General features: G+C 68.9%; 44 protein-coding genes (1 of these 44 only partly in view). 29 read left to right on the forward strand and 15 right to left on the reverse strand.

Translation table 11 applies throughout. The features are described from left to right. Window positions 1-2: 2 nt before the first annotated feature. The 3 genes from RUR_RS20275 to RUR_RS20285 all read left to right on the forward strand — a co-directional run bounded on the left by RUR_RS20275 (window position 3) and on the right by RUR_RS20285 (window position 2146). The gene (locus RUR_RS20275; protein WP_283136668.1) at window positions 3-185 is read left to right on the forward strand and encodes a hypothetical protein; all 183 of its coding nucleotides are present in this window, start codon (window positions 3-5) and stop codon (window positions 183-185) included. 310 nt (window positions 186-495) lie between these two features. Further along, entirely contained in the window at window positions 496-1248 is a 753-nt protein-coding gene (locus RUR_RS20280) for a sulfite exporter TauE/SafE family protein (RefSeq protein ID WP_283136669.1), read from the forward strand. 508 nt (window positions 1249-1756) lie between these two features. Beyond that, a complete protein-coding gene (locus RUR_RS20285; RefSeq protein WP_283136670.1) occupies window positions 1757-2146 on the forward strand; it encodes a hypothetical protein in 390 nt (129 codons plus the stop codon). A 100-nt stretch (window positions 2147-2246) separates the two neighbouring features. Here RUR_RS20285 and RUR_RS20290 read toward each other — a convergent pair whose 3' ends face one another. Continuing rightward, window positions 2247-2615: a VOC family protein gene (locus RUR_RS20290; protein WP_283136671.1), complete on the reverse strand. Its 369-nt coding sequence runs from the start codon at window positions 2613-2615 to the stop codon at window positions 2247-2249. A gap of 96 nt (window positions 2616-2711) precedes the next feature. Here RUR_RS20290 and RUR_RS20295 point away from each other — a divergent pair, with 96 nt between their 5' ends. From RUR_RS20295 to RUR_RS20315, 5 genes are all read left to right on the forward strand, one after another. Next, on the forward strand, window positions 2712-2906 hold the full coding sequence (locus tag RUR_RS20295) for a hypothetical protein (RefSeq protein WP_283136672.1): 195 nt from the start codon (window positions 2712-2714) through the stop codon (window positions 2904-2906). A 169-nt stretch (window positions 2907-3075) separates the two neighbouring features. Beyond that, window positions 3076-4083 carry a 1-aminocyclopropane-1-carboxylate deaminase gene (locus RUR_RS20300; protein ID WP_283136673.1) on the forward strand — a complete coding sequence of 336 codons (1008 nt, stop codon included), beginning with the start codon at window positions 3076-3078 and terminating at the stop codon, window positions 4081-4083. Between the two features lie 248 nt (window positions 4084-4331). Continuing rightward, window positions 4332-5717 carry a dihydrolipoyl dehydrogenase gene (gene lpdA / locus RUR_RS20305; RefSeq protein WP_283136674.1) on the forward strand — a complete coding sequence of 462 codons (1386 nt, stop codon included), beginning with the start codon at window positions 4332-4334 and terminating at the stop codon, window positions 5715-5717. 168 nt (window positions 5718-5885) lie between these two features. Next, window positions 5886-6371 carry a cation:proton antiporter regulatory subunit gene (locus RUR_RS20310; protein ID WP_283136675.1) on the forward strand — a complete coding sequence of 162 codons (486 nt, stop codon included), beginning with the start codon at window positions 5886-5888 and terminating at the stop codon, window positions 6369-6371. Between the two features lie 6 nt (window positions 6372-6377). After that, window positions 6378-7652, forward strand: a complete 1275-nt coding sequence (locus RUR_RS20315) for a cation:proton antiporter (RefSeq protein ID WP_283136676.1) — start codon at window positions 6378-6380, stop codon at window positions 7650-7652. 407 nt (window positions 7653-8059) lie between these two features. Here the strand turns inward: RUR_RS20315 and RUR_RS20320 are convergent, their stop codons facing one another. From RUR_RS20320 to RUR_RS20330, 3 genes are all read right to left on the reverse strand, one after another. Then, window positions 8060-9130, reverse strand: a complete 1071-nt coding sequence (locus RUR_RS20320; RefSeq protein WP_283136677.1) for a hypothetical protein — start codon at window positions 9128-9130, stop codon at window positions 8060-8062. Then, window positions 9127-9672, reverse strand: coding sequence for an RNA polymerase sigma factor (locus tag RUR_RS20325; protein WP_283136678.1), 546 nt, complete (start codon window positions 9670-9672; stop codon window positions 9127-9129). Before RUR_RS20325 ends, RUR_RS20320 begins: the two co-directional genes overlap by 4 nt. 143 nt (window positions 9673-9815) lie before the next feature. Continuing rightward, complete coding sequence (locus RUR_RS20330; RefSeq protein WP_283136679.1) at window positions 9816-11063, reverse strand: YncE family protein; 1248 nt, start codon at window positions 11061-11063, stop codon at window positions 9816-9818. 421 nt (window positions 11064-11484) lie between these two features. On the opposite strand from RUR_RS20330, the gene RUR_RS20335 reads away from it, so the two are divergent. The 3 genes from RUR_RS20335 (at window position 11485) to RUR_RS20345 (ending at window position 14845) form a co-directional block, all read left to right on the forward strand. Then, entirely contained in the window at window positions 11485-12243 is a 759-nt protein-coding gene (locus RUR_RS20335) for a DeoR/GlpR family DNA-binding transcription regulator (RefSeq protein ID WP_283136680.1), read from the forward strand. Beyond that, window positions 12240-13454: an MFS transporter gene (locus RUR_RS20340; RefSeq protein ID WP_283136681.1), complete on the forward strand. Its 1215-nt coding sequence runs from the start codon at window positions 12240-12242 to the stop codon at window positions 13452-13454. Before RUR_RS20335 ends, RUR_RS20340 begins: the two co-directional genes overlap by 4 nt. A gap of 755 nt (window positions 13455-14209) precedes the next feature. Next, window positions 14210-14845: a permease-like cell division protein FtsX gene (locus RUR_RS20345; protein WP_283136682.1), complete on the forward strand. Its 636-nt coding sequence runs from the start codon at window positions 14210-14212 to the stop codon at window positions 14843-14845. A gap of 54 nt (window positions 14846-14899) precedes the next feature. Here RUR_RS20345 and RUR_RS20350 read toward each other — a convergent pair whose 3' ends face one another. Beyond that, window positions 14900-15238, reverse strand: coding sequence for a hypothetical protein (locus tag RUR_RS20350; protein WP_283136683.1), 339 nt, complete (start codon window positions 15236-15238; stop codon window positions 14900-14902). Window positions 15239-16193: 955 nt separating this feature from the next. Here RUR_RS20350 and RUR_RS20355 point away from each other — a divergent pair. Continuing rightward, window positions 16194-17885, forward strand: a complete 1692-nt coding sequence (locus tag RUR_RS20355; protein WP_283136684.1) for a helix-turn-helix domain-containing protein — start codon at window positions 16194-16196, stop codon at window positions 17883-17885. Window positions 17886-18193: 308 nt separating this feature from the next. After that, window positions 18194-19396, forward strand: coding sequence for a helix-turn-helix transcriptional regulator (locus RUR_RS20360; RefSeq protein ID WP_283136685.1), 1203 nt, complete (start codon window positions 18194-18196; stop codon window positions 19394-19396). Window positions 19397-19666: 270 nt separating this feature from the next. On the opposite strand, the gene RUR_RS20365 is transcribed toward RUR_RS20360, so the two are convergent. The 7 genes from RUR_RS20365 to RUR_RS20395 all read right to left on the reverse strand — a co-directional run bounded on the left by RUR_RS20365 (window position 19667) and on the right by RUR_RS20395 (window position 24683). Beyond that, window positions 19667-20509 (reverse strand): aldo/keto reductase, encoded by an 843-nt coding sequence (locus RUR_RS20365; RefSeq protein WP_283136686.1) that lies wholly within the window; start codon window positions 20507-20509, stop codon window positions 19667-19669. Continuing rightward, window positions 20493-21161: a dTMP kinase gene (gene tmk, locus RUR_RS20370; RefSeq protein ID WP_283136687.1), complete on the reverse strand. Its 669-nt coding sequence runs from the start codon at window positions 21159-21161 to the stop codon at window positions 20493-20495. The genes RUR_RS20365 and tmk overlap by 17 nt, the downstream gene beginning before the upstream one ends. After that, a complete protein-coding gene (locus RUR_RS20375; protein WP_283136688.1) occupies window positions 21136-21732 on the reverse strand; it encodes a 3'-5' exonuclease in 597 nt (198 codons plus the stop codon). The genes tmk and RUR_RS20375 overlap by 26 nt, the downstream gene beginning before the upstream one ends. Then, on the reverse strand, window positions 21729-22889 hold the full coding sequence (locus RUR_RS20380) for a radical SAM protein (RefSeq protein WP_283136689.1): 1161 nt from the start codon (window positions 22887-22889) through the stop codon (window positions 21729-21731). The genes RUR_RS20375 and RUR_RS20380 overlap by 4 nt, the downstream gene beginning before the upstream one ends. Before the next feature lie 153 nt (window positions 22890-23042). Then, complete coding sequence (locus RUR_RS20385; RefSeq protein WP_283137058.1) at window positions 23043-23906, reverse strand: helix-turn-helix domain-containing protein; 864 nt, start codon at window positions 23904-23906, stop codon at window positions 23043-23045. Then, window positions 23899-24435 carry a DUF6879 family protein gene (locus tag RUR_RS20390; protein WP_283136690.1) on the reverse strand — a complete coding sequence of 179 codons (537 nt, stop codon included), beginning with the start codon at window positions 24433-24435 and terminating at the stop codon, window positions 23899-23901. Before RUR_RS20390 ends, RUR_RS20385 begins: the two co-directional genes overlap by 8 nt. After that, entirely contained in the window at window positions 24432-24683 is a 252-nt protein-coding gene (locus RUR_RS20395; protein WP_283136691.1) for a hypothetical protein, read from the reverse strand. The genes RUR_RS20390 and RUR_RS20395 overlap by 4 nt, the downstream gene beginning before the upstream one ends. Window positions 24684-24928: 245 nt before the next feature. Between RUR_RS20395 and RUR_RS20400 the strand changes: the two genes are divergently transcribed. Next, window positions 24929-25504 (forward strand): hypothetical protein, encoded by a 576-nt coding sequence (locus RUR_RS20400; protein WP_283136692.1) that lies wholly within the window; start codon window positions 24929-24931, stop codon window positions 25502-25504. 527 nt (window positions 25505-26031) lie between these two features. Here RUR_RS20400 and RUR_RS20405 read toward each other — a convergent pair. Further along, window positions 26032-26634, reverse strand: coding sequence for a response regulator transcription factor (locus RUR_RS20405; RefSeq protein ID WP_283136693.1), 603 nt, complete (start codon window positions 26632-26634; stop codon window positions 26032-26034). Continuing rightward, the gene (locus RUR_RS20410) at window positions 26631-27824 is read right to left on the reverse strand and encodes a sensor histidine kinase (protein ID WP_283136694.1); all 1194 of its coding nucleotides are present in this window, start codon (window positions 27822-27824) and stop codon (window positions 26631-26633) included. Before RUR_RS20410 ends, RUR_RS20405 begins: the two co-directional genes overlap by 4 nt. Before the next feature lie 185 nt (window positions 27825-28009). Between RUR_RS20410 and RUR_RS20415 the strand changes: the two genes are divergently transcribed. From RUR_RS20415 to RUR_RS20440, 6 genes are all read left to right on the forward strand, one after another. Continuing rightward, window positions 28010-28567 (forward strand): hypothetical protein, encoded by a 558-nt coding sequence (locus tag RUR_RS20415; protein ID WP_283136695.1) that lies wholly within the window; start codon window positions 28010-28012, stop codon window positions 28565-28567. A 218-nt stretch (window positions 28568-28785) separates the two neighbouring features. Further along, complete coding sequence (locus RUR_RS20420) at window positions 28786-28971, forward strand: hypothetical protein (RefSeq protein WP_283136696.1); 186 nt, start codon at window positions 28786-28788, stop codon at window positions 28969-28971. 371 nt (window positions 28972-29342) lie between these two features. After that, window positions 29343-31616, forward strand: a complete 2274-nt coding sequence (locus RUR_RS20425; RefSeq protein ID WP_283136697.1) for a tetratricopeptide repeat protein — start codon at window positions 29343-29345, stop codon at window positions 31614-31616. 451 nt (window positions 31617-32067) lie between these two features. Continuing rightward, a complete protein-coding gene (locus tag RUR_RS20430; RefSeq protein ID WP_283136698.1) occupies window positions 32068-32418 on the forward strand; it encodes an ArsR/SmtB family transcription factor in 351 nt (116 codons plus the stop codon). After that, on the forward strand, window positions 32415-32921 hold the full coding sequence (locus RUR_RS20435) for an SRPBCC family protein (protein ID WP_283136699.1): 507 nt from the start codon (window positions 32415-32417) through the stop codon (window positions 32919-32921). The genes RUR_RS20430 and RUR_RS20435 overlap by 4 nt, the downstream gene beginning before the upstream one ends. After that, window positions 32921-33541, forward strand: coding sequence for a dihydrofolate reductase family protein (locus RUR_RS20440; protein ID WP_283136700.1), 621 nt, complete (start codon window positions 32921-32923; stop codon window positions 33539-33541). The genes RUR_RS20435 and RUR_RS20440 overlap by 1 nt, the downstream gene beginning before the upstream one ends. An 18-nt stretch (window positions 33542-33559) precedes the next feature. Here RUR_RS20440 and RUR_RS20445 read toward each other — a convergent pair whose 3' ends face one another. Then, a complete protein-coding gene (locus RUR_RS20445) occupies window positions 33560-34183 on the reverse strand; it encodes a TetR family transcriptional regulator (RefSeq protein WP_283136701.1) in 624 nt (207 codons plus the stop codon). A gap of 61 nt (window positions 34184-34244) precedes the next feature. Here RUR_RS20445 and RUR_RS20450 point away from each other — a divergent pair, with 61 nt between their 5' ends. From RUR_RS20450 to RUR_RS20490, 9 genes are all read left to right on the forward strand, one after another. Next, window positions 34245-35129 carry an SDR family NAD(P)-dependent oxidoreductase gene (locus tag RUR_RS20450; protein ID WP_283136702.1) on the forward strand — a complete coding sequence of 295 codons (885 nt, stop codon included), beginning with the start codon at window positions 34245-34247 and terminating at the stop codon, window positions 35127-35129. A gap of 560 nt (window positions 35130-35689) precedes the next feature. Continuing rightward, on the forward strand, window positions 35690-37954 hold the full coding sequence (locus tag RUR_RS20455) for a tetratricopeptide repeat protein (RefSeq protein WP_283136703.1): 2265 nt from the start codon (window positions 35690-35692) through the stop codon (window positions 37952-37954). Window positions 37955-38348: 394 nt separating this feature from the next. After that, window positions 38349-42953 (forward strand): BREX system serine/threonine kinase PglW, encoded by a 4605-nt coding sequence (gene pglW, locus RUR_RS20460; protein WP_283136704.1) that lies wholly within the window; start codon window positions 38349-38351, stop codon window positions 42951-42953. Further along, window positions 42950-46603 carry a BREX-2 system adenine-specific DNA-methyltransferase PglX gene (gene pglX / locus RUR_RS20465; RefSeq protein ID WP_283136705.1) on the forward strand — a complete coding sequence of 1218 codons (3654 nt, stop codon included), beginning with the start codon at window positions 42950-42952 and terminating at the stop codon, window positions 46601-46603. The genes pglW and pglX overlap by 4 nt, the downstream gene beginning before the upstream one ends. 151 nt (window positions 46604-46754) lie before the next feature. Beyond that, window positions 46755-50636 (forward strand): BREX-2 system ATPase PglY, encoded by a 3882-nt coding sequence (gene pglY / locus RUR_RS20470; RefSeq protein ID WP_283136706.1) that lies wholly within the window; start codon window positions 46755-46757, stop codon window positions 50634-50636. Then, window positions 50633-53467: a BREX-2 system phosphatase PglZ gene (gene pglZ, locus RUR_RS20475; RefSeq protein WP_283136707.1), complete on the forward strand. Its 2835-nt coding sequence runs from the start codon at window positions 50633-50635 to the stop codon at window positions 53465-53467. Before pglY ends, pglZ begins: the two co-directional genes overlap by 4 nt. Window positions 53468-53475: 8 nt before the next feature. Continuing rightward, the gene (brxD, locus tag RUR_RS20480) at window positions 53476-54795 is read left to right on the forward strand and encodes a BREX system ATP-binding protein BrxD (protein WP_428847009.1); all 1320 of its coding nucleotides are present in this window, start codon (window positions 53476-53478) and stop codon (window positions 54793-54795) included. Next, window positions 54795-56912 (forward strand): DEAD/DEAH box helicase, encoded by a 2118-nt coding sequence (locus RUR_RS20485; protein WP_283136709.1) that lies wholly within the window; start codon window positions 54795-54797, stop codon window positions 56910-56912. Before brxD ends, RUR_RS20485 begins: the two co-directional genes overlap by 1 nt. Window positions 56913-57424: 512 nt before the next feature. Further along, window positions 57425-57671: the 5' end (the start) of a dihydrofolate reductase family protein gene (locus RUR_RS20490; protein ID WP_283136710.1), read on the forward strand. The gene runs 326 nt beyond the window's last position; the window shows 247 of its 573 coding nt (coding positions 1-247); the start codon lies at window positions 57425-57427; the stop codon falls past the right edge of the window.

A 57671-nucleotide genomic window follows, 5' to 3' on the forward strand; every position in this document is an offset into this window, starting at 1 on the left:
TCATGTTCCACCGCAAGCCTCTGGAGCAGCGGATCGCCGAGCGCCAGGCGCTCCGCGGGCCGCTCAAGGAGGGCGCGCACTTCGAGCACGGCCCGGCCAAGTTCATCTTCATCTTCATCATGGCCTTCGTGATCGTCGGCCATCTCGCCGGTCTGCTCCTGCTGATGGCCTTGGGACTCCACTAGCGTCACGTCCTTCCCGCGACCCACCGCCCAAGGTCGCGGCGCACCGGGGGATCCGGACGGGGTGGCACCGATCACAGTGATCGGGGGACCTGAACCCGCCCCGGCTCCCCCGTTTGTTTTTCCCCATAACCCGCAGGCATTGGGGGCTTTTTGTATCCAATGTCGGCTAAATCACATGATTTTCCATTTTCGCGGTATACCCCCGGGGGTAGCCTCGACTCCGAGGGCCGGTCTGACCACGGGCCCGATCCGTCCCCGATATACCCCCACCGGTATAGGGAATCGCCGGAGACGAGGAGCCGACTCCCCCTTGATCGTCCTAACCCTGCTCGCCGCCGTCGCCGTCGGCCTGACGCTCGGGCTGCTGGGCGGCGGCGGCTCCATCCTCACCGTGCCGATCCTGATCTACCTCGCCGAGATCGAACCCCGCCAGGCGATCGCCATGTCCCTGGTCGTCGTCGGAGCCACCGCGGTCGTCGCCCTCATCCCGCACGCCCGCGGAGGGCGGGTGCACTGGCGGACCGGAGCGCTGTTCGGCACGGCGGGGATGGCCGGGGCGTACGCCGGGGGCAGGCTCGCCGCCTACCTCTCCCCGGCGCTGCTGCTGGTGCTGTTCGGGGTGATGATGGCGGCCACCGCGATCGCCATGCTGCGCCCGGCCCGCCCGCGCGACGCCGTACCGCCCGCCTCCCGTCCGATCACGAAGATCCTTTTTGAGGGTACGGCCGTCGGCCTGGTCACCGGACTGGTGGGCGCCGGCGGCGGTTTCCTGGTGGTCCCCGCCCTCGTCCTCCTCGGCGGGCTGCCCATGCCCGCCGCCGTCGGCACCTCGCTCCTGGTGATCGCGATGAAGTCCGGGGCCGGGCTGGCCGGATACCTGCACAGCACCTCCCTGGACTGGGGACTGACCCTGGCGGTGACCGCGGCGGCGATCGCCGGCAGCCTCGCCGGGGCCCGCCTCATCGGGAAATGTCCCCCCAAGGCCCTGCGTACGGCCTTCGGCTGGTTCACCGTGACCATGGCCGTGTTCGTCCTCGGCACCCAGGCCGCCGCCCTGTTCTGACCCGCGCACCCGGATGAGCCGGGCCGGAACCGGGGTGCTCGCCGGTATGGAGCACGATGGGCCGCCGGAGGCCCGGATGAGCGCCACGTCCAGGTCGCGGCCGCCCGTCGGGGGATCCGGGTCGGTTCCACGACCATCACGGCGTAGGACTCCAGGCCCTTGGACCCGATCACGGTGAGTACCGTCCCAGGAGGGTCCAGGTCACCCGCCGCCCCGATCAGCGTGACCGTCTCCGTGGCGGGCGTCGGGCAACCGGAACCCCCATTTTTTCCCGCCAGGCCCGCCCGTACCGAATCGGGAGCTCCCCTGCGGCGATCCACCGCGCCCACGGCATCGTCTGCCCGACCGCCGGTTTGGGGTTTCTCACCTCCCGGGGCATTGCGTCAACGGCCGACGGACGGCATGCTCCCCCTCATCCGGGTAGCCCATGCGCGCACCAGAGCCAGTCAGTCGGCATATCGGGCGATACGGCACCCGAATCCGGGACGATCAGCATGGAGATATGACCATGGATAGGTCAGATCGCAGGCAATCTCCTGGTTCCCGTACCGTTGACCGCCAGGCCGCCGACCTTATGCTGAACATCGGCGCGTTCATCCTGGTCATTATGTGGTTCCTGCTGCAGGCGGCGGCCTACGGCCTGCTGCTGTGGTTGGCGGGAAACTGGATCTTCGGAATGCTCCAGTCGATCTGGGAGCTCATTCCGCCGCAGTTCCACCAGGCGACTTTGATCGCTCTGGGAACCGTCGCCGGGCTGCTGGTCCTCATCGTCGCCGTCTCGGCCGTTGTGAATCTCTCCTCCGCTTCCTCCCCGTCAGCCCTCACCCGGACGCCGGACGATCACCCCGGGTCGGACGGCCATACGGCCGGCGACTGGAACGCCGCCGACCTGGGCTGAGCGGTGAGAGGTGCCGGGGAGCGTCACCCGAGGCCACCGGGCCGGCCGCACCGAACAGGGCTCGCTCAGAAAGCTCCTCCTGAACCGTGCCGAAGGGGGCTCACTCGGACTTGAGGCAGATGCAGAACGGGTGGCCGGCCGGGTCGAGGAGCACCCGCCAGCGGTCGGCGCCCGGCTGAAACTCCGGCTTCTTCGCCCCCAGCGCCAGCAGCGCCGCCTCGGCCTTGTCGTAGTCGTCGACGTAGAAATCCAGGTGATAGCGCTTGGGCTCCGTCTCATTGGGCCAGTTCGGCGGGGTGTACCCCTTGACCCGGCCGAAGCCCAGCATCACCGACCCGTTGCTGAGCATCGCGTAGTCGTCCGACTCGTGGGCGACCTCCCAGCCGAGCACCTGCCGGTAAAAGGCCGCCAGGATGTGGGGGTCGTCGCAGTCCAGGTTGACCATGCCCATGCTCGCGATCGCCGTCATGACGTGTTCCTCTCTGTTGCTCTTCCTTTGTTCCGTTCGGATGTCCTCATCCTGTCGGACATACCTGACATCTTCTGGCAGGAATGTCCGAGCACAATGTGTGAACCTCCGGAGACGGTGACCGTCCGGATGGACCAGGGGCTCCGGACCAAGCCCGACCGGACTCTCGGCGTCCTCGCCTATGCCGTCTGGGCCGAGACGCGGCGCCGCGAGAGATTCGCCCACGCCGAGCAGGACCGAACACCTGCCCGGTACGGCCTGGGCGGCCCAAGCCTCGAACCGAACGCATAACCCGGAAGGCCACCTTCCGCGCACAGGCCCGGGCCCGTCTCCGGAAGGCGACGGTGAGCGACCCGGCACAGCCCGTACCCACCTGGCTTGTCCCGGTTTATCGTGATCTTTCCGGCATATAGGTAAGACGGCTGGAACACGTAGGAATGCGATGGCAAGGAGCACGCCGATGACCCTGGACTCGTTCGCCCGGTACCCCCTGCTGTTCGGGCCCTCCCCCGTGCACCCGCTGGAACGGCTCACCGCCCACCTCGACGGTGCCCGGATCTGGGCCAAGCGGGAGGACGTCAACTCGGGCCTCGCCTTCGGCGGCAACAAGACGCGCAAGCTGGAGTACCTGGTCGCCGACGCCCTCACCGAGGGCGCGGACACCCTGGTGTCCATCGGCGGGGTCCAGTCCAACCACACCCGCCAGGTCGCCGCGGCCGCCGCCAGGGCCGGGATGAAGGCCGTCCTGGTCCAGGAGAGCTGGGTGGACTGGCCCGACTCGATCTACGACCGGGTGGGCAACATCCAGCTCTCCCGGATACTCGGCGCCGACGTCCGCCTGGTCCGCGCCGGGTTCGGCATCGAGTTCAAGGAGAGCTGGGAGCAGGCGATCGCCGACGTCCAGGCCGCGGGGAACGTCCCGTACGCGATTCCGGCGGGCGCCTCCGACCACCGGCTCGGCGGGCTCGGGTTCGCCGGCTGGATCGTGGAGCTGGAGCGCCAGGAGCGTGAGCTCGGCGTCTTCTTCGACACGGTGATCGTCGCCTCGGGCACCGGGAGCACCCAGGCCGGGATGATCGCCGGAAACGCGCTGAGCGAGCGGCCCCGGCGCATCCTCGGCGTCGACATCACCGCCACCCCCGAGCAGACCCTCGCCCAGGTGGCCAGGATCGCCCGGGCCACCGCCGAGCTGATCGGCGTCGAGCGGGAGATCGCCGACGAGGAGATCGAGCTCGACCTCCGGTACCACGGCGGGATCTACGGGATCCCCGACGAGGCCACCCTGGACGCCATCCGCACCGTGGCCCGGCTGGAAGGGATGATCACCGACCCGGTCTACGAGGGGAAGTCCATGGCCGCGGTGATCGACCTGGTCTCCCGGGGCGAGATCGCGCCGGACTCCACCGTCCTCTACGCCCACCTCGGCGGGCAACCGGCGATCAACGGCTACAGCGCCGTCCTCGGCTGACCGCGCGAGCACCCGGCGAGCGGCTCCCGGGAACCCGTCTCACCTTCCCGTCGACCTGATCACAATCGCTCCCGCGCCCGGTCCGGTCCCCAGGCCGGAGTCGGGTACGGGCCGCACCGGGCCGCTCGGAAGGCGCGTCCGGCGCTCGTGCCGCCGCAGGCCGTACCGGCCCCATAGGACCCAGGCATACCGCCGCAAGCGGACGGTGCCGTCCGGCCAACCCGAGGGCGCCTAATATCGTGTGGCGCATGAGCACTCATTTTGATGTCGTGGTCCTGGGCGCCGGTCCGGGCGGGTACGTGGCCGCGATCCGGTCGGCCCAGCTCGGGCTGAAGACCGCGATCGTCGAGGAGAAATACTGGGGAGGCGTCTGCCTCAACGTCGGCTGCATCCCCTCCAAGGCCCTGCTGCGCGGGGCCGAGCTGGCGCACCTGTTCACCCATGAGGCCGCCGCGTTCGGGATCAACGTCGAGGGACAGATCACCCTCGACTACGGGCCCGCTTTCAAGCGGAGCCGCAAGGTCGCCGACGGACGCGTCAAGGGCGTGCACTACCTGATGAAGAAGAACGGGATCACCGAGTACCAGGGGCGCGGCCACTTCGTCGACGCGAACACCCTGCGGGTCGGGGACGAGACCGTCACCTTCGGCAACTGCATCATCGCCACGGGCGCGCACACCAAACTGCTCCCCGGGACCACGCTGAGCGACCGCGTGGTCACCTACGAGGAGCAGATCCTCAGCGACTCGCTGCCGGAGAGCATCGTGATCGCCGGGGCGGGGGCGATCGGGGTGGAGTTCGCCTACATCCTCAAGAACTACGGCGTGGACGTCACGATCGTGGAATTCCTCGACCGGATGGTGCCCACCGAGGACGAGGAGGTCTCCGCCGAGCTGCTGAAGCGGTACAAGAAGCTGGGCGTGAAGGTGCTGACCGGCACCCGGGTGGACTCGGTGGAGGACGACGGCAAGCGCGTGCGGGTCACCGTCACCGGACCGGGCGGCGCGCAGACCCTGGAGGCGGACAAGGTCCTGCAGGCGATCGGCTTCCAGCCCAACGTCGAGGGGTACGGGCTGGAGAACACCGGGGTCCGCCTGACCGACCGCGGCGCCGTCGACATCGACGGACGGGGCCGGACCAGCGTCCCGCACATCTACGCCATCGGCGACGTCACCGCCAAGATCATGCTGGCCCACGCCGCCGAGGCGATGGGCGTGGTCGCCGCGGAGACCATCGCGGGCGCCGAGACCATGGAGATCGACTACACCATGGTCCCCCGGGCGACCTACTGCCAGCCGCAGATCGCCAGCTTCGGCTACACCGAGGCGCAGGCCCGGGATCTGGGCTACGACGTCAAGGTGGCCAAGTTCCCGTTCAGCGCCAACGGCAAGGCGCACGGTCTCGGCGACACCGTCGGCTTCGTCAAGATCCTCAGTGACGCACAGTACGGAGAGCTGCTCGGCGCCCATCTGATCGGCCCAGAGGTGACCGAGCTCCTGCCCGAGCTCACCCTGGCCCAGCAGTGGGATCTGACGGCATCCGAGGTCGCGCGGAACATCCACGCCCACCCGACCCTGGGTGAGGCGGTGAAGGAGGCGATCCACGGCCTCGCCGGACACATGATCAACATGTGAAGTGAGACACCCGTTTATTCTTGAAGGATGAGCGAAGTCCTGTTCACCGTGCGCCGGTACGCCACCGCGCCGGACATCTGACCCGTACTTCGCCCCGCACCACCGGCGGCCATCCCACCACGGCTTGGGACGGCCGCCTTTCGACCCCATCACCACACGGAGACTCCCATGGAGCCCACAGCCCACCCCCGCATGACAGCCCTTCCCGGAGTGGGCGTCCGCTACGACCTGATCACCGGCGGCGGGCACCATGTCTCCGTCGTCGCCCATCAGGACGGGCGCCGTTTCCTCGCCTTCCACGACCCAGAAGACGACGACAACTGTAAGGACACCGTGCCACTCGCCCCCCATGAATCCGCCGCCCTTGCCCGCCTCCTCATCCCGGATCCGGTGGTGAACCTCCATCACGACATCGAGATCGACCTCGTCACAGAACAGATCCCGATATGCGCAGGCTCCCCCTACTCCGGCCGCACCCTGGGCGACACCCAGGCGCGCAGCCGTACCGGTGCCTCCATCGTGGCCGTGCTCCGCAGGACCGGAGCCGTGCCATCCCCCACCCCGGACTTCCGATTCGCCACCGGCGACACCCTCGTCGTCGTGGGCACCCGCGAGGGCGTGGACGCCGTCGCGGAATTGATCACTGGAGGATAGCTCCCTGTGCATGGGACCACCGCTCTGCTCATCGAACTCGGCGCCATCCTTCTCGCGCTCGGCCTGCTCGGCCGGATCGCCGCCCGGCTCGGGCTCTCCCCCATCCCCCTCTACCTCCTCGCCGGCCTGGCCTTCGGCCACGGGGGCATCCTCCCCCTCAACGCCAGCGAGGAGTTCGTCGCCACCGGCGCCGAGATCGGCGTCATCCTCCTGCTTCTCCTCCTCGGCCTCGAATACACCGCCGCCGAACTCGTCACCACCCTTAAGACCCAGTACCCGTCGGGCCTGGTCGACCTCGTCCTCAACGCCATCCCCGGCGCCGCCGTCGCCCTGATCCTCGGCTGGGGCCCGGTCGCCGCCGTCGTCCTCGCCGGCGTCACCTGGATCTCCTCCTCCGGAGTGATCGCCAAAGTCCTCGGCGACCTCGGGCGCCTGGGCAACCGGGAGACGCCCGTCATCCTCGGCATCCTCGTCATCGAGGACCTCGCCATGGCCGTCTACCTGCCGATTCTCACCGCCCTCCTCTCGGGCGTGAGCCTGGCGCGCGGCAGCCTCACGCTGGCGATCTCCCTCGCCGTCGTCGCCGTGGTGCTCTACTTCGCCCTCCGCCACGGGCGGCTGATCAGCCGCGCCGTCTCCTCCGACAACGCCGAGATGCTGCTGCTGGTCGTCCTCGGCCTCACCCTCCTGGTGGCCGGAGTCGCCCAGGACCTGCAGGTCTCCGCCGCCGTCGGCGCCTTCCTCGTCGGCATCGCCCTCTCCGGAGAGGTCGCCGAAGGCGCCCGCAACCTGCTCAGCCCCCTACGCGACCTGTTCGCCGCGGTCTTCTTCGTCTTCTTCGGGCTCAGCACCGATCCCGCCGACATCCCGCCGGTGATCGTCCCGGCGCTGCTGCTCGCGATCGTCTCCATCTTCACCAAGATCGCCACCGGCTGGTACGCCGCGCGCCGCGCAGGGATCAAGGCCGGCGGACGCTGGCGCACCGGCGGCACCCTCGTCGCCCGCGGCGAGTTCTCCATCGTGATCGCCGGCCTCGCCGTCGCCGTCGAACCGCGCATCGGGCCCCTGGCCACCGCATACGTGCTGATCCTGGTCGTCCTCGGCCCGCTCACCGCCCGCTGGACCGACCCCATAGCCAAACGGCTCACCCGGCGCGGCGCCACCGCGGCCCCCGTCGAACCGATACCGGCCCCGGCGCAGCCCTTCGAGGACGCCCTCCCGGCCGAGCCGATACAGCCCGCCGTGGTCAAGGCCGACGCGCCGACCCCGAACCATCCGTAGTCCGGCCTCCGCCGCCGACACCCGGTTCGATCCCACGGGCTGATCGCTTCATTCGTCGCCTCGCGCGATGTGGTCGTCGTGCGCACGTCACGTGCCCGCGCCTGTGCGCTCCGCACACCGACGTCGATCAACCCTGCGAGGGTGGCCTGGCATCACCAGGCCACCCTCTTGTCGTCGGGTGTTCTTGTTCAGTGACAGCCGGACGCGCCTTCGCCGACAAGCCCGGCAAGGAGCTGAGAAGCATCAGATTCCGCCTTACCAGTCTGTTCGATACCTCGTGAACGGTCTTCAGCGCCGCGACTCCAAGCCCCCCTGTCGGCCCCTGCGGTTGGCGTATGTCCCACAATCCGCATACATCCGAATCGTCACCTGCAAGAACGGGCGCTACGGCCTCCGCTCTCGCCCGATCAGGAACGCCCCTTCTCCTGCATCTCGACCCACCTGGCGTTTGGACGCCAAGGGCCGACAGCGACACCTACCGTGCCCGGCGTATCGCCGCCGAACACCACGTGCACATACCAGGAGTCGGGAACATCCTCTGGCTTACGAGGGTGGTCGACGTAGGCCCAATCACCGTTCCCGGGGTTCGGACCCGGTCGATCGATGGGATTGGTGTCGTAGAAGTCGACCGTGGCGCCCCGCCGCTGGATTATCTCCTTCAACTCACCGACTCTCAGATAGGCGTAGGTCCTCGGGTCGTGGGGGTTCGGGGGTTCGACCGGCTCACCCTCCAAGATCTCCCCTGAAGCGCTGACGTCGCCGATGAACGTGTACCGCTCATCGGGTTTGGGGGCGCGGCCGAAGTGCAGTTCCAGGGGGACCTTCAGGTCAAGGGGGACGCGGATCGTACTGACGCACCAGTGGTTGCCGCACTCAGGATTGTCATCGTTCAACCGCCCGACCCTACCGTTGCTGCGTTTGCCCTCTCTGCGCTCCTTCATCTCCTCCGGGGTGAGCTCGACGATCCGGTAGACGCCTTCCTCCACCTTTTCGTAGGTGAACCCCGCCATCTTGGCGGCCTCCTTAGCGCGTCCCTGAGGAAGAACACTGACCAGCTTTCCGACCAGACTCGGTGAGGCGGGACTCATCCGGATGGCCACGTCGAGCCCGTGCACCGCGAACTCCGTGCGGTAGCGCTGAGGGTCGACGGCCGGGTCCTTGATCGTGACGTCGATGTAGTCGCCTTCCCCGAAGACGGCCGGTGCCAGGCTCGCACCAACCTGGACGGGGCCATCCTGACCGGGGGCCAAAACCATGGGCACGGCGAAGGCCCCCCCGACCACCAGGGCGGTCAACGGCGCGGCCATCACCCATCGGCGCTTCGACCGTCGCCGCCGCTCGCTCGCCGACGACACGGGTCGGGAACCGCCGACGATCTCCTGGAGGGTCGCGGACAGCCCCGGTGTGTCCGCACGCACATGCCTGGCCGGGTCATGTGCTTCGAGAAGGTTCCTCAGCTCTGTGATGTCGTCGTTCATACGGCGGTCTCCTTGTACGAGGGTCGGCGGGTCGCGACCGTGGCCTCGGGTTGGTCCCCGAGCAGCCGCCGTAATCGCCGTCGTGCCCGATGCAGCCGCATCGCCGCCGTCGGCCTGGAGCACCCGGCGACTGCGGCGGCCTCACGCAGGTCGAGTCCCTCCCAGCTGACGAGCAGCACCAGCTCCCGATCGCGTTCGCCCAAGTCGTTGAGCGCCGCCACCGCCGCGATCCGCGCGGCCACCGCGCCGGCGTGATCGGCTTCGACACCGTTCCCCAGGTCGGGGCCGAGCCAGGTGGCGATTCCGTTCCGTCGTTCGTCCTTTCTGACGAGGTTCAGCACGAGGTTCTTCGCGGTGATGTACAGCCAGGGCAGGGGCCGGTCGGCGGGGACGCGGTCGAACTTCTCCCAGGCGATCCGGAACGTCTCCGCGGCGATGTCCGGGGCGTCCGCCGGGCCGACCCGCCGCCAGGCGTACCGCAGCACCGACTCGTAGTGCTCTTCGAACAGGCTGGTGAAACCGGCCTCATCGCGCACAACCACTCAAGCTCCGTCTCCTATCCGACAGTCGGCGCATCCGAGCGCCGTCTACCTTGTAGGTGTCGCGAGATCGCCGGATATCACCGGCGGCCGTACGAATGGAATCCTTGACCGCCCGAACGGGGTCGTGCCACGCCCTCTGGGGGTCAACGGGACAGGACGAGGAAGGAGACCGGCGTCGACGGCAGCTCGACCCGTTCGCGCACCGACCCGTCGGCCACGTCGACGAAGATCATGGTCGGACTCGGCTTGAGCAGGACGATCAACCCGCCGGGGTGGAGTTCACCCCGTTCTCCGCAGACGGTGTCGTTCCCGCGATGCTCCGTTCCCCCTCTCCTGGTCGCCGCGAGCACGGTGTGCGTTCCGGAGCCGAGGTCCACCGCCAGCAGCCCCGTGGCGTACAGGCAGCTTCCGAGGACGTAGAGCCGACCGCTCCCCCGATCCACCGCCATCTCCATCACGTGATTGCGGGCCAGGGGTGCGATGTCCAGGCGCCTGTGCACCCGCCCGTCCGGCGTCAGTTCCACGATCTCGGTCCCACCCGTGGTGGCGTAACGCAGCCCGTCAAAACGCAGCACCCCGCCGTGCAGCCCGACGCAGCCGTGATCCGGCGACTCCTCAGCGCACTGTGACAGCCGGTCGCTCTCCGGCAGCCGCTTGATCCCGTCGCCGCCGATCCGGTAGACCTCCAGCCCCGTGGTGTCATGGCCGTGGTAACTCACCCAGAGCCGTCGCTCGTCGTCGTCAAGGTCGGCGGAGAACGGCAGCCAGGTCCTCCCCTTGGCCACGCGCAGCCTCTCCCGGCGAAGCACCTCGCCGGTGACCGGGTCGGCCACGCTCATGATCGGAGCCCAGCCCTTCCCATCCCGCGCGACACCGAGCAGATGGAGACGGCCGGTCCGCTTCCCGCGGACCATCACCTGGTAGGTGTCGGACGCCGTCAACGGTATGCGTTTGCGGATCTCCAGCGAGCCGGGGTCGACCACCACCACGCTCTGCGGCCTCGCCGGTTGCGACGTGGGAAACGGCAGCTTCTTCTCGGTGAGCACCTGCACCGAACTCCCGTCCGGTACCGCTGTGATCGCATACGACGGAGACTGCTCACCGGCGACCTCGGCCAGCCGCCGACCGGCGACGACGCCTCGCCCCAGCTCCACCGCGACCAGCCGGTTGTCGTCCAGCAGCGTGTAGACGACCACCCCCGGACGGCGGGCCTCCGTCGCCGGCGACGACGCCGTGGCCGAAGGGCTCTCCGGCGTCCCGGCGGAGCAGGCCGCCGAGACGAGCAGCGACAAGGCGAGCGCCACCCGGCTCCCGGCACCGAACGTCTTCCCGCGCAACGAAGCACCTCTCTCCTCGGCCCCGCCTTCCCCGGCGTGACGACGTCGCGGCACCTGCGGTTCTCCTCGGAAACCACAGAGGCGGGAAGCAGCCTGAGCGCCTTCCCGGCGATGTCGGTCGGTTTGTTGGATACCGACAACGGTGGATCTGTTCAGTACGAACGCACGGCGCTCTCCGGGTGATCGGATGGTTTCCCTCCGGATTGCGACCGCCTGGCGACTGACCCGCGCCGCCGTCGTGTCACAGCCCGGGCGGCCTGCCTTACCGGCGGAAGGTGTCGCCTCGCCGGTTGGGGTACGGGCTGCGCCGGGCCGATCACCGGCATTCCTCGAAGCGGGTTGTGGCTGATTGCCCGGGGTCGGGCGATCGGTGCCGACCGTGATGTGCGGGAGAAATGACGAGAGGGCACCTTTACCGTACAGATCACAATATTTCGGCTTGCCTACCGCACATGATCTGTGTTCATATACACACATGGAAAGTGCGGAACGGCTTCAAGCGATCGTTCGGGTGTTGCAGACGACGGACAGTGTCGGGGTGACCGAACTCGCCGCGGAGCACGGCTGCTCGGAGATGACGATCCGGCGCGACCTCGACCAGCTCGCTCAGCAAGGAATCCTGCGCCGCGTCCGGGGCGGCGCCGTCAGCCTGCTGCTCCGCGGCGAGAACCCCCCTTTCGGCGTCCGGGAACTGGAGGCCCACGAAAGCAAGAAACGCATCGCCGCCTCGGTCGCGGACCTCGTCAGCGACGGGGAGGCCGTCCTGCTGGACAGCGGCACGACCACCCTGGAGATCGCCAAACGCCTCGTGGACCGGCGGCTCACCGTGGTCCCGACGTCCCTGCAGAGCGCACAGGAGCTCAGCACCGCCCCCCGGATCAAACTGGTCATCCCCGGCGGGGAACTCCGGCAGGGCGAGCTCAACCTGGCCGGGCCGCTCACCGAAGCCGCCATCCGGGCGCTCCGCTTCGACACCGCGATCATCGGCTGCTGCGCCCTGTCCGCGGAGCACGGCATGACGTCCTTCGACCTCGACGACGCGGCGGTCAAGCAGGCGGCCATCGCCTCGGCCCGCCGGGTGATCGCGGTCACCGACTCCTCGAAATTCTCCCGTACGGCGTTCGCCTTCGTCTGCGGGCTCGACCGCTTCGACTTGCTGGTGACCGACGAGGGAATCCCCGCCGAGCAACGCACAGCCTTCGAGGCCGCCGGTGTCGCGGTACGGATCGCATGACCACCTCGTCAACGGTCGTCACCCCCGACGTGCGTGCGGTACGGCGTGCGCGGATCGCGGTGTACGGGTACTTCATCCTCGCCGGGGCCCTGATCGGGGTCTGGACCGCGCGCATCCCCACGATCAAACAGGATCTCGGCCTCAGCGAAGGCCAGCTCGGCATCGCGCTCCTCGGCATGGCGGCCGGCGCCCTCACCGCCACCTTCGCCGTGGGCCGGCTCATCGACCGGTTCGGCAGCGCCCGGATCGTGGTCCCGGCCGGAGTCATCGGCTCGCTCCTGCTCGCGGCGCCCGGCTACGCGGGGAACGTCGGCGGCCTGTTCGCCGCGCTCTTCATCCTCTGCGTCATGCACAGCTCACTCGACGTGTCCATGAACGCCCACGCCGTCGAGGTGGAGCGCGCCCACGGACGTCCCCTCATGTCCTCCTTCCACGCGGGCTTCAGCCTCGGCGGGTTCCTCGGCGCGGTCGCCGGAGCCCTCTTCGCCTCCCTGGGCGCCTCCGTCCCGGTGACGTTCTGGACGGCGGGCATCCTCTCCGCCGTGATATGCCTGCTCATCGGCCGGTTGCTGCTCCCCCGCACCGCCTCCCCGCACCAGGAGCCCAAAGCCAGGCCGGGAGGACGGCGCCTCAACGTCGGGGTGGTCCTGCTCGGCGGGCTCGCGCTCGCCGCGATGGTCAGCGAGGGCTCGGCCGCCGACTGGAGCGGGATCTACCTCTACGAGGACCTGAACGCCTCCGCAGGCCTGGCCGCCATGGGGTTCGCGGTGTTCTCCATCGCCATGACCGCCGGGCGGCTCGCCGGGGACCGGCTCGCCGAACTGCTCGGACCGGTACGGCTGGTGCGCGGCAGCGGCCTGCTCGCCGCCGCCGGACTCACCTTCGCCCTCCTGGTCGGGGAACCCATCCCGGCGTTGATCGGCTTCGTCCTGTTCGGCTTCGGACTCGCCTGCATCGTGCCCCAGGTCTTCTCCGCGGCCGGGAACCGCGACCCGGCCCGCGCCGGGCAGGCCATCGCCCAGGTCGCCGGGATCGGCTACGCGGGCTTCCTCGGCGGACCCATCCTGATCGGCCTGGTCGCCGAGGTCACCGGCCTCCCCCTCGCCCTCGGCATCCCCGTCCTGCTCTCCCTCTTCGTCGTCGCGGCGGCCCCCGCCGTCCGGGGCGACCGGGCGGGCGGCCAAGCCCGGTCTGGGGGTGAGCCGGCCTGACCCCATAGTTCGCAGACCGTCCGCGAGTTCTCCGCGGATCCGCCGCCCGCGATCGGCGGGGAAGGCCTCCCCGCTCACCGCGGTGGCCCGGCCTCAAGCCCAGCCCGATCCGTGCCCGGGATCGGATCGACCGGCCGCAGGCCGTACCACCACCGTGGCATCCGCCGAGGATCGGCGGGCAACGGATCGAAACGGGCGCGCGAGAACGGCAACCCCACGGCCGGGCGAAAGGGTGTCCTCGGCGCGCCCGATCCATCGGCCCGGCACGCGGCACCGAGCCGACCGGCTTCCGGCTGACAGCACCCGCTGAAGCCGGTCCGCGGACCGGCGATTCGATCCGGCATGCCTTCACCTGGCCGGACAGCACCTGACATCCGGTGTCACAGCGTTCGGCCACGTCCGGACACCCGTTCAACGGCTCCGCTCGACGCCGCTTCGCCGAGAAGGTCCGCGGATCCACACCCGACGGCCGCCGGAACGCCCCGGCGTGAGTTCCTGCCGCCATGCCGCCGACGGCAAGCACCCCGGCCGGGGCGGACCACACCGACGTACGAGCGACCGATTCGGGCTGTCCAGACCCCACCGCAACCCGGAAGAGATGACCGACATTGAAGACCGACTCCACGAAAAGACGGAGCCCCGCGCGAAGCACGGCCACCTCGCCCAGGCGACACCGAGATCGCCTGAACGTGAACACCGCTGAATCCCCGGCCGTGACGGCCATGTCCGTACTCCACCATGAACGGGAGACACCAATGTCCAGCGTCAAGGATCGACTCCGTGAGGCGACGGGCGCGAAGGACGGCGACGAGAAGCCGCCGCAGAGACACCGTGAGCTCCGGATCATCCTGACCGGAACGGTCGGCGTCGCCCTGGCCGCCGTCGGGACGGCGTGCGGGGTCGTACAGCCGGCGTCCTCCGCCGCGGAACCACGGCAGCAGGTCATCATGTCGCTCCTCGGTGCCGCGCCACCGCTGGACAGAGGGGTCCGGATCTTCCTCTGCACCGCGGCCGACGGCCGTCACGCCTGCGCGGCGACGGCGGCCACCGAGTCGGAGAAGGAGTCCGTCCGGCAGCTGCTCACCGCCCGCCCCGACGTGAAGACCGTCACCTTCGAGTCCCGGGGGCAGGCCTACGAGCGCCTCCGCCAGGCGTCCGCCGACAATCCCGGCCAACCGCCCGCGGAGGAGAACCTACCCGAGTCGTTTCACGTCCGGCTTGCGGATGGTGCCGACACTTCGGCTTTGGCCAGGGCGGTAAGCGGGCTGCCCGGGGTCTTGCTCAGCGTCGACCAGTCCTGCCTGATCGAGGCGGCGGGCTCCTCCACGTCGGGAAGAAGGGCACTCACCGAGGCGAGCGCACTCTGCTCCTTCCCCGGCAAGGGCCGCTGACCGGCCGGGCTCGGTGGTGACGGGGCAGTCCCGTCACCACCGGGGTCGACGACCCTAGCAGGGGTACGCGTCTCTGGGGTTCACCGAAAGGGCACCGCCGACATAGAAATCGGCTCTGCTGTAGGAGCCAATCCACTTGCAGTCGGGGTCCGGCGCAGCCGGTACATCCACGCTGGCCCGGCCGGCGAAGTTGCATGCGTTGTATACCTGCGCATACTTGAGGGGGTGGCCGGCGGGGCCTTCCGTCCATATGCGCGTAATGGTGAAACATCCGCGAGCCGACGCGGGACTCGCCGGGATCAGCAGCAGTGCCGCGACGGTGACCGCCGCTCCTGCCGCAGCCACCATCTTCCTGGCGGTGTTCATCCCTCGTGAAATGCGCTGGTCATGCATGTGTTCTCCTCAGGTCCCGATGTACAGCGCGGTTCCCGCACTGTCATGCGATCGCTCTTGCCTGTTTTGTCGTGATGGCTCATGACCACTGCGGTGGGTGGTGGTCCGGGCCGTCGGCCGGTCAGGAGGGGACAGCGCCCCTTCCGCGGTTCCAGCCGGTCACCCACAAGCTGCCTTTGGCCGAGCCGGTCGATACATTCCCCGTCCCGCTACCCCGGCGGGTCCTCATGCCGACTGGAGCGGTTCAGCAGGGCGAGGTGCTGTTCTGAGCAAGGATGTGCGCCTCTGCCCCGTCCCCGACCTTGACCCAAAGTGCCGATTTTCCCCTTCGGTCGTAGGTACGCCACAAACCGGCCCCGGGGAGGAACCTCACCCTGTAACACCACCCGGCGTCCACTCGGAAAGCGTCCCAATCCTGGCCACCCGGAGTGCGCCCCCCTGAGCCGATGTAGTAGGTGTTCTGTGGCTGGCCTTTGTCGTTGTTGCACGTCGGTTCGCGGTCAGTCGAGGCGCCCGTAATGTCGCGTGCCCTACACCAGTTGAAGTAGGCCAGTGCCCCCAGCGGGCTGTCGTTGAACGTCGCCGAGCAGCCCGCCCACGAACAGCTGCCTGCGAACGCAGCGTCCGTCGGAAGCACCACCAGCGCTGTGGAACCGAGCAGCATCGCAGCGAACGTGCGACCGCGACGCAAAGCGTTGTGGTTTCGCATACTCCGTTCTCCCTTGATTTCTGGTCCACATAGGGACGTCTCCACATAGAGACGTCGCACCGACCGAATACATCCCCTTTCTGGATGAGAGTCGCATTCGGCGCATTTCCCGTTTTCGCCGTTGATTTCGGCGCTTTGAGAGTGCTGAACCACATGGCGCCGGCACAAGTGATTTGCGTCCCGGCTGGCGCCTGGGATGAGAAACTTGGCCGGACCTGTACTGATTCCCCGGCCTGGGACGCGAGGATGCACAACAGGGATGAGAAGGTGTCGGAGCTGGCCGCGCTCTTGCACTCACTGAAGGAACGGAGCAGCCGCAGCTACGCGGAACTCGCCGGCCGCTGTGGCGCCAGCACCTCCACATTGCATCGGTACTGCCGGGGTCAGGTCCTGCCGGACAGCTACGGAATGGTGGAGCGGATAGCGCTGGCCTGCGGGGCCAGCAAGGCGGAGCTGGCGGAGTTGTACCGGCTGTGGGCCCAAGCCGATGCGGGCCGCCTCGATGCGGGCCGCGCCCCCGTCACCGACGATCCCCAGCTCCCGGCGGTGGCTCCCGCACCCGCCGCTTCGCACCCCCGGGACCCGGTGTCCGCATCCGCCGTGCACGGCCGGCGGCCCGCCCGCTCCGGCCGCAGGACGATACGCTTCATCGCCCTCGCCTGCGTCCTGGCCGCCGCGATGGTCATCGGTGCGAGTGCTTCCTCTCCGGACCGGCGGACCTCCGGGCGTCCGACGCCGCAATTGATCCCCGGCCCGGCCTGGTCGCAGCCGCCCGCCCCGGTACCCGCGGAGTTCTACGGCGTCACGATCAACAGCGACAGCGGCGCCATGCCGACCTTCCGGGTCGGCGGGATCCGGTTGTGGGACAGCGAAACCCTCTGGTCCCTGCTCCAACCCGCGCGCAACCGGTTCGACTGGACCACCCTGGACCGCCTCGTCGGCTCCGCCCGCCGCGCGAACCTCCCCGTGCTCTACACCTTCGGCGGCACGCCGCAATGGGCTGCGCCGGGCGCGCCACTCGGCCCCTACCCCGGCGGGTCACGCACGGCGCCACCCGATGATCTGAAGGACTGGATCCGCTTCGTCAAGGCCGTCGCGACCCGATACGCGGGCCGGATCGACGCATACGAACTGTGGGCGTTCGCGCCCTCACCGCACTTCTACACGGGCGACGCCGCGACGCTGGCCCGCATGACCCAGCAAGCCGCCGCGGTCATCCGCCGCGCCGATCCGGCCGCGACCCTGGTGTGCCCCTCGATCGGGAACCTGTGGGAGCAGGCCTCCCAGCGGTTCCTGCGCGACTTCGCCGCCGCCGGCGGGTACCAGGCGTGCGACGTCGCAGGTGTGAAACTCGCCCCGCAGCACGACGGCGACACCCCCGAGAGCCTCGTCCGTCTCGCGGCCGTCATCGACCGCACGTTCCATGAGGCCGGGGTGCATCCGCGGCTGTGGAGCACCGGGACCGTCTACCGAATCGCCCAAGACCGCAAACTGGACCAGGCGCGCGCCATCGCGTACGCGGTGCGCTTCTACCTGATCGGGATGTACGTGCGATACGACCGCATGTACTTCTACAACTGGGGCGGCACCAAGATCCCGCTGGTGCTTCAGGCCGTGGGCGGACCGCCGACCGCCGCGGCCCACGCGGTGGACACGCTCCAGCGCTGGCTGGCAGGCGCCCGCATCACCTCCTGTGGCAACGGCCGGCCCGACGGGCTGCCGTCACAGGTCTGGCAATGCCAATTCGTCCTGGCCGGTGCGGACGGCCGGGAACCTGTCCGGGCCATCGTCCGGTGGACCGAATCGGGCACGGTCTCGATGCCGGCCGATCGGGGCGCCGACACCGTCCGATTCCTGGACGGACGCTCGATGCCCGCCCCGCATACGGTGCAGATCACCGAACAGCCGATACTGATCACCATCCACCCGGGCCGCTGACACCCCGGCGCCTACTCCGTCCGCGATGAGGTGCTCGGACAGGTGCGCGAGGATCGTCGACCTGCCCGCGCCGGACGGCCCGTCGATTGAGCTGAACAGCCCTCGTCGACGGTCGGAAAAGGGCCGGAGCCGGGTCATCGGGCTCTTCCTTTCCCAGCAGGCCGAGCAGCGTCAGCCCTGGGTCGTTGCGGAAGATCGAAGACGTTCCGTACGGCTCATCCGCATACTGGGCATCAACGGGACACGCGCCCTCTGGACAGGGCGAGAGCCGACTACGCCGGGCATCCGGCGGGAGAGAGGGCCGACCAATGACCCGGTGGAGCGACTATACGACCGGCGAGCGGATCAAAATTCTGCGCGCGGAGATGACCCAGGAACAGCTCGCCGAGGCGGCCGAACTGTCGATCGCGACAATCCGCAAGGTCGAGCGAGACCTGGGGGTTGGACTTCCGTCCCTCTTGAGGATCTCGGCCGTGCTGCACACGGACGTGTCGGTGGTGCTCGGCCAGCAGGAGCCCCGTCGAGCGATGCGCCGCGACGACCGGGCGATGCTGCGAGAGCTCTCGCGGGCTGTCCACGACACCGCGGCCGGGGTCGTCGGCGACCTTGAGCCCGTATCCGTCGGCGAGGTGCAGGCCGGGCTCGTGGCGGCGTGGGACCGGTACCGCGCCGGACAGTACGCCACGGCGGGCGCGTTGGTGGCCATCGCCGTACGGCAGGCCGCGGCCGTCGCCCATACGATGCCTGCAGGAAAGGAAGGGGCAGCCGCGTCGACGATGGCCGACGCGTTCCGGCTGGCGGCTTACGTCGCCAACCAATTCGGCGCCCGCGACCTGGCCTACGCCGGAATCGGACATGCCGCCGCGCAGGCCGATCTCGCGGGCGATGTGGTGCGGTCGGCCATGGTCACTTCGGGTCGGTCGTGGATCTACCTGCGGGACGCCCGGCTCGATCAGGCGTCGGTCACGGCCGAACGCTCCTATCTGATGATCGAGCCCCGCTACAGCGACAACGATCCCCAGCTGCTGGCCACCTACGGGTGGCACGTGACGTTCGCTGCGGTCGTGGCGGCCCGCGACGGGGACGTGGCGCGAGCCGACGACCTGCTCTCCCAAGGGCACGCTGTCGCGGCGAGAATCGGCCGGGACGTGTCGGTCAACGGGACGGCGTTCGGCCCGGCGACCGTCCATGCCCAAGCCGTCGGCCTCCAGGTGTCGACCGGACGGCCCGGCAAGGCCCTGGAGACCTACGCCGCGATGGGCGATATCTCCGCCCTCACCCCCGCAGCCCGCAACCGGCTCCACCTCGACGTCGCCCTCGCCCTCGCCGAGACCCGCCAATGGGACGCCTCCCTCGACACCTTGCTGGAGGTATGCACCGCCAATCCCGACTGGGCCCGCCACCAGGCGCTCCCCGACGTCATCGCCCGCCGCGCCCAACACGCCAACCCCACCGCTTCCCGCTACCGCAAACTCGCCGCGATCCTCGGTACCTCGCGCTCCGGCCACTGACCGTGCTCTCCGGTTGATACGTCCGTATCACGGTGGACGCGGGCAACCTGTCTCCGGTGCTACGCGCCCTTTCCGCAAAGTGATCTTGAAAACCCTCTTCACATGCCCGCAGGCACTCCGCCGCCTCGTGATCAATTGGCAATCAATCGTCCTAGCGGCGTCTGCGGACCGAGTCGGCTTCCCGGACCCGTTGATAGACGATCCAGGCGAGGAATTCGGTGAAGAAGGTGGCCGGAATGGCCGTCCGGGTCCAGCCGAGTACACCCATGGCTAGGCCTCCGAGGCGAGTGTGGAGGGCAGAGCGCCCGGCAGGTCGAGGTGACGTGCTTGGACGTTCTCCCGGAGATGAGCGGTGTTGGAAGTTCCGGGGATCGGGATGATGACGGGAGATCGGTGGAGAAGCCACGACAGCGCGAGCTGTCCTCCGGTGGCCTTCGTGCCATCGCAGGGTGCGATCGGATCGGGATCGGTGAGACGGCCCTTGCCGAGCGGGTGGTAGGGGATGAAGCCGATGCCGTGGTCGGTGCAGTAGCCGAGGACGTCTTCGCCGGCGTGGTCTTCGCGGTTGAAGGCGTTCTGGATGGTGGTGATCTCGGCGAGTCCGCGTGCGGCCTCGATGGTTTCGATGCTGACTTTGGACAGCCCCAGATGACGGATCTTCCCCTCACGTTGGAGGTCAGCGAGTGTCCCGAGCTGGTCGTCCAGCGGCACAAGGGGGTCGACTCGGTGAAGCTGGTAGAGGTCGATCGTGTCGAGCCGGAGGCGTCGCAGGCTCATTTCGGTGCACTGCCGTAGGTATTCGGGGCGTCCGCAGGGTGCCCACCTGTCCGGCCCCTGCCGGGTCAGGCCGCCTTTTGTGGCGATGACGAGCCCGGCGGGGTAGGGGTGGAGCGCCTCGGCGATCAGACGCTCGCTGACGTGGGGTCCGTACGCGTCGGCGGTGTCGAGGAAGTTCACGCCGAGTTCGACAGCGATGCGCAGTACTAGAAGCGCTTCGTCCTTGTCGGCGGGTTCTCCCCAGGTTCCCGGCCCGGTGAGGGACATGGTTCCCAGGCCAAGGCGGTTGACGGGGAGGTCTCCCCCGATGAGGAACGTGTCACCTGGTCCGGTCATGTGAGGTCTCCTGGTCGGGAACGGCGAAGAATGCCTGGAGCCGGTCACGGATGATCTGAGCGAGCTGATCGGGGGCCTTGTTCGCGCAGTCGACCCTCAGGACGTCGTATCCCGCTTGGATGAGGCGGTCGCACGCCTGCCGGTAGAAGTGGGATTCGGCTTGGGAGGAGCCGGGTGCGAGCTGGAAGCGGTTGTGTGCTCCGCGGGACTCCAGGCGGGCGGCGATCGTCTGCGGGTCGGCTTCAAGGACGACGGCCAGGTCAGGGTGGTCAGCGTGGACGTTCAGGCTCCATAGGAAGGCGGGGTCGACCCCGTCGAAGCGCTGCATGACCAGGCCGGATGGTACGTACCGGTCGCAGAGGACGATCTCGCCGGTCTCCAGCCGAGGCTGGATCTCGCGTTCGAGGTGGTGGTAGCGGTCTGCGCTATACAGGCAGGCGAGGGCCGGTCCGCTGACGGTCTCGGTGAGGTCGCGGGCGAGCGCTCCGATGGGTCCGGTGGACGGCTCGGCAGTCGTATGGACCTGCTCTCCGTCTGCGATGAGGAGCTGGGAAAGGTGCGCGAGGATCGTCGACTTGCCCGCGCCGGACGGCCCGTCGATCGAGATGAACAGCCCTCGTCGACGGTCAGAAAAGGGCCGGAGCCGGGTCATCGGGCTCTTCCCTTCCCAGCAGGCCGAAAAGCGTCAGCCCTGGATCGTTGTGGGAGGTGGCCAGGCGAACGAGGAGCCGGGCGCAGACGATCGCGTCGTAGGCGGCTCGGTGTGGGTGCAGGTCGGGGGCGATGTCCTCGGCCAGGCCGAAGGCGTCGACGAGGTTTCCGAGCTTGTAGGAGACCTGACCGGGCGCCAGGCGGCGGGCGGCCTTCAACGTGTCGACTACCTCGATCGGGCTGAAGCCCGGCAGCGAGCGGGTCACCACGTCGAGATCGACGTGCGCATTGTGGGCGACGAAGACCGCGTCGTCGAGCTCTTTGCGGATCTCGTCGGCGACGTCGGCCACGGCTGGCGCTGCCGCCACCTCCTCGTCTCCGATCCGGTGGAAGCGCCGCGCCATCGAGGTGATCGGTCGCGGCGGCTGCACCAGCCACGAGCGGGGCTCGCCGACGATCCCGTTCTCGATCGGGACGATGGCGATCTCAACGAGGTCCGGCGGGCGCTGGCCGTTGCCTTCGACGTCTACGACCGCGTAGCGGTGACTGGTCCAGGGCTTCTCTGTGGTCATGCGGGCTGTTCCCATCCGATCTCGGCGCGTCCATGGCGGTTGAGCAGGTGTGGATGAGCGGCGTCGTGGATCTGGAAGGCGAACCGGTGCTGGAGGAAGTACCGTGGTTGCTCGTCCGGGAGTCCTTCGACCTGCGCGGCCCGCTCTGTGACGTCGAGCACCTTCAACCCTGCCGCCTCGGGCAGGTCCACGATGGCTTCTTGAAGCTGACGTGCCGTGGGAATGTTGTGCGCTCCCGCGCAGAGCTGGAGCTGTCGGACCGGACAGATGTCGCAGAGCTCGCGAATGCCGTAGTGGCCGTTGTAGTCCGGGAGACCGTGAGCGTAGGCCACGGCGCACGAGGTCTTGCGAAACAGCACGGCCGACCTGTCCGCATGAGCGAACGCCTCAAGGACCCGCTGCTCCAGCGTCTCGGGCACGATCTTGCGGCGGGCGGTGCCCTCGTAGGGCTCGGGCAGGTTGTTCGCCTTGTAGTAGTCGGCAATCTCTCCCCGGTAGAACAGCCCGGTGAAGACGGCGGCGTCAGCGTACTTGGACAACTCGGCCGCTGCGGCGAGGTGCTCCGGGCTGTCGTTGAGGCCGGGCACGAGTGGGCGCCAGTAGAAGACCGTCCGGTAGCGGCGCGGACGCAGGTCGCTCGCGAGCTTCATGGACACCGCCGCGACGATGGAGTTGAAGGGCTCGATGCGTTTGTCGGTGATGCCGGAATAGGTGAACAGCAGGGTGACCTTCAGGTTCGCCAGCGTGTTCAGCCTCTCGCGGTCCTCGGGTTTCAGCATGAACCGGGTGATGATCAGGATGTGATTGGTCAGGCCGCGCCCGTCGAGGTCACCCAGGCACGCGAACAGGTGGTCCTTCACCCCGGGCAGTAGCGGATCGGTCGCCCGGTTGAAGATCTGCAAGGGAGTCGTGTGCGGCCGGAAGTAGCGGTGTCCCACCAGCAGCTCGACGGCCTCCGCGTCCGACATCAGCGCGGTCGGCTTGCGGGAGTCCCACAGGCCGTATGTGTGCCGGATGCAATACGCGCAGTCCAGCGGACAGCCCTGGACATGGTTGAGGGACAGCCCGGACTTGCGGTACTCCACGACCTCCTGTGCGCGGGGTGGCAACGCGGCCACGGCGGAGGGTTCGAGGAGGGGGACAATTACCTTGCTCACGGAGCGCCTCCGAAGCATTGCGGGAAGGATGTCGCCGCGAGCGTGACATCAGGCACGCCATCGAGGCGAGGAAATTTCTCGATATTTCTCGAAACTTCCTGCCAGTGCAGACCCTAGAAGATCGCCAGTCTATGCGGCGTGAAATCTTCGAGTTCAGGAATCCCTTGCGAGGCCTTCCATAGCCTGCGTCAGGAGGGTGCGAGCGTCGGATCCGTAGGAGGCAATCGACGCCATGGCACCGAAGACCTTGGTGTGAAGCCCGATCTCCTGCGGCTGTGTCAACGTCAGTTCCGCTGAGAAGAGCTCGACGATGACCTTCTCACCGTCGAACATCCAAAAACCATGCCCCGGCGCGATCACGTAAGAGGTTTCGAATCCGATGACGCCCAAGCGCACGTTGGGCAGGGTCGAGGCCGCAACCAGCCTGTCGAGCTGGGGCAGCATCACTTCCGGCGCACACAGCCGGTAGCGCAAGACTGCTTCGGTGATCACAAAGTGGAAGCGCTTCCGCGGATCGTAGAGTATCTCCTGCCGGAGCATTCGAGCCCGGACGGCTCCGTCGATGTCGTTGGGGCCGCCGAAGACTGAGATGGCCTGAGCCAGCCGGTGACGTGCGTAGCCCGACGTCTGGAGCAGTCCAGGCACGAAGACGGGCTCGAAGACTCGCAGCAGGCCGGTCTGGCGCTCCATGTCGGCCCATGTCCGCTGGTGGTGGTGCACTCCCCCACGAAGCAGCCGTTGCCATTCGGCATGGGCGGTTTCAAGGTTCCGGAGCATGGCCAGCACCGCGATCGAGTCGGTCTCAGCCCCGGACGTCGCAGCAACCCACGCGACAATGTCAGCCTCAGATGGAGTCTGCCTACCGGTCTCCAGCTTCGACACCTTGGAGGCAGGCCAAGAGAGCCGCTCGGCCAGCTCGCGTCCGCTGAGCCCCACCCTCCTGCGAAGCCCGCGCAGCTCACCGCCGAGCGCCTCCCTCGCCTGTTGGACGCTGGTGACATCCGTCTCTCTAGCCAGCTGGCATCTCCCTCTTCAGCCCGGCCAGGAATTCTTCACGTGAGACCGACCGGTGCCAAGCGTCATCCCTCGCGGCCGCGAACCCCATGACCACCACTGGATCAGTGATGATTTCAGCCCCGAGCAGCCTGTCCCCATCATCGAAATGCAGAAGCGCGACACGCTTCGAATCGAACAGCCAGTAGTCCGACTCAGGGAGCCCGTCCGAGTTCGCCCGATCGAGATAGCGGATCTCCTCCCCCGCCTCGTTCGCGAACTGGGCGCACCACAACCCGAACCGCGAGTAGTCCGAGAGCGGAACTGTAACTACCCGAACTCGGTTGACGATGCGGCCGTGAGAGGCGTGCTGGGACATCAGGTCGATCCACGGGCGATTCCAGTTGAGGTCGTCAAGCTCTCCCTTGAGGAACTTCGCCAGAGGCTCATGTTCACCCGGTGAGTCGTAACGCTCCCGAGGCTCCAGCCGAAACGCCGTGTGCTCGAACGACCTGAAGAGATCTCCGAAGTCGTCCCCTGTGATCAGCGTCAAGACGTCCCCTCATCGCCTTCGCGGGCCGCCCGGTATCGTGGGTCCTCCATCATCGGCTCCTTCAAGAACCGGAGCAACTCGGCTGGGACCTCGATATCGATCTCCCCTGCCGGTACCGCCCCGAGATCCTGAAGGGCTTGCTCGTCGGTGATCGCGTAGCCCCTGACGACCACGGTCCCACGATCAGTCTCATACAAGGTCGGCGACCCGCCGTTCTGCGAATCCGTACCAAGGAACCTGACCCTCATCCCGGCCTCCTCGAACTTTCGCGAACTTTCTCCACCAGAAACTCACGCCCGGTCCCAGTACGTCAAGTGGATGTCCGGATCTGCGGCCGTTCCCGGCCAGAAGAACCATGCCGCTGAGGTGCAACATCCGCTGCTCGGCAACTTACAAACCACGGGAGGGAGGACTGGACGGATGCGTGCGGAGCTAGTAACCCGGGCCGAGAGACCTGGCCTCGCTGATCGGACTCAGCGAGGACGGCTCGACGGTGGTGATGCACCGGCTCATCCAGCGGATGCTACGCGACCGCGCCGCTCACGACGGTGATCTGCCCGCCGCGATCGACGGAGCGCTCACGCTGCTGGAGGCATGGAACAACTGGGTCCCGGACGGCGCTCAACCCCCGACCGCCCGCGCCGCCGGAGCCGCGATCGTGTACGACCCGGCCATGGCGGTCGACCACCACGACCGGCTCACGGGCCTCGACCTGCTGCGCAAGAGCATCCTCTCCGGCCAAGGACTCGCCCGGCGTGCGACCCGGTACTGGCACCGGCTGTGGTGGTGCTGCCGCTGGCGTCCCGCCCGAGTGCTGGTCCGGACCCTGCGGCAGACCGCCCCCTTCACCGATTGCCCCCTCGCTCCCGGGCTGAAAGCACTGGCCGTCACCCGCGCCATAGTGCTCCTGGCCGTTTACGCCGCCTACCGGCTACGGCAGGTACTCCCACTCCGCACCCGGCGCGGCCGGCTCGATGCTCCAGAACCTGGAGGCCGCCGCAGCCGCCGTGGCGAACTGCGCCTGACCCCGCTCATCGCACCCCAGCAGATCGGCCGCGTCGGCCGATGAAACCAGCAGCCGCCCGTAGACCCGACCCGTGCACGGGTCGGGCTGCCGGGGACAGGCTTCCTTCAGCACCGCAGCGAACCGTACCTGCACATAGGTGCTGCCGCCGTCCTCAGTCACGATCTGGTAGCCGACCGGCTCGGCCATCAACAGTGTGATCTGGCTCTCCTCAAAGCACTCCCGGGCCAGCGTCTCCTCCAGCCCGGAATCCTCCGGCTCCGGCGTACCACCGGGAAGGTTGTACCGGCCAAGGTCGTCCTGGACCACGACCCGCCCCGACAGCGGCTCGAACACTCGTGATCCGGCCCCAGTGATCACCCTCCGGCACTCGCATCTGCTAGCGAGATCCGACCGTCCCGGCTCAACCTCCCTTTGCGGGAGACCTCGGGGTGTCCTCGACCCCCGCCACGGCTTGGCGAATCAGAACAATTCTCTGTACACGTCCGATGGACTGTGGACGAACATCCGATGCGTCCACTGACCGAGCAGGAAAGAGGCGGCCATGGCCCGTGGGTGTCCCCCTGAGCGCGTCAGATCCAGCCCTCCTCCCAGGCGCGGTGCGCGGCGGCATGTCGCGAGCCGGCGCCCAGCTTGGTCATGGCCGCGGAAAGGTAGTTGCGCACCGTTCCCGGGGCGAGGTGGACCTGCGCGGCGATCTCACTGATCGAGGCGCCGGTACGGGATGCGCGCAGCACCTCCAGCTCCCGCTCGGTGAGCGGGCAGTCGCCCTCGGTCAGTGCGGACGCGGCGATGTCCGGGTCGACGTAGCGCCTCCCGGCGGCGACATCGCGGATGATCTCGGCCAGCCGGGCCGCAGGCGTGGTCTTGGGCACGAACCCGCGCACTCCGGCGGCGAGGGCGCGGCGCAGCACACCCGGCCGCGCATGCCGGGTGACCAGGACGACCCGGGTGGGCAACTCGGCGCGGATCTGCTCGGCCGCCCGCAGCCCGTCGGCCGGTGGCATCTCCAGGTCGAGCACGGCGATGTCCGGCCGGTGCTCGAGCGCCAGCCGCACCGCCTCGGTGGAGGTGGACGCCTCCGCGACGACGACGAGGTCCTCCTCCAGCTCCAGCAGCGCCGTCAGCGCGCCTCTGACGAGGTCCTCGTCGTCGGCGAGCAGCAGCCGAATCATCCCGCGTCCACGGCTGCGTCAACCGGCAGCGACGCGGCCACCTTGAACCGTTCGCCGTCATGCTCCCAGGTCAGCGCGCCTCCGGCGGCCGCCATGCGCTCGGCCAGGGTACGCAGCCCGGTGCCTGTCCCCCGGCGAGGCGGGTCGGCCGCGCCGTCGTTGCTCACCCACAGGCGAGCCGAGCCGGCCGTGACCCGGTAGCCGACCTGGGCGTGCCGCGCCTGGCTGTGGCGCAGCATGTTGGTGGTCGCCTCCCGCATCACCAGCCCCAGCAGATGCCGGCCGGTCTCCGGCAGCACGCGGGTGACCGAGTCCGGATCCCGCTCCATCCGGGTGTCGATGTCGGCCGCGGCCAGCACCTTCACGGCGTTGGCGAGCTCCTCGTCCAGGCTCGTACGGCGGTAGCCCTGCACCACGGCACGGGTGTCCTGAAGCGCGTCGGCGGCCAACCGCCGTACCTGTTCCATCTCCGCGGCGGCCCGCGCCGGATCGGCCGTAACGAGCCGCGCCGCCAGCTCGCTCTTGAGCGCGATCACCTGCAAATGGTGGCCCTGGATGTCGTGCAGGTCGGCGGCGAACCGCAGCCGCTCGTCCTTGACCGCCAGCTCCGCGGCCAGCCGGCGTGCCCGGTTCAGCCGCTCGGCGATGTCCCAGGCCCACAACATCCCCAGCGTCATCCAGGCGACGAAAGCGACCATCCCGGCCGGGAACGCCGCCGCGAACAGCCACGGGTCACCGGAGGCCAGGCTGACGATCCCGCCGATGGCCGCCGCGCCGATCACCGCGGCGGCGATCAGCGTCCGCCGGCGCCGCGGTGGCAGGAACGTCGCGATGATCGACACCATCGTCGCGGGCGCGAGCGACCACAGCCCGTACTCACGCAGAGTCAGCGGGATCACGCCGAGCACAGCCGCGGCCATGCTCCCGGCAACAATCCACGCGACGGGCAGATGGCGGGCATCGTCAGGCACGCGCGGCAACCGCAGGCTGAGCAGCACCACGCCGGCCACGACCAGGACAGCCAAAGCGCCGACGCCGAGAACCCTGGCCCAGACTGCCACATCCGGGTCCACCACCCAGTCTCTGACGAACAGGACCAGGAAGAGCATGATGGTCCCGGCCAGGCTCCACCACGTGTAGCGACGGAAGCCGCCCAGCTCTGCCCCGCGCTCGATCGGCACGCCACGCACGCGTTCATTGTCGCAGCAGGCGCCGACCTCACGGCTACGACGGTCGGCGCCCAGATGACAAATGTCACCAGACCGGGTGACAGACCCATGCGCGCACGTGCGGTTCCGGCCCTACTGGCCGCTACCCGCGCCACCCAGTCTGGTCATCGACGGATACGCCACCCGAGTATTGGCAAGGTCTCCTCATGAACAGCGCCGAACCCGCTCGAACACGCCGGACCCCCTGGCTGATCCAGCGCTGGCCAACCGCGCTGGCCGTGGCAATGTCAGCCCTGACCTTTGGCGGTAGCGAGGTGGCCCCCCTCTCGGAGGTCCTCCTGCTCCTGCCGCTGCTGTACCTGGTGGTCGCCAAACTGCGGCGACGTCAGGCGTCGTGGCCGGTGCTCGTGGCCGGGACCACCCTCTTCATGGTCCTGCGAGTGCTGGATGTGATCGCGCCGTCCGCCGTCTTCGCCGGAGCGGCGCTGATCGTTCTGATCTGGGGCGCCATGGGCGGGCAACTCCACAGGCCAGGCGTGTTCCGGATCCAGGCGCTGGGGATGCTCGGATTCGGCGCGCTCGCCCTGGCCGGGCTGATCGTGGATCCGGCCCTGGGCCGCTATCTGGTGGCGGCCGGCTGGCTCCTGCACGGTGTCTGGGACTTCATCCACCTCAAACTCGACAAGGTCGTGGCTCGCTCCTACGCCGAATGGTGCGGCGTCCTCGACATCCTGATCGCCGTCGAACTGGTGCTCATGCTGTAGCCGGACGCCCTTGGTCGTACCGGATTTTCAGGCGTGCTCGTACACCGTCCGCTGCCGCTGGCCATGGTAGGCGAAGTACGCGGGATCCAGCGCGAACTGCTCGGTCACGAACGCAACCGCGCCCGACGGAACGGTCGGCGGTTCGGCTGCGCGCCGACTGGTCCGGACGCCGGGTACAGGCCGTCCACGGACTGCGGGATCTGTCCTGGGACGACGCCATGCGCGTCGTACTGGCGGGCGCCGGCATGTCCCCGTCGCAGGTCGAAGCCGTCATGGGCATGTCGACCGGACTACGCGAGGGATTCGTCCCCGAGCAGCCGCGTACCCCCGTGACCACAACCGACACGACCCTCGAAGCATGGGCCCGGACCGAGCTGCGCCCCGCCTTCCAAACGGCCGGGTGACGAACCAGCCACGAGTCCCGGGCCTATCCTCGTCCTGTTCTCCGGTTCGTCGTCGCGGCGACTCCCGGTCCTCCGTAATCGCTGAAAGGGTGACCCAGGCACAGGCTCGACACGTTGTCCGGCGATCACATGGTGTGATCTTGGAAGGTGGTCGATGATTGCCGGTATGAGCGAAGATGTGCCGGTACGGGCCCGGGCGGCGTTGGCCAGACGGGGTGTGCGCGGGTCGGCAGTGCGGCTTGCCGCAGGGGTCGGGGTGAATCTCTGTTGATCGTTTTGATGTGCGCACCCTCTGGAGTGCATAGAGCACAACGATCATCCGAAGGTCGAGCCTCGACCATCCGGATCAACGGCGTCGGGCTCGAACGGTCATGACCACCCTCCCCTCCCGCCCCGGCCCGAGCGAGCCGGTGACGAATTCGGTGATCGGCACCAGCGTGGGCGGCGACCTGATCCAGATCGGCCTTGTCGCCGGGAACGTCATCTTCACCCAGGCCGGACCCGGGCGGCCCGAGCAGGTCGTGGAGGGCGACATCCCCGCTCAGCCACCCGGCTTCCAGTTGCGCGAGCAGCTGCTGCAGGATCTACACGAGCAGGTCGGCGCAGCCGGGGCGGCGGTGGTCTCGGCGGTGACCGGCACCCCGGGCGTGGGCAAGACCATGCTCGCCGCCAGCTATGCCTGGGCCTGCCAGGCGGCGGACTGGCCGGTGGTGGCCTGGATCTCCGCCGAGACACCCGAGCAGATCGTCACCGGACTGGCCGGTCTCGCTCAGCGGCTGGGACTGCGCGACGCCGACGACGACGCGGCCACCGCCGCGAGAAAGGCCAAGGCATGGCTGTCGGCCCGCTCGACGGATGGACTACCGGGGCTGGTGGTGTTCGACAACGCGGCACAGGTGACCCACGTCGCCGCCTGGTGCCCGGCCACCGGCTCAGTCCGCGTGCTGATCACATCCCGTAACCGGGAGTTCCGCCAGCGGTACACGGCCGTCGAGGTCGCCGTCTTCACCCCTGAGCAGGCGATCGCGCTGCTGGTTGGGCAGACCGGCCTCAACGACCCGGCCGGGGCACGGGACCTGGCGCACGACCTGGGCCATCTGCCGCTGGCGCTGGGCCAGGCGGCGGCCCTCATCGCCCGCCGTGGCCTGACCTTCGCCGCCTACCGGCGGCTGCTGGCCGCATTCCCGCTCACCGACCACCTGCGCCCCAGCGCATTGAGTGCCTACCCCGTCGGCACCGCCCAGGCCATCCTGCTGTCGGTGGAGCACGCCGAGCGCACCGTCGAAGGAGCCGGTGCGCTGCTGCGGGTGCTGGCGGTGCTGTCACCCGCCGGTGTTCCGCGCGTGCTGCTGAACGGTGGTGCCGATCCTGCGGATCCCAGCCTGCCGGTCGCCGATCTGGCTGCGGCGGCCGCGGTGCAGGAGGTGCTGGCCGCGCTGGCCGACACCTCGCTGATCGGTTTCAGCGAGGACGGCTCGACGGTGGTGATGCACCGGCTCGTCCAGCGCGTGGCACGCGACCGCGCCGACCGCGACGGTGACATGCCCGCCGCGATCGATGAGGCGATCACGCTGCTGGAAACCTGGAACGCCCGGATTCCGCACGGTGCTCAGACCTGGGCCGCCCGAGCCGCCGTGGAAACCCTTTTGGAGCAGACCGACACCCTGCACGCTCTCACCGCCGCCTCCGCCATTCCACTCCGCCTGCTCACCCTGCGCAACTGGTGCGCCATGTACCTGACCGACCTGGCCGATCTCGCCCGAGCAATTCGCCTCCACGAACAAACCCTCACCGACAGCACACGGGTCCTGGGCACCGACCACCCCGACACCCTGGCCTCCCGCAACAACCTCGCCTCCGCCTACCACGCGGCAGGGAACCTCACCCGCGCAATCCCCCTCTACAAACAAACCCTCACCGAACGGGAACACGTACTCGGCACCGACCACCCCAGCACCCTCACCTCCCGCAACAACCTCGCCTCCGCCTACCACGCGGCCGGGAACCTCACCCGCGCAATCCCCCTCTACAAACAAACCCTCACCGAACGGGAACACGTACTCGGCACCGACCACCCCGACACCCTGGCCTCCCGCAACAACCTCGCCTCCGCCTACCACGCGGCTGGGAACCTTAGGCGCGCAATCCCCCTCTACGAACAGACCCTCACCGACAGCACACGGGTCCTGGGCACCGACCACCCCGACACCCTGGCCTCCCGCAACAACCTCGCCTCCGCCTACCACGCGGCAGGGAACCTCACCCGCGCAATTCACCTCCACGAACAAGCCCTCACCGAACGGGAACACGTACTCGGCACCGACCACCCCGACACCCTGGCCTCCCGCAACAACCTCGCCCACGCCTACCGGGCAGCCGGAGACCTCACCCGCGCAATCCCCCTCTACAAACAAACCCTCACCGAACGGGAACACGTACTCGGCACCGACCACCCCGACACACTCACCTCCCGCAACAACCTCGCCAACGCCTACCGGGCAGCCGGGAACCTCACCCGCGCAATTCACCTCCACGAACAAGCCCTCACCGACTGTAAGCGGGTGCTGGGGGATGCTCACCCGATCACCAAGACGGTGCAAGGCAATCTGAACGCGGCCAGGGGCAGGGCGTCCAGAAAGGAGTAGCCGGGGTGCTGAATCTTCAATGCGGAGTGATACTGACCATTCAGCGTCGGGCTGACCCGTTGGTGCTCACCTGACAGCCGATCACGGGATATCCGAGCAATAAAACTGCCATTCAGCCATAAAACCGGCAAGCCGCCTAGTCTGGCCACAATAATCGCGCATGACTTCCCGTGCACCCGCCCCACCGACACGCGGTTTGACTCGCCAGCTTTGTGTTTAAAGCTTTCTCAAACTTAGTGCTGCATCAAGCGGCGGGCCCCCCATGACGGGCGCCCACGCGCAGTCGTCAACAGGCCGAACGTTGCCATCGCCCTCCCTACCCGCCGCCGTCGCGCGTGCCGTCTCCGGGATACGCGTTTCCGCAGCCGCTGACAAGGATCACGATCGTCGTCCGACAAGACCCGCCTGATTCCTCGTTGACGCATGCCCATATCGGCATATGATGGCGCCCATGGCACGAGCAGCGACGACGTCGGATGTCTTCAACGCGATCGCCGAGCCGCAGCGCCGGGAGATCCTGGCACTGCTGCGGTCGGGTGAGCGGCCGGTGACCGAGTTGGCCCAGGAGCTGGGGATGACCCAGCCGAGGGCGTCCAAACACCTGCGGGTGCTCCGGGAGGTCGGGCTGGTGCGGGACCGCAAGGCAGGCAAGCAGCGCCTGTACGGCCTTGACGCCCGCGGGCTGCGCCCGATCCACGAATGGACCGGCGGGTTCGAGCGGTTCTGGAACGAGAGCTTCGACCGGCTGGACGCGTACGTACAGGACATCAAGCAGGCAAGACAGGAAGGAAGCAACCGATGAGCGAGACGGGACAAGGAGCGTCGGCGCAGTCCGCGACGACCGACCGCGAGATTGTGATCTCCCGGATCATCGACGCCCCACGGGAGCTGGTGTTCGAGGCGTTCACCGAGGTGCGGCACCTGTCGCGGTGGTGGGGGCCGGAGGGGTTCACCACCACCACGCGGTCCTTCGAGTTCCGCGTCGGCGGGGAGTGGGACTTCACGATGCACGGGCCGGACAGGACGGACTACCAGGAGTGGATCACCTGGACCGAGATCGTCCCGCCGGAGGGGATCGCGCTGCTGCACGGCGAACACCGCGGCGACCCGAACGCCTTCGAGTCGGTCCTCACGTTCACGCCCGAGGGGGCGGCGACCCGGATCGAGATGCGCACGGTGTTTCCCACCAAGGAGCTGCGCGACGAAGCGGTCGAGAAATACCGCGCGATCGAGGGCGGCCAACAGACCCTGAGCAACCTGGCCGCCTACGTCACCGAGATCGTTCGGAAGGAAGTCGAGGGCTGATGGCCGCGAAGGTGTTCTTCAGCGTGTCGATGTCGCTGGACGGTTTCATCGCACCCGAGTCCCCCGACGATTTGATGGGGCGGCAGTGGATGGAACTGCAGCAGTGGGTATTCCCGCAGCGGTTCTTCCGGGAGAACCTGAAGCTCGGCAAGGGTGGCAAGGAAGGTCGCGACAACGACATCGTGCGGGAGACGTTCGAGCGCACCGGCGCGAGCGTGATGGGCAAGCGTATGTTCGACGCCGGCGAGCAGGCGTGGCCGGAGGAGGCGCCGTTCCGCACGCCGGTCTTCGTCGTGACGCACGAGAAGCGTGACCCCTGGGAGCGGCCGGGTGGGACCGTCTTCCACTTCGTCAACGACGGCATCGAGACCGCGCTCGACCAGGCCCGCGAGGCCGCCGGCGACCGAGACGTCCGCATCGCGGGCGGCGGCGCGACGATCCTGGAGTACGTGAACGCCGGCCTGATCGACGAGTTCTCGATCGCGCTCTCACCCGTGCTGTTCGGATCCGGAATCCGCCTGTTCGAGGGCGTGGACGCGGGCCGCGTGGCACTGGAGCAGATCCGCGCGGAGCCGACGCAGCGGGTGACCCACCTGACCTACGCGGTCCGGAAGCGGTAACCGTCTCGACCTCAGCGCTCACCTGGGAGCGGGTGCCGTGGTGGTTGGGGCCGGCGCGTTCAAGGCCGCGGCGACGGAACGTCGTACCAGATCGGTCAGCGAGCGGTCCGGCGTTTCGTCGCGGAGGGCGCGGCCGGCCACGGCGAGGAGCGCGCCGATCGCGGCACCGGTCAGGACGTCTGCCTCGAAGTCGTCGAGCTGCCCGTCGAACACCGCCACCAGATCGGCGCTCCAGCGTTCCTGCAGCTCGGCGACCTCCAGCAGCGCGCGGGCACGCAGTGCCGGAACGGAGGCGATGACGCGGACCCGGGTCAGCACGAGGTCACGGGCCTCGGGATCGATGGTCCACAAGGGCGACTCCAGCGCCTCGTACAGCGCCCGATGCAGAGCCTGTGCCGGTGTTTCGCCGGGGCGGGGCTCGCCCAGGAAGCGGGCCGGCACCTCACCCTGAAGCAGCCGGTCAGCGAAGATCACGTCTTCCTTGCTCGGGAAGTAGTTGAAGAACGTCGCAGGTGACACCTCCGCGGCTGCCGAGATCTCCGCGACCGTGGTGGCCTCGTATCCCCGCTCCTCGAACAGGCGCAGCGCCACCTCCATCAGCGTGCGACGTGTCCGTAGTTTCCGCTGCTCTCGCAATCCCATGCGTGAATCTTATAGGAACTCCAAATTTAGAGAGACTCTAAGTTGGTGTTAGAGTGCGGACATGGACCTGACGAACACCACGGCGTTCATCACCGGAGCGGCGCAAGGCATCGGGCTCGGCATCGCCCGCGCCCTAGCCCGCCAAGGCAGCAGACTCGCCCTCACCGACATCGACGACACCGCACTCGGCGAAGCCGCCGCCGAATTGACCGAACTGACCGAGGTGGCCGCCTTCCACCTCGACGTACGCGACCGCGAGGCCTACGCGCACGTGGCCGACGAGGCCGAAGAACGACTCGGCCCGGTCACCGTGCTGTGCAACAACGCCGGACTGGCGTTCCCCGAACGGCCCGCGGACATGACCTATGAGCTGTGGGACCTCGCCCTGGACGTCAACCTCGGCGGCGTCGTCAACGGCATCCAGACCTTCCTGCCCCGGATGATCCGCCGCGGCGCGCCCGCGCACCTCCTCAACACCGCCTCCGCCGCCGGGTTGATCGGCGCGGGAGTGGGCCCGATGTACACCTCGTCGAAGTTCGCCGTCGTGGGCCTGTCGGAGTCACTGCGCCATCAGCTTCAGACCGCGGGGCACCCCGTCGGCGTCACGGTCCTGTGTCCCGGCGGAGTCGCCACGAACATCGCCAAGACCTCCCGTACCCTGATCGCGGCCCAGGACGGCGGCCCGGACCTCAGACGAGCCCAGGACAACATCGACCAGCTCATGCCCAAGGTCGACGCCGCCGTGGCGAGCTTCGGCGTCCCCGCCGACACCGTCGGCGACCTTGTCGTCGAGGCCATCGGAGCCAACCGCCTTTACGTGCTCACCGACCGCGCCGGAATCGATCTCATCACCGCCCGGACACAGGACATCCTGTCCGCCATGCCCGAAACCGACCCGGTCGAGGGAGACCTGGACAACTTCCGCAGTGCGGTCTACGAACAGTGAGCGCCCCACACTTGGAACGGGCGTCGCGATAAGCCACGCGGTGGTCGCTTCACCATGCCGGGTGCCGCCTGCGACTGATCACCGTGTTGCGACGACCCCTGGAAAGCACCCACCGAGATCGCGGAGGAATCCCGCCTCCGGGGGCTGACCATCCTCGGCGACCCAATCCAGATCAGCCTGGTCACCAAGGATGCCGACCTCCCCATCACCCCTGGCGTCCTCGTCCCGCTCTCCGGCTCGTCGTTCAGGCACCCCGGCCCTCCGTAGCCGCTGAAGGGATGACACAAGCACAGGTTCGACGCGTCATCCGGCGATCACATGGTGTGATCTTGGAAGGTGGTCGATGATTGCCGGTATGAGCGAAGATGTGCCGGTACGGGCCGTGGCGGCATTGGCCGGATGGGGTATGCGCGGGCCGGTAATGCGGCTTGCCGCAGGGGTCGGGGTGGACCTCCGTTGATCGTTTTGGTGTGCGCACCCTCCGGGGTACACAGAGCACAACGATCATCCGAAGGTCGGTCATCGGCTATCCGGATCAACGGCGTCGGGCTCGAACGGTCATGACCACCCTTCCCTCCAGCTCCGGCCCGAGCGGGCCGGCGTCGAATTCGGTGGTCGGCACCGGCGTGGTCAACGACCTGATCCAGATCGGCCACGTCGCCGGGAACGTCACCGTCACCCAAGGCGGGTCCGAACGGCCCGTGAGTGCCGAGCAGATCGTGGAAGGCGACATCCCCGCCCAACCGCCCGGCTTCCAGCTGCGCGAGCGGTTGCTGCAGGATCTGCATGCGCAGGTCGGTGCGGCCGGGGCGGCGGTGGTCTCGGCGGTCACCGGCACCCCGGGCGTGGGCAAGACCATGCTTGCCGCCAGCTATGCCTGGGCCTGCCAGGCGGCGGGCTGGCCGGTGGTGGCCTGGATCTCCGCCGAGACACCCGACCAGATCGTCACCGGGCTGGCCGGTCTTGCCCACCGGCTGGGACTGCGCGACGCCGACGACGACGCGGCCACCGCCGCGAGAAAGGCCAAGGCCTGGCTGTCGGCCCGCTCGACGGATGGACTACCGGGGCTGGTGGTGTTCGACAACGCGGCCCAGGTGACCCCCGTCGCCGCCTGGTGCCCGGCCACCGGCTCGGTCCGCGTGCTGATCACATCCCGTAACCGGGAGTTCCGCCAGCGGTACGCGGCCGTCGAGGTCACCGTCTTCACCCCTGAACAGGCGATTGCGCTGCTGGTTGGGCAGCCCGGCCTCGACGACCCGGCCAGCGCACGGGACCTGGCGCACGACCTGGGCCATCTGCCGCTGGCGCTGGCCCAGGCGGCGGCCCTCATCGCCCGCCGTGGCCTGACCTTCGCCGCCTACCGGCGGCTGCTGGCCGCGTTCCCACTGGCCGACCACCTGTCCCCCGGCACGCATAGCGCCTACCCCGACGGCACCGCCCAGGCCATCCTGTTGTCAGTGGAGTACGCCGAGCGCACCATCGAGGGTGCCGGTGAGATGCTGCGAATGCTGGCAGTACTGTCACCTGCCGGTGTCCCGCGCGTGCTGCTGAACGACGGTGCCGACCCCGCCGATCCTGAACTGCCGGTCGCCGACCTTGCCGCGACGATTGCGGCGCAGGAGGTGCTGGCTGCGTTGGCCGACACCTCGCTGATCGGTTTCAGTGAGGACGGCACCACGGTGGTGATGCACCGGCTCGTCCAGCGGGCGATCCGCGACCGCGCCGCCCGCGACGGTGACCTGCCCGCCGCGATCGACGAGGCGATCACGCTGCTGGAGACCTGGAACGCGCGGATCCCAGGCGGCGCTCAAACCTGGGCCGCACGAGCCGCCGTGGAGACCCTCCTGGAGCAAACCGACGCCCTGCACGCTCTCACCGCCCTCTCGGCCGTCCCGCCCCGCCTGCTCGCCCTGCGCAACTCGTGCGGCCTGTACCTGAGCGACTTGGCCGATCTCGCCCGAGCAATTCGCCTGTTCGAACAGACCCTCACCGAACGGGAGCGCGTCCTCGGCAACGACCACCCCGACACCCTGGCCTCCCGCAACAACCTCGCAAGTGCCTACTATTCGGCCGGCGACCTTAGCCGTGCCATCCCCCTGTTCGAACAGACCCTCACCGACAGCACGTGGGTCCTGGGCGGAGGCCACCCCGACACCCTGGCCTTCCGCAACAACCTCGCAAGTGCCTACCAAGCGGCCGAGGACTTTGGCCGCGCCATCCCACTATTCGAACAGACCCTCACCGAACGGGAGCGCATCCTTGGCAACGACCACCCCCACACCCTGGCCTCCCGCAACAACCTCGCAAGTGCCTACCAAGCGGCCGAGGACTTTGGCCGCGCCATCCCACTATTCGAACAGACCCTCACCGAACGGGAGCGCATCCTCGGCAACGACCACCCCCACACCCTGAACACCCGCAACAACCTCGCCTCCGCATACCAGGCGGCCGGCAACCTGGGCCGCGCCATCCCACTATTCGAACAGACCCTCACCGAACGGGAGCGCATCCTCGGCAACGACCACCCCCACACCCTGAACACCCGCAACAACCTCGCAAGTGCCTACCAAGCGGCCGAGGACTTTGGCCGCGCCATCCCCCTGTACGAACAGACCCTCACCGAACGGGGGCGCATCCTCGGCAACGACCACCCCGACACCCTGGCCTCCCGCAACCACCTCGCCTCCGCCTACGAGTCGACCGGGGACCTGGGCCGTGCTATGCCCCTCTACGAACAAACCCTCAACGACTGTAAGCGGGTGCTGGGGGATGATCACCAGATCACCCGGACAGTGCAAAACAATCTGAATCGGGCCAAGGAGTAGAGACGGCCGGAAGGTGTGCGTTTCTGGGCACTTCATGGGCCAGGCACGAGGCTGGCCAAAAACGCCTGTCCAGAAAGTCGGCGCGGGAACGGCGGCTTCAATGCGGAGCGATTCAGACCATTAAACGCCGGACCGGTTCCGTCGCCCCGGGCCGATGACGGGATACACGTTCGACGAAACCGCCAATCGGCTACAAAACCGGCAGGCCATCTGGCCTGGTCACAATAGGCGCGCACGGCTTTCCTGTGGACCGACCCACCGACACGCGGTATAACTCGCCCTCTTTGTGTTTAAAGCTTTCTCAAATATCCGCTGCGGTCTCTATGATCTAGGTAAAGAGCTCGGCTTCGGGTGGCGCCGACGATACGCAGAGGGCTACAGGCGGAGTAGACGCATGCGCGAAGGCCGATGGGAAACGGTCACCGAGTCCGAATTCGACCACGAGCGCCGCAGTCTGGACACCATCCGGGACCGGCTTCCCGATGCCGAGCCCTGGCGGGCCTGGTCGAATTTCACCTTCACCGCCCACACCGGTCACGTGCGCGAGGTCGATCTCCTGGTAGTCACGCCCGGCGGCGCGTACATGATCGAGCTTAAGCACTGGCACGGCACCGTCACCACAGAGAACGGCACGTGGGTGCAGACCGCCCCGAACGGCCGCCGGATCCCGCACGGCAACCCGCTCCACCTCGTCGACAAGAAGGCGAAGGAACTGGCCGGGCTGCTCGGGCGGTACGGCAGGCGCGTGTGGGTGAACGCCGCCGTCTGCTTCACCGACTCCTCGCTCCGGGTGCAGCTCGCCGCCCACGACCAGAACGGCGTCCACACGGTGGACAGGCTCCTGGAGACGCTGCGGCTGCCGGCCCGCGACGAGCGCGGCCGGATCACCCCCACCGACTCCCGGGAGATCAAAGCTGCGCTGGGCCGGATCGGCATCCGCCGGAGCGACGCCGAGTACAAGGTCGGCCCGTACCTGCTGGAACGGAAATCCTTCGACACCGGGCCGACCTGGGCCGACTATCTGGCCCGCCACAGTGAACTTCCGGAATCGGTCCGTGTCCGTATCTACCTGCGGGAACGAGGCTCGGACGCCTCGGTCCGCGCATCGGTGGAGAACGCCGCCCGGCGGGAGGCCGCCATTTTGCGGCACTTCCCCCACCCCGGTGTCGTCCAGCTCAAGCAATACGATCCCTCCGGCCACTCGGCCGGCCCCGCCCTCATTCTCGATTACCACCCGCAAACGCTGCGCCTCGACGAATATCTCGTCCAATACGGCGACAAACTCGACATCCTCGGCCGGGTGGCCTTGGTTCGGCAACTCGCGGAAACGATACGGTCCGCGCACTCCAGCCGCATTTACCATCGTGGGCTGGCCGCCCGCTCCGTGCATGTGATTCCCCGCAACCGCGGGCGCGCCGGACGGACCGTGAGCGAGGAGGCCGCCTGGCTCACCCCCCATCTCCAGATATCGGACTGGCACATCGCCACCCAGCGCGGCGGCGCCCAGAGCCAGGGCCTGACCCGGCACGCCCCCACGGCCCTGTCGGCGATCCACCTGGCCGAGGGCTCGGACCCCTACCTCGCGCCCGAGCTGACCGCGCTCAACCCGGATCCGATCGCCCTCGACGTGTACGGGCTCGGCGTGCTCACCTACCTGCTGGCGACGGGCCGGGCTCCGGCCGCCAGTCAGGCCGAGCTGCTGGCCCGGCTGGAGGCCGGGGAGGGGCTGCGGCCCAGCGCGATCGTGGACGGGCTGTCGGAGGACATCGACGAGCTGGTGCAGGCCGCGACCGCGTACCTGCCGGACCGGCGCCTGGCCACGGTCGACGAGTTCCTGGAGATGCTGGAATGCGTCGAGGACTCGCTGACCGCCCCCGCCGAGATCGCTCCGGCGCAGACCCAGGACAAGGACCCCCTGGAGTCCGTCGCGGGCGATGTGCTCGCGGGCCGCTGGGAGGTACGGCGCAGGCTGGGCACCGGCTCGACCAGCCGGGCCTTTCTCGTCCGGGACCTGCGGGAGGCACGCGGAGCCCGTACCTTCGCGGTGTTGAAGGTGGCCCTGTCCGACAGCCGCGGCGAGGTCCTCGCCCGGGAGGCCGAGGTGATGCGGCGGCTCCGCCCCCACCAGGGCGTCATCCGGCTGGTGGAGCCGGAGCCGCTGACCGTGGGCGGGCGGACCGTGCTGGCGCTGGAGTACGTCGGCGACGAGCGGGACCCCGACGACGGTGAGCCGGGCGGCGCCCGCCGCCGGGAGGAGACCGTGGCGCGGCAGCTGCGGGAGGGCGGCCGGCTCCAGGTCGACCAGCTGGAGGCGTACGGGGACTACCTGTTCCGCGCGGTCGACTTCCTGGAGGGCGAGGGGGTCTGGCATCGGGACCTCAAGCCGGACAACATCGCGATCCGGGTCCGGCCCAACCGTACCCGTGAGCTGGTCCTCATCGACTTCTCCCTGGCCGGGTACCCGGTGCAGGAGACGGACGCGGGGACCGACGGCTACCTGGACCCGTTCATCGGGACGCTGACGCGTTCGGTGTACGACGCGCACGCCGAACGGTACGCGGTCGCGGCCACCCTGCACGAGATGGCCTCCGGCGAGTTGCCGCGGTGGGGCGACGGCAAGGTCTCCCCCCGGCAGACCGACCCGGAGGAATGGCCGGTCCCGGCCATCGCCGCCGACGCGTTCGACCCCGCGATCCGGGACGGGCTCGTCGTCTTCTTCAAGAAGGCGCTGCACCGGGACGCCGCCCGGCGTTTCAGCGATCTCCGTCCGATGCGCAAGGCCTGGCAGAGGATCTTTCTCCAGATGGCGGAGACGACGCCGTCCGGCCCCCGCGCCTCCCGGCACCCGGGGTCGGCCGCCGGATCCGCGCAGCCCGCCGCACCGGCGATCGCCGACGCCGAGCCGGAGACCGCCGAGCGGCAGCGTGACCGGCTCGCCGCGGAGGTCACCCGGGACACCCACCTGTCCACGGCCGGTCTCACCTTGGCGGCCGAGTCGTTCCTGTACGGCCTGGGCGTGACGACGGTGGGCGAGCTCCTCGACCACAGCCGGCGCAACCTGATCAACGCCCCGGGCCTCGGGGCCAAGACCCGCAACGAGATCCAGCGCCGCCAGCGGGAGTGGGGCGAGCGGCTGCGGGCCGAACCCGTCTCCCCGCTCACCCCCGAGGGCCGCCGCGCCGCCGAGGAGGAGCTGCAGCAGCTCAGCGTCGGGGAGTCCGGCCTGGTCGACGCCTACGCCCTGGGCGACGCGGGGAACCTGCCCGAGCGCACCCTGCGGGCGGTCAGCCTCGACACCCTCGCGACCCTGCTGGTGCCGGAGCTCACCAAGACCGGGTCGAACCGCAACGAGGCCGACATGGTACGGCTGCTGCTGCGTCTCCCCGACGAACACGGCGAACTGCCCGGCATCGAAGCCTGGCCGAGACACCGGGCGGTCGCCGAGGTGCTGGGCCTCAGCCGTGGCCGTATCCCGCAGATGCTGAAGACCCAGCGGACGCGGTGGAAGAAACTCCCCGCGGTGCAGGCGCTGCGGGAGGAGATCCTGGAGCTGCTCGCCGGGCTCGGCCGGGTCGCCGCCGCCGCCGAGATCGCCGACGCCCTGGCCGTACGGCGCGGCACCCGCCTGCAGGGGCGGCAGCAGCGCAGGGCGCTCGCCCTGGCCGCCGTCCGGGCCGTGGTGGAGATCGAGCAGCTCGTCCCCGAGGAGGGCGCGTTCCGGCACGCCGCGGGCCGCGACGCCGGCGACCAGGCGACGGGGGCGGGTCTGCTCGCCCTGGAGGTCGGCGACGACGACGCGCCGGACACCCCGTCCGCGCCGGGCCTGCTCGACTACGCGCAGCGCCTGGGCCGGGCCGCCGACCGGCTCGCTGGGCTGGACACCCTGCCGACCGCGGCGACCGTGCTGAGCGAGCTCGCGCTGATCGACCCGCCGCCGGGCGCCATCGAGTGGGACGAGCGCCGTACGGTCGAACTCGCCGTCGCCGCGTCCGGGAACGCCGCCGCCACCCCACGGCTGGAGATCTACCCGCGCGATCTGGAGCCGGTACGGGCGCTGCGGCTCACCCAGGCCGGCCTGGTCCGGCTGATCCCCGGAGTTCCCGAGGCGCGGCAGCCGGGCCTGACCCCCGAGGACGTACACGAGCGGGTACGGGCCCGCTTCCCCGAGCTGACGGACGGCCGCGGCGGACAGGGTCTGCCGACCGCGGGAGCCCTGACCAAGGCTCTGCGGGACGCCGGGTTCGACCTCGCCCTGTCCACCCGGGAGGACACCGGGACCCCGCGGTACCTGCCCACCCGGATGGACATCGCCTCCAGCTACCTGACCGCGCGTGTCTTCCGGCAGAGCACCCGGGGCAGCGAGATCACCCGGTACGCCGACGACCCGCAGCTCGCGGGCGCCGTACGCGCCGAGGAACGGCTCGCCGCCTCCGCGCGGAGGGACGGCTTCCGGGTGCTCACCGTGCGCACCGGGCTGACCCGGGAGGCGGTCGCCGAACTCACCGGCGGTACCGGCCGGTTCGAGGTCGCACCGATCTCGGCGACCGGGCTGTTCCTGGAGGTCATGCACGAGCTGGTGCCGCCGGGCACCAAACCGACCTGGGACACCCTGCTCCGCGCCGACGTCGCCGAACCCGGCAGCCGGGACGCGTTGAAGTTCGCCGAGTACGCGCGTACGGCCTGGGGGCGGATCGAGCCGCGGATAAGCACGCTGCTGGAGTCCGGGAGCGGCCCGCTGCTGGTCGTCGAGGCCGGGGTGTTCGCCCGGTACGACGCGATGGGCGTCCTGGACCGGCTTGCGTCGGCAGCCCGGCAGGGCGGGCGCGGCCTGTGGCTGCTCTGCCCGCAGAGCGACCCCGAGCGGGAGCCGAGACTCGGCACGGTCGCGGTGCCCTACCAGGCGGGCCTCGGCGAATGGATCGCGCTTCCGGACTCATGGGTGACCAACACGCACCGGTCCGGCACGCAGGAACCACGGACAACGGGAGACAACAGGTGATCGACCGCAAGGCTCTGCTGAACGACCTGAAGCGGCAGGTCACGGCAGTCGAGGCCGACCTCGCCAAGCAGGTCAAGGCACTACCGGAGGTCGGGACGCGGCTCCGTGCCGAATACGACCGGGCGCGTAAGCTCAAGCGCACCGCGGCGACCTGGGCATCCTGGCTCGACGAGCGGGTCACCCAGGCCGGGGTGGCGTGGGTGCTCGGCACGGTCTTCGTCCGCTTCTGCGAGGACAACCGGCTCATCCCCGAGCCGTACCTGACCGCTCCCGACCCCGAGCGCCGGGACCTGGCGCAGGCCCGGTACGAGGCCTACGTCGAAGAGGACCCCGACCCGACGTATCGCGGCTGGCTGGAGCGTGCCTTCGCCGAGCTGGGCGGCGGCCAGGCCGGTCGGCTGCTGTTCGACCGGGTGCACAACCCGCTGTACCAGATCCCGCTCTCCCACGACGGGGCTCGGGCCCTCGCCGAGTTCTGGCGGGAACGCGATGAGACGGGCACACTCGTCCACGACTTCACCGACCCGTTGAACGAGGACGGCACCCAGGGGTGGGACACCCGGTTCCTCGGAGACCTGTACCAGGACCTGTCTGAGGCGGCGCGGAAGACGTACGCGCTGCTGCAGACCCCGGAGTTCGTGGAGGAGTTCATCCTCAACCGGACCATGGACCCGGCGGTCCGGGAGTTCGGCCACGCCGAGCTGAAGATGATCGACCCCACTTGCGGCTCCGGCCACTTCGTGCTGGGCGCCTTCCACCGGCTGGTCCGGCTCTGGGCCGAACGCGACCCCGGCCGCGACCTGCATGAGCGGGTACGGGCTGCGCTCGACTCCGTCCACGGCGTCGACCTCAACCCGTTCGCCGTGGCCATCGCGCGATTCCGCCTCCTCACCGCCGCGATGGCCACGGCCAACATCCGGACATGGGCAGCGGCCAACAAATACGACTGGCCAATACACCTTGCTGTGGGAGATTCGCTGATCAAGCAGCGGCAGCTTGAGTTCGGTATCCGCGGCACCTTCGGAGAAGGACAGCTGGAGCTCGTCGACGAACAGGAGGACGAGTTGGCCGAGTTCAGCTATGCCACCGAGGATGTGCACGAGCACCCGCACATCCTGGAACAAGGGCGCTACCACATAGTCGTCGGCAACCCCCCGTACATCACGGTCAAAGATAAAAAACTGAACGAACTGTACCGAGGTCTGTACAGCGCCTGTTCCGGTAAGTACGCCCTCTCGGTGCCATTCGCGCAGCGATTCTTCGAGCTGGCCAAGCAAGGTGACAGGGGCGGTCACGGGTACGGCATGGTCGGCCAGATCACAGCCAATTCCTTCATGAAGCGCGAGTTCGGCACCAAGCTGATCGAGGAGCTCTTCGCGCATAAAGTCGAACTGACTGAGGTCATCGACACCTCCGGCGCTTACATTCCCGGGCACGGGACCCCGACAGTAATCCTTATTGGTAAGAGCCGTGAAGGAAAGATGCGCTCAGAGACCATTCGCACGATCCGATCCGTCCAGAGCGAGCCAACCATGCCGGAAAGTGGCGAGGATGGGCTGGTCTGGCGTGCGATCACTAACCAGATCGACAAGCCCGGTTCAGTTGGGCAGTGGGTATCCGTAGACGACCTAGGACGTGACCGCTACTTCAGCAAGCAGCCGTGGATCCTGGCGGATGGCGGTTTGGAGATGGTCGAACAGGTCCAGCTAAGCAGTTCTTCTCTGCTCAAAAGCATGCTGCCACGCGACATTGGGTTCGCAAGCTTCCCCGGTCAGGACGATGCTTTCATCAGCACGCCAGAAGCGTTGCGCCGCCAGGGTGTCAGCGACGCGATAGCCAAGCCGCTCATTATCGGTGAGGTTGTCCGGGATTGGGATACTCACTGTGTCGAGAGCGCCATTGCGCCATACGACACTAGTCTCAATCCGCTTCCTTACGACGAGAACCTAACATGGGCACGGTTGTTATGGATCGCTCGAAGTCACCTTCGATCAACAACTGACTTCGATGGCCGGACGCAGCAGGATCTTGGGAAAACCTGGTGGGCTTGGTATCGCTGGGTGCCCGAACGGTACCGAGAGCCGCTCTCGATTACGTTTGCATTTGTAGCGCGACAAAATCACTTTGTACTGGATCGAGGCGGAAAGGTGTTCAAGCAATCCGCCCCTATGATAAAGCTGCAGGAAGGAGCAACAGAGGAGGAGTATTTGAGACTCCTTGGACTTCTCAACAGTTCCACCGCATGCTATTGGCTCAAGCAGGTCAGCCAAGCAAAAGGCGGAATGGATAATTCCAGCGGCGGCGGCAATCGCTGGGTGCCCGAATCATGGATGGTTCACTACGAGTTCACCGGCACCAAAATTCAAGAGTTTCCACTTCCAGCAAGATATCCCACTGGTTTCGCAACCGTACTGGACAATCTCGCGCAGCTACTAGCCACAACTACTCCTTCTGCCATCACCAGTAATAGCGCCCCAGGAGCCTCTATTCTCCGTGAGGCCAGGGCTGTTTGGGAGTCCACCCGCGCTCGAATGATCGCCATCCAAGAGGAATTGGATTGGCAGGTCTACTCCCTCTACAGTCTCTATCCCGAAGACTTGCGTGCGCCGCGCGAAAGCGACATTCCTGAACTGGCCTTCGGCGAGCGAGCTTTTGAGATCGTGCTGGCCCGGCGGCTGGCCGAGGGTGAGGCGTCAAGAGAGTGGTTTACGCGACATGGGTCCAACCCGATCACGGAGATTCCCGGTCACTGGCCTGAGGCGTACCGGCAGGTGGTGCAAAAGCGCATCGATGCGATCGAGTCGTCGCGGGCGATTGGGATGATCGAGCGGCCGGAGTACAAGCGGCGGTGGGCGACCGAGGGGTGGGACGCGCTGCAGGACAAGGCGCTGCGGTCCTGGTTGCTGGATCGGATGGAGGTGCGGGAACTCTGGTTCGACGAGAACGGGCAGCCCGCTCTGGTCACGCTCTCACGGCTGGTGGACGGGCTCTCCCGGGATGAGGATTTCGTCTCGGTGGCGGGTCTGTACGCGCCCCGCAAGGAGTTGGCGGCCGTCGTCGCCGACCTGATTGCCGACGAGCATGTGCCGTTCCTGGCCGTGCTGCGGTACAAGCCGAGTGGGTTGAAGAAGCGGGCCGACTGGGAGCATGTCTGGGATCTGCAGCGGCAGGAGGACGCCGCGCCGGACGAGCCGACGAGGAAGCGGATCCGGGACTCGATTCCGGTCCCCCCGAAGTACTCCTCCGCCGACTTTCTGAAGGCTTCCTACTGGCGGGCGCGGGGCAAGCTGGACGTGCCGAAGGAGCGGTTTATCTCCTACCCGGCGACCGCCTCCGGGGTTCCGGGATTGTACGGCTGGGCGGGGTGGGATCACCGGGAGCAGGCTCAGGCGTTGGCGACGTACTTCACCAACCAGGCGCTGGCCACGGAGGAGATCGCGCCGTTCCTGGCGGGGCTGCTGGAGCTCCAGCCGTGGCTGTACCAGTGGCACGGCGAGTTCGACGCGCTCTACAGCGGCTCCCCGGCGGACTTCTTCGCCGGTTACCGGCAGCAGATTCAGGGTGAGCACGGCCTCACCGACGACGATTTGCGGGCTTGGCAGCCGCCTGCGCCAACCCGCGGTCGCCGTACCGCGTCGAAGAAGAGTTAACCCAAGACAGCGTTGACCAAGACCGAGTTGACCCGGAACAGCATCAACCAAGACCGAGGTCAGCCCCAGACCGAGTCAGCCCAAGACCGAGCAAGCATTCAGGCGACGTGGCCGCGGTGGAATCAGGAAACAAGGGAGAGCGACGGACTTCATGGCACAGCAGCCCCTCCTGAAGGAAGTCATCGACATCAAGGAGTCCATCTCCACCTCGGACTTCGTGCTGAGCCTGGCGGAGGCGACGACGGCCGAGGGGTCCGAGCACGCGCTCAGGGACTACGTCGTCACCGACCGGCTGCGGAAGAACTTCGACGAGGCGCTGGACCTGATCAAGTCGGCGTTGGACGGGCGGACGTCGAAGGCGGCGTACCTGCACGGCTCGTTCGGTTCGGGTAAGTCGCATTTCATGGCGGTGCTGTACGCGCTGCTGAGCGGCGCCCCGTCGGCCCGGGCCCGGGGCGAGTTCGATTCGGTGCTGACCAAGCACGAGTGGCTGGACACCGCGGGCAAGCGGTTTCTGCTGGTGCCGTACCACATGTTGGGTGCGAAGGCCCTGGAGCAGCGAGTGCTGGGCGGCTACGTCGGCCATGTGAAGAAGCTGCATCCGGAGGCGCCGGTCCCGCAGGTGTACCGGACGGATGCGCTGTTCACCAGCATCCGGTCGATGCGCGCCCGGATGGGGGACGCGGCGGTCATCAGCGGGCTCGGTTCGGGCGGTACGGCGGCGGACCCGGACGACGAGTGGGGTGATTCGTTCGCCTGGACGCCGGAGCTACTCGATGCGGCGCTGTCCGCCGAGGAGTCGCACGACGCGGGGACGCCGCTGAACCTGGTGCATCCGAGCACCCCGAGTGAGCTGCGGGCGAAGCTCGTACAGGACGCGAGCACCAACCTGCTGCCGGGTTTCGCCAAGGGCGCGGCGGAGGACGAGCACGGGTTCATCTCGCTCGACGCCGGGCTGTCGGTGATCGCCGAGCACGCGAAGTCGCTCGGCTACCACGGGCTGATCCTCTTCCTGGACGAGCTGATCCTGTGGCTGGCCACGCTCATCCACGACCAGCGGTTCGTGGCCCGCGAAGCCAGCAAGATCACGAACTTTGTGGAGGGCGGGGACGCCCGGCGGGCCATCCCGGTGGTGTCGTTCATCGCCCGCCAGCGTGACCTGCGCGAACTGGTCGGCGAGGAGGTGTCCGGCGCGGCCGAGGCGTCTATCCAGGACACCCTGAACCTCGCCTCGGGCCGGTTCGACAAGATCACTCTGGAGGACCGGGACCTCCCGCAGATCGCGCACGCCCGGCTGCTCAGGGCGCGGCCGGGCCGGGAGGCGCTGATCGACGCGGCGTTCGAGCAGACCAAGAAGGTCGGGCCGCAGGTCTGGGACACGCTGCTCGGCTCGGACAAGGGGATGACCGGGGCGGACGAGGAGTCGTTCCGGCTGACGTACCCGTTCTCCCCCGCCTTCATGGACACCCTGGTCCACATCTCCTCGGCGCTGCAGCGTTCCCGGACCGGTCTGAAACTCATGGGCCAGCTCCTCGCCGACCACCGGAACGACCTGCGGCTGGGCGACCTGGTGCCGGTGGGCGACCTGTACCCGGTGATCGCCGACGGCGGGGACAAACCGTTCACCGACCGCCTGAAGGTGGTCTTCGAGGCCGCCGACAAGCTGTACACGAACAAGCTCCGGCCGTACCTGCTCACCTCCTACGACCTCACCGAGGACGAGGTCGAGCAGTACCTGCGCCGGCCCGGCTCCGTCACCGACCCGCAGCTGACCCAGCGGTGCCGGTCCTTCGTCGGCGACAACCGCCTGGTGTGCACGCTGCTGCTGTCCGCGCTCGCCCCCAGCGTGCCCGCCCTCGGCGACCTGACCATCCGCCGCCTCGGCGCGCTCAACCACGGCTCGGTGACCACCCCGATCCCGGGCGGCGAGGTCGGCATCATCAAGAACAAGGTGGCCGAATGGGCCGCCCGCTTCCCCGAGATCAAGGAGACCGGCGGGGCCAACCCGGGTGTCCGGCTGGAGCTCTCCGGGGTCGACGTGGACTCGGTCATCGCCAACGCCGCCGTCAACGACAACCCGGGCAACCGGATGGCGTTGATCAAGCGGCTGCTCGCCGAGGAGCTGGGGGTGGACCGCAGCGACGGCCGGTTCGGCGCCGACGATCTGCACCTGGTCTGGCGGGGCTCCGCCCGTACCGTCGAAGTCATCTTCGGCAACATCGCCGACGAGGACGACCTGCCCGACCACGACCTGCAACCCCAGATCGAGGGCCGGTGGCGGATCGCCGTCGACCTGCCGTTCGACGAGGGGGCGTACGGACCCGTCGACGACGTCAACCGGATCCGGGCCCTGTGTGAGCGGCAGCGCGAGCACTCCCGCACCCTCGCCTGGGTGCCCACCCATCTGTCCGCCCAGCGGTACGGGGACTTCCGCAGGCTCGTCGTCATCGACAAGGCCCTCGCCGACGATCACCGGTTCGCCACGCAGTACGCCGGCCACCTCAACGCCGACAACCGGGCGCGGGCCAAGGGCCTGCTGGAGACCCAGCGCGGGGCGTTGACCCGGCAGCTGAAGGCCGCGCTCAAACAGGCGTACGGCCTGGCGGACAAGAAGTCCTCCGACGTCGAACCCGGCTTCGACGAGCATCTCGTGCCGCTGCCCGACCTGAGCGGCCTGACCATCCCGTTCGCCAAGCCGATGCGGGACGCCATCCGCGACGTCGCGGGCAAGCTGCTCGCCCACCAGTTCCCGGCACACCCCGACCTCGACCCGGACAACCTCGGCGTCGCGGTCAAACCGGCCGACGCCAAGACCGTCTTCGGTCATGTACGGGCCGCGGCCGAAGCCCGCGACCGGCGGGTCGAGGTGCCGGAGAAGGACCGCAAGCTGATGCGGCGGGTGGCCGGGCCGCTCGAACTCGGGCAGCAGAAGGAGGCGTACTTCGAGCTGTCCACCCGCTGGGCCGACCACTTCCGGCGGATGGCGCAGACCGCGGGCGTCACCGGCGACCTGAGCCTGGTCACCCTGGCCGACTGGACCGACAAGCCGGACCGGCGCGGCCTGGACCCGTTCCTCGCCCACCTGATCGTCGCCGCGTTCGCCGAGATGGACGACCGCGTGTGGGTACGGGGCGGAGCCCCCCTCGACCCGGCCCCCGAGCTTGCCCAGATCAAGCCGGGCGACACGCTGCGCAGCCAGCCGCTGCCCGCCGAAGACGACTGGGACGAGGCCCGGCGCCGGTATGAGACCGTCTTCGGCGCCAAACCCCCGGCGCTGCGGCGCGGCCGGATGGTGAACCAGTTCGCCCGGCAGATCGTCGACTCCGCCCGCGCCTACCAGGAGCAGACGGCCGAACTCGTCCACCAGCTGGAGAAGCACGCCGCGTTCCTCGGGCTGGACGAGACCGACGAGACCGGGCGCCTGGTGATCGCCCGCAGGTCGCGGGACCTGGTGAAGGCGCTGGCCACCGCCGGTCAGGGCGCGAGCGCGGCGAAGAAGACCGTCGAGGCCCTGGCCCGCTTCGACCTCGGCTCGGTGAGCCCCGACCGGTACGGGACCTCCGTCAAGCGGGCCCGGGACGTCACGCAGGCCCTGGTCGCCGCGGCCTGGGACACCCTGGAACTCGCCGAAGGGCAGGGGCCGGAAGGCCGGGCGCTGCTGGAGTCCCTGCGCGGGGTGGCCCACGCCGACCAGCGGACCGCCGACCTGATCGAGGCCCTCGGCCGTACCCGCCGCGAAGTAACCGCGCTGGTCAAGCGCAACCAGCCTCGGCCCGTACCCGTCGTCACGCCCCCACCGCCGCCGCCGCGACTCGACCCGCGGGACGTGGATCTGACCACGCCGACCAGCGACCCGCGTGTCCCCACCACCCGGGAGACCGGGGCCGGTCCGCAGACCGTGCGCCGCCGTTCGGGACGCCGTACCACCACGGCGGCCACAGCGGTCGCCGAACTGCAGGCGGAACTGGCCGAGCTGGCCGCCGGGGAACCCGGCGCCGTCATCGAGATCACCTGGCAGGTCGTGGACCGATGAACTCCGGCGCGATGCGGCTGACCACCGCGACCCTCACCCAGTTCCTGTCCGCCCAGACGGCGCTCGCGACCTCCCTGACCGGCGGCGGACGGCGACGGGTCGTGCTGCTGCGCGCCGCGCCCCAGTGGGACGGCCCCGCGGAGCCGACCTGGGGGGAAGGCCGCCGGGCCCGGGTCGCCGCGGCCCCCTCGCCGCTCGCCGTCCACGAACTCGTCCTCGGGCACCTGGCGGCGAACGCGGGCGGGCCCGAGGTGCTGGTGGTGCTCACCGACCGGGAGCAGACCGAACTCGACCCGGCGATCCTCGCCCGCGCCCACCGGATGCGCATCGAGAGCGTCGACGGCTGGAACGTGGTCAGGGACGCGTTCGGCGCCGAACAGGTCGACCCGCGGCTACGGGCCCACGGCTGGGCCGCCGAAGCGCTCCTCGACGCCACCCCGCCCGGTGGCTGGCCGGCCCTCCCCGGCGGGGTGCTGTCCCGCCGGACGGCGCTCACCGCGCTCGCCCTGCGCCGGCTGCGCCTCGGCCGCTACGACGCCGACGGGGCACGGGTCCGGGACGCCGACGGCCTCGACCCGCACGCCCTGCTGCGGTGGTCGCTCAGCCCCGGCGGCCCCGAACGGCTCCTCGACCTCCGCGGACCGGAACGCTCCGGGCTGTCGGAGTTCCTCGGCGAAGCCGACCAGGGCGGGCTCACCGGGCGGGCGCTGCTCGCGCTCACCGAAGCCGGGCACGGCGCGGACGCCGTACCGTTCGGGCTGGTGTGCGCGGCCCTGTGGGTACACGCCGAACCCGACGCCCCGACCTACCGGGTCCGCGGCCGTGCCGAACGGTGGTTCGGCGAGACGCCCCCCGCGACCGGCGAAGCCCTCGACGCGTTGGCCGTCGCCTTCGGGCAGACCTGCGAAGAGTTCACGGTCACCCTGCTGGAGGCGAGCCGTACCGACGCCGACGAGGAGACGGCCCGGCAGGCGTGGCGGATCGTCAGCACGGTGCTGGACCGGGCGTCCGCCCTGGCCCGGCAGTTCGGCGCGGAGACCGCGACGGAAGCCAGCCCGGTGCTCGCCGCCGGACTGGAGGCGCGGTTCGCACAGGCCGGACAGGCCCTCGCCGCCGCGGAGCCGGAAGCGATCGCGCACGCCGTACAGGCACTCGGCGCGCACCGCCTGGCCGGCGACCCGGATGTGCGGGTCCGGATCGAACGGGCCCGGATGGCCAGGCGGCTCACCGCGTGGCTCGCGACCGACCCGGCGGAGGAGGCCCAGACGGTGGCGGCGGCGATCGAACGCCACGTCGCCGAGACCGGCTGGGTGGACCAGGCGCTGGAACACATCGAGGCGGGCGGCGACCCCAACCGCGCGCTCAAGGCCGCCTACGACGACCTCGGCATGCGGATCCGCAAGCGGCGGCGGGCGATCGACCGGTCGTTCGCCACGACGCTCGCCGGATGGACGGCCGCCGGCACCGACCCCGGGACGATGCTGACCGTCGAGACCTTCCTGACCCGGGTGGTGAAACCCGTCGTGGCAGCCAGATCGGGACGGCGGGTGCTGCTCCTCGTCCTGGACGGGATGAGCGCGGCCATCGCCGCCGAACTCGGTGAGGAGCTGCGCCGGCACTGGGCCGAGTACGACCCGGTGCCCGACCTGGCGGACCGGCCGCCCCGGCGGCGTGCCATGGCCGCCGCGCTGCCGACCCTCACCGCGGTCTCCCGGACCTCGCTGTTCGCCGGGAAACTCCTGAAAGGCGCCCAGGCCGACGAGGCGCGGCTCTTCCCCGCGCACCGGTTCTGGGGCGGGGCCAAGGCGGCCGTCTTCCACAAGGACGACCTGCGGGGAGAGAGCGCCGGCGACCCGTTCGGGCCGGAGCTGACCGAAGCCCTCGCCGATGAGGGCACCCACGTCGCGGTCGTGCTGAACACCGTCGACGACCGCCTCGCCAAAGAGCAGAAACTCGGCGACGGCGCCTGGCGGCTCGACCAGATCGGCAAACTGCGGGAACTGCTCCGGGTAGCCGCCGCGCAGGGCATGGCGGTGCTCCTCACCAGCGACCACGGGCACGTGGTGGACCGCCACGGGCTGAAGGTCGTCGCCGACGGCATCGCCTCCGCCCGGCACCGCGCACCCGGGGGGCCGACGGCGTCGAGCGAGATCGTCCTGTCCGGACCGCGGGTGGTGTGGCCGGAACCCGGCGCCTCGATCGTCGCCCTGTGGGACGCCGACTCCCGGTACACCGCGCAGAAAGCCGGGTATCACGGCGGTGCCTCGCTCGCCGAGTTCACCATCCCCGTGCTGGCGTTCCTGCCGTTCGGCGCGGAACCGCCCAGAGGCTGGCGCGAACTCGGTGACCAGCGTCCGCCGTGGTGGACGCAGGACCCGCCGGTCGTGGCTCCCGTCGTTCCCATCTTGGCGCCTGCACCGAAGCGGGTCAGGCCGCCCAAAGTCGAGCTGGCGGACGCGCTCTTCGATGTGGTGCTGACCCCCGTCGAGAACGACGCCCTGCTCGCCCCTCGGGTCGTCTCCACCGCGGACGCCCTCGTCGGCGGCCTGCTGAACTCGGAGATCTTCCAAGCCCAGGTGGGCCTGCTCGCCCGGAAGCCGCCCCTGGACAAGATCGAGAAGGCGGTACACGCGCTGCTCGACACCGGGGCCCTGCCCGCGACCGCCCTCGCGCAGCGCGTCGGCTACCCGACCGCCCGCGCCGACGGCTTCGCCGCCGTACTCCGGCAGCTGCTCAACCACGACGGGGTGCAGGTGCTGGAGACCATGCCCGACGGACGTACGCTGCGGCTCAACGCCGGGCTCCTTCGCGACCAGTTCGAACTGCGATAGCCGCCACAATGGTGCGCGTGAGCATCGCACGGACACAGGTCAGCGTGGCCCGCCGCCGCGCCGTACTCGACGCGCTGCGGCGCGGCGCCGTACCGGAAAGCGGGCTTGACCTGCTCGCCACCGGCCTCGACCGGTTCGAACCGGCGCTCGACGCCGAACTGGACGCGGTCACCTCCGGCGCGTCGGTGTTCAAAGCCGTCCGGGGGGAGTACGGCTCCGGCAAGACGTTCTTCACCCGGTGGCTGGGCGAACGTGCCAAACGCCGCAACCTCGCCGTCGCCGAGATCCAGATCTCGGAGACCGAGACGCCGCTGCACCGGCTGGAAACCGTGTACCGGCGGCTCACCGAACGGCTCACCACCCCCGGCTTCCCGCCGAGCGCGCTGCGGTCCGTGGTCGACGCGTGGTTCTACGCGCTGGAGGAGGACGCGCTCGCCGCCGGAGCCGACGACGACGACCTGCAGTCCGAGGTGGAGAAACTGCTGATCGCCCGGCTGACCGAGGTCTCCCGGCACGCGCCGTCGTTCGCGACGGCCCTGCGCGGCTACCGGTCCGCGCTCGCCGAGGACAACGAGGCGACCGCGGCGGCCGTACTCGCCTGGCTCGGCGGGCAGCCGCACGTCGCCGCCGCCGCGCGCCGGTTCGCCGGGGTACGGGGAGACCTGGACCACTTCGGGGCGCTCGGCTTCCTGCAGGGGCTGCTCACCGTGCTCCGCGACTCCGGGCACTCGGGGCTGCTGGTGATCCTGGACGAGGTGGAGACCCTGCAGCGCATGCGCTCCGACGCACGGGACAAAGCGCTCAACGCGTTGCGGCAGCTCATCGACGAGGTGCACTCGGGGCGATTCCCCGGCCTGTATCTGGTGATCACCGGGACTCCCGCGTTCTACGACGGCCGACAAGGAGTGCAGCGTCTCGCTCCGCTGGCACAGCGGCTCGCCACCGACTTCACCACCGACCCGCGATTCGACAACCCGCGCGCCGTACAGCTCCGGCTGCCCGGCTTCACCGCTTCGTCGCTGGTGGACCTCGGGACCACCGTACGTGACCTGTACGCCGCCGGGGCCGAATCACCCGACCGGATCAAGGCCCTCGCCGACGACCCGTACATCGCCGACCTGGCCCGGGCCGTCGGCGGTGCACTCGGCGGCAAGATCGGGGTGGCTCCCCGGCTGTTCCTGAAGAAACTCGTCGGCGACGTGCTCGACCGCGTCGACCAGTTCGACGACTTCGACCCCCGGCGGCACTACAGCCTGACCGTGACCGGTGGCGAGCTCACCGACGTCGAACGCAACCTCACCGCCGGTGACGTCGACCTGGACCTGTGATGGCTTCCGGCGAGCTCGACCCGGTCATCCTGCACCACGTGGTGAACAGCCTCGGCTGGCCCGACCTGCGTCCGCTCCAGCGGGCCGCGATCGCCCCCCTGCTCGACGGGCAGGACGCGATCCTGCTCGCCCCCACCGCGGGCGGCAAGACCGAAGCGGCCTGCTTTCCGCTGCTGACCGCCATGGTGCGACGCGACGGGACCGGGACGTCGGTGCTCTACCTGTGTCCGCTCAAGGCGCTGCTCAACAACCTGATCACCCGGATCTCCATGTACGCCGGTTGGCTGGGCCGCTCAGCCGGGCTCTGGCACGGAGACGTCCCCGAGTCGCGGCGGCGGCGGATCCGGGCCGACCCGCCCGACATCCTGCTCACCACCCCCGAGTCGCTGGAGGCGATGCTCATCGGGGTGACCACCGACCATGCCCACCTGCTGGGGCGGGTACGGACGGTGGTCGTGGACGAGGTGCACGCGTTCGCCGGCGACGACCGCGGCTGGCACCTGCTGGCCGTACTGGAACGGCTGGAACGCGTGACCGGCCACCCCATCCAGCGGGTCGGCCTGTCCGCCACCGTGGGAAACCCGGCGCGGCTCCTCACCTGGCTCCAAGGCGCCGGAGCCGGGAAACGCCAGGGCTGTCTCGTCGCACCCGACCTTCCGGTCACCGCGTCTGCCGTCTCCGGGCCCTCGGGTGACGTCGAACTGGACTACGTCGGCTCGCTGGACAACGCGGCCAAGCTGATCGCGGCACTGCACCGGGGCGAGAAACGGCTCGTGTTCTGCGACTCGCGGCGGCAGGTCGAGCAGCTGGGCGCGGCCCTGCGTGCCCGCCAAGTCGACGTCCACCTCTCCCACGCCTCACTCTCCGCCGAGGAGCGCAAACGGTCCGAGGAAGCCTTCGCGGAGGGCCGGGACTGCGTCATCGTCGCCACCTCGACCCTCGAACTCGGGATCGACGTCGGTGACCTGGACCGGGTCATCCAGATCGACTCCCCCGGCACCGTCGCCTCGTTCCTGCAGCGCCTCGGCCGTACCGGGCGGCGGCCCGGCGCCGTACGGAACTGCCTGTTTCTCGCCACCGGGAAGGAGACGCTGCTCCAAGCCGCCGGCCTGCTGCTCCTGTGGGGACGCGGCTGGGTGGAACCCGTCGTCGCGCCGCCCGAACCCCGCCACCTGGTGGGGCAGCAGCTGCTCGCCCTCGCCCTGCAGCGGCACCGGATCGGCGACCGGCTGTGGCCGGAAGAATGGAACGGGCTGGCCCCGTTCGACGGCTCCGCGGCACCCATCCTGCGGCACATGGTCGAGAAGGGGTACCTCGACGAGGACGGCGGGATGCTGTTCATCGGCCCCGAAGCCGAACGGCGATTCGGACGCCGCCACTTCATGGAGCTGACCGCCTCGTTCACCGCCCCGCCCCAGTTCACCGTACTGGCCGGACGCCAGGAGATCGGGCGGACCGACGTCTCGGTACTCACCGAAGACCGTCCCGGGCCCCGGCTGCTGCTGCTCGGCGGCCGGAGCTGGCGGGTCACCTTCATCGACTGGACCCGCAAAAGAGCCTTCGTCGAACCCGCCGACGGCGGAGGCGTCGCCAAGTGGACCGGCAACGGCATCGCCGGATTGTCCTTCACCTTGACCCGGGCAATGCGGGAGATACTTCTCGGAGCCGATCCCCCGGTGTCCCTGACCCATCGGGCTCTGACCAGGATCGCCGAATGGCGGGAGGAGGAAGCGCCGGAGATCGTCCACCCCGGCGGAACCCTCGTCACCCGGAGCGGCGGCGACGTACGGTGGTGGACCTGGGCCGGCTACCGTGCCAACGCCACCCTCGCCGCCACCCTGCCGACGGTCGCCGACCCGGTACAACGCCCGACAGACCTGTGGGTACGGCTGCGCGAAGACCTCACCCCCGAAGCCTGGCGCGAGGCCTACACCGACGCCCGCGACGGCGAGTTTCTAGTGCTGCCGGACGTCGACCACCGCGCCGTACACGGCCTGAAGTTCTCCGCCGTCCTCCCGGAACGCCTCGCCACAGCCACAGTCGCAGCCCGCCTAGCCGACCTCGACGGCGCACGCGCCACCCTGGCCGACCCGTACCGTATGCAGCTTGCGCCTTGAGTGCTCTGACGGCAACACTTTTCGGGTACGGGTGGCATCAGGTCACGGACCACAAACCCAACGGAATCACGTGTCACGGGAAGCCGTGACCCTCCGCTACAACCTCAACTGACAGCCAACCGTGTCTCCACCCAGGTGGCCGATCGAATGGAGGTACGGCTTGATCGTGCTCGCTGGACGGCCGGTCCGGCTGCCAGGGTGCGCGCGGTAGACGGCGCGGGCGGTGCCGAACCCGAGTGCGCGAACGATCGCGAAGCCGTACGACAGGTGGCGTGCCGGGTCAAGCGTCGATCCCCTGGTTTTGGTCGCAAGAGTCGACCGTGGTTGCTCGCCAGGTGTGACCGCGGTCCTGTTCCGGTGAAGTCGTTGTCCGTGAGCCTTGACCGCCCGAACCCGGCACGGCCATGCCCCGAACCTGCCTCTATCGCTTTCGAGGCGATGAGATCCGGGCGCGTAACATCATCCCTCACAGCCCGGGACGGCAGCCCGCGAAGGTCCTTCGGAGGAGCACGGTGCGAAACACGAGCACGGGAACCGGCAAGGTGGTCGTGAACAGGTCGATGTCGCTTGACGGCTTCATCGCCGGTCCCGGCCACGCGATGGACTGGATATTCGACTTCATGGCGCCGGATGAGTTCCCGGACATCGCCGCGGCCACCGGTGCCATGCTCGTCGGTCGGCGGACCTACGAGGTCGGCAAGCGGGGCATCGAGACCATGAGCCGCGGCAAGGTAAGCGGCGGAGACTACGGCGGGGGAT

Source organism: Rhizohabitans arisaemae, assembly GCF_025996515.1.
GTDB classification, from domain to species: domain Bacteria; phylum Actinomycetota; class Actinomycetes; order Streptosporangiales; family Streptosporangiaceae; genus Rhizohabitans; species Rhizohabitans arisaemae.

What these genes read in the sequence shown, in the direction of transcription:
- RUR_RS20425 (WP_283136697.1), top strand. Translation starts at nt 29,343, where the DNA reads ATGACCACCCTCCCCTCCCGCCCCGGCCCGAGCGAGCCGGTGACGAAT.
- RUR_RS20360 (WP_283136685.1), top strand. Translation starts at nt 18,194, where the DNA reads ATGACCCGGTGGAGCGACTATACGACCGGCGAGCGGATCAAAATTCTG.
- brxD (WP_428847009.1), top strand. Translation starts at nt 53,476, where the DNA reads ATGGTGCGCGTGAGCATCGCACGGACACAGGTCAGCGTGGCCCGCCGC.
- RUR_RS20445 (WP_283136701.1), bottom strand. Translation starts at nt 34,183, where the DNA reads ATGGGATTGCGAGAGCAGCGGAAACTACGGACACGTCGCACGCTGATG.
- RUR_RS20405 (WP_283136693.1), bottom strand. Translation starts at nt 26,634, where the DNA reads ATGATTCGGCTGCTGCTCGCCGACGACGAGGACCTCGTCAGAGGCGCG.
- tmk (WP_283136687.1), bottom strand. Translation starts at nt 21,161, where the DNA reads ATGACCCGGCTCCGGCCCTTTTCTGACCGTCGACGAGGGCTGTTCATC.
- RUR_RS20420 (WP_283136696.1), top strand. Translation starts at nt 28,786, where the DNA reads ATGCGCGTCGTACTGGCGGGCGCCGGCATGTCCCCGTCGCAGGTCGAA.
- RUR_RS20285 (WP_283136670.1), top strand. Translation starts at nt 1,757, where the DNA reads ATGGATAGGTCAGATCGCAGGCAATCTCCTGGTTCCCGTACCGTTGAC.
- RUR_RS20485 (WP_283136709.1), top strand. Translation starts at nt 54,795, where the DNA reads ATGGCTTCCGGCGAGCTCGACCCGGTCATCCTGCACCACGTGGTGAAC.
- RUR_RS20395 (WP_283136691.1), bottom strand. Translation starts at nt 24,683, where the DNA reads ATGAGGGTCAGGTTCCTTGGTACGGATTCGCAGAACGGCGGGTCGCCG.
- RUR_RS20345 (WP_283136682.1), top strand. Translation starts at nt 14,210, where the DNA reads ATGTCCAGCGTCAAGGATCGACTCCGTGAGGCGACGGGCGCGAAGGAC.
- RUR_RS20275 (WP_283136668.1), top strand. Translation starts at nt 3, where the DNA reads ATGTTCCACCGCAAGCCTCTGGAGCAGCGGATCGCCGAGCGCCAGGCG.
- RUR_RS20435 (WP_283136699.1), top strand. Translation starts at nt 32,415, where the DNA reads ATGAGCGAGACGGGACAAGGAGCGTCGGCGCAGTCCGCGACGACCGAC.
- pglW (WP_283136704.1), top strand. Translation starts at nt 38,349, where the DNA reads ATGCGCGAAGGCCGATGGGAAACGGTCACCGAGTCCGAATTCGACCAC.
- RUR_RS20295 (WP_283136672.1), top strand. Translation starts at nt 2,712, where the DNA reads ATGTGTGAACCTCCGGAGACGGTGACCGTCCGGATGGACCAGGGGCTC.
- RUR_RS20450 (WP_283136702.1), top strand. Translation starts at nt 34,245, where the DNA reads ATGGACCTGACGAACACCACGGCGTTCATCACCGGAGCGGCGCAAGGC.
- RUR_RS20415 (WP_283136695.1), top strand. Translation starts at nt 28,010, where the DNA reads ATGAACAGCGCCGAACCCGCTCGAACACGCCGGACCCCCTGGCTGATC.
- RUR_RS20455 (WP_283136703.1), top strand. Translation starts at nt 35,690, where the DNA reads ATGACCACCCTTCCCTCCAGCTCCGGCCCGAGCGGGCCGGCGTCGAAT.
- RUR_RS20300 (WP_283136673.1), top strand. Translation starts at nt 3,076, where the DNA reads ATGACCCTGGACTCGTTCGCCCGGTACCCCCTGCTGTTCGGGCCCTCC.
- RUR_RS20310 (WP_283136675.1), top strand. Translation starts at nt 5,886, where the DNA reads ATGGAGCCCACAGCCCACCCCCGCATGACAGCCCTTCCCGGAGTGGGC.
- RUR_RS20340 (WP_283136681.1), top strand. Translation starts at nt 12,240, where the DNA reads ATGACCACCTCGTCAACGGTCGTCACCCCCGACGTGCGTGCGGTACGG.
- RUR_RS20375 (WP_283136688.1), bottom strand. Translation starts at nt 21,732, where the DNA reads ATGACCACAGAGAAGCCCTGGACCAGTCACCGCTACGCGGTCGTAGAC.
- RUR_RS20355 (WP_283136684.1), top strand. Translation starts at nt 16,194, where the DNA reads ATGCACAACAGGGATGAGAAGGTGTCGGAGCTGGCCGCGCTCTTGCAC.
- pglY (WP_283136706.1), top strand. Translation starts at nt 46,755, where the DNA reads ATGGCACAGCAGCCCCTCCTGAAGGAAGTCATCGACATCAAGGAGTCC.
- RUR_RS20350 (WP_283136683.1), bottom strand. Translation starts at nt 15,238, where the DNA reads ATGCATGACCAGCGCATTTCACGAGGGATGAACACCGCCAGGAAGATG.
- RUR_RS20290 (WP_283136671.1), bottom strand. Translation starts at nt 2,615, where the DNA reads ATGACGGCGATCGCGAGCATGGGCATGGTCAACCTGGACTGCGACGAC.
- RUR_RS20430 (WP_283136698.1), top strand. Translation starts at nt 32,068, where the DNA reads ATGGCACGAGCAGCGACGACGTCGGATGTCTTCAACGCGATCGCCGAG.
- RUR_RS20335 (WP_283136680.1), top strand. Translation starts at nt 11,485, where the DNA reads ATGGAAAGTGCGGAACGGCTTCAAGCGATCGTTCGGGTGTTGCAGACG.
- lpdA (WP_283136674.1), top strand. Translation starts at nt 4,332, where the DNA reads ATGAGCACTCATTTTGATGTCGTGGTCCTGGGCGCCGGTCCGGGCGGG.
- RUR_RS20320 (WP_283136677.1), bottom strand. Translation starts at nt 9,130, where the DNA reads ATGAACGACGACATCACAGAGCTGAGGAACCTTCTCGAAGCACATGAC.
- pglZ (WP_283136707.1), top strand. Translation starts at nt 50,633, where the DNA reads ATGAACTCCGGCGCGATGCGGCTGACCACCGCGACCCTCACCCAGTTC.
- RUR_RS20440 (WP_283136700.1), top strand. Translation starts at nt 32,921, where the DNA reads ATGGCCGCGAAGGTGTTCTTCAGCGTGTCGATGTCGCTGGACGGTTTC.
- RUR_RS20365 (WP_283136686.1), bottom strand. Translation starts at nt 20,509, where the DNA reads ATGACCGGACCAGGTGACACGTTCCTCATCGGGGGAGACCTCCCCGTC.